45 protein-coding genes are annotated in these 48,644 nt (G+C 70.9%); 27 read left to right on the top strand and 18 right to left on the bottom strand.

Annotated elements, in window-relative coordinates; translation table 11 throughout:
• Positions 1-131: 131 nt before the first annotated feature.
• The 3 genes from ACFV6V_RS27045 to ACFV6V_RS27055 all read right to left on the bottom strand — a co-directional run bounded on the left by ACFV6V_RS27045 (position 132) and on the right by ACFV6V_RS27055 (position 2,231).
• Positions 132-695, bottom strand: a complete 564-nt coding sequence (locus tag ACFV6V_RS27045; RefSeq protein WP_385569894.1) for a hypothetical protein — start codon at positions 693-695, stop codon at positions 132-134.
• Between the two features lie 209 nt (positions 696-904).
• Positions 905-1,669: a hypothetical protein gene (locus tag ACFV6V_RS27050; protein WP_385569897.1), complete on the bottom strand. Its 765-nt coding sequence runs from the start codon at positions 1,667-1,669 to the stop codon at positions 905-907.
• 16 nt (positions 1,670-1,685) lie between these two features.
• On the bottom strand, positions 1,686-2,231 hold the full coding sequence (locus tag ACFV6V_RS27055; protein WP_385569998.1) for a hypothetical protein: 546 nt from the start codon (positions 2,229-2,231) through the stop codon (positions 1,686-1,688).
• Between the two features lie 202 nt (positions 2,232-2,433).
• On the opposite strand from ACFV6V_RS27055, the gene ACFV6V_RS27060 reads away from it, so the two are divergent.
• The 3 genes from ACFV6V_RS27060 to ACFV6V_RS27070 all read left to right on the top strand — a co-directional run bounded on the left by ACFV6V_RS27060 (position 2,434) and on the right by ACFV6V_RS27070 (position 6,740).
• Positions 2,434-3,405 carry an SCO0930 family lipoprotein gene (locus ACFV6V_RS27060; protein WP_385569899.1) on the top strand — a complete coding sequence of 324 codons (972 nt, stop codon included), beginning with the start codon at positions 2,434-2,436 and terminating at the stop codon, positions 3,403-3,405.
• Between the two features lie 336 nt (positions 3,406-3,741).
• Positions 3,742-4,554, top strand: coding sequence for an SAM-dependent methyltransferase (locus ACFV6V_RS27065; RefSeq protein ID WP_385569901.1), 813 nt, complete (start codon positions 3,742-3,744; stop codon positions 4,552-4,554).
• Positions 4,551-6,740, top strand: a complete 2,190-nt coding sequence (locus ACFV6V_RS27070) for a putative bifunctional diguanylate cyclase/phosphodiesterase (protein ID WP_385569904.1) — start codon at positions 4,551-4,553, stop codon at positions 6,738-6,740. The genes ACFV6V_RS27065 and ACFV6V_RS27070 overlap by 4 nt, the downstream gene beginning before the upstream one ends.
• 149 nt (positions 6,741-6,889) lie before the next feature.
• Here the strand turns inward: ACFV6V_RS27070 and ACFV6V_RS27075 are convergent, their stop codons facing one another.
• Positions 6,890-7,813: a LysR family transcriptional regulator gene (locus ACFV6V_RS27075; RefSeq protein WP_385569905.1), complete on the bottom strand. Its 924-nt coding sequence runs from the start codon at positions 7,811-7,813 to the stop codon at positions 6,890-6,892.
• Positions 7,814-7,907: 94 nt separating this feature from the next.
• Here ACFV6V_RS27075 and ACFV6V_RS27080 point away from each other — a divergent pair, with 94 nt between their 5' ends.
• The 6 genes from ACFV6V_RS27080 (at position 7,908) to ACFV6V_RS27105 (ending at position 14,492) form a co-directional block, all read left to right on the top strand.
• Positions 7,908-8,612 carry a succinate dehydrogenase cytochrome b subunit gene (locus ACFV6V_RS27080; RefSeq protein WP_385569907.1) on the top strand — a complete coding sequence of 235 codons (705 nt, stop codon included), beginning with the start codon at positions 7,908-7,910 and terminating at the stop codon, positions 8,610-8,612.
• 1 nt (position 8,613) lies between these two features.
• Positions 8,614-10,581, top strand: a complete 1,968-nt coding sequence (locus tag ACFV6V_RS27085; protein WP_385569910.1) for a fumarate reductase/succinate dehydrogenase flavoprotein subunit — start codon at positions 8,614-8,616, stop codon at positions 10,579-10,581.
• The gene (locus tag ACFV6V_RS27090) at positions 10,578-11,324 is read left to right on the top strand and encodes a succinate dehydrogenase/fumarate reductase iron-sulfur subunit (RefSeq protein ID WP_385569912.1); all 747 of its coding nucleotides are present in this window, start codon (positions 10,578-10,580) and stop codon (positions 11,322-11,324) included. The genes ACFV6V_RS27085 and ACFV6V_RS27090 overlap by 4 nt, the downstream gene beginning before the upstream one ends.
• A 91-nt stretch (positions 11,325-11,415) precedes the next feature.
• Positions 11,416-12,441: an alcohol dehydrogenase catalytic domain-containing protein gene (locus ACFV6V_RS27095; protein WP_385569914.1), complete on the top strand. Its 1,026-nt coding sequence runs from the start codon at positions 11,416-11,418 to the stop codon at positions 12,439-12,441.
• A 26-nt stretch (positions 12,442-12,467) separates the two neighbouring features.
• Complete coding sequence (locus ACFV6V_RS27100; RefSeq protein WP_385569917.1) at positions 12,468-13,103, top strand: GPP34 family phosphoprotein; 636 nt, start codon at positions 12,468-12,470, stop codon at positions 13,101-13,103.
• Between the two features lie 183 nt (positions 13,104-13,286).
• Positions 13,287-14,492 carry a cytochrome P450 gene (locus tag ACFV6V_RS27105; RefSeq protein ID WP_385569919.1) on the top strand — a complete coding sequence of 402 codons (1,206 nt, stop codon included), beginning with the start codon at positions 13,287-13,289 and terminating at the stop codon, positions 14,490-14,492.
• Positions 14,493-14,520: 28 nt separating this feature from the next.
• On the opposite strand, the gene ACFV6V_RS27110 is transcribed toward ACFV6V_RS27105, so the two are convergent.
• The 8 genes from ACFV6V_RS27110 to ACFV6V_RS27145 all read right to left on the bottom strand — a co-directional run bounded on the left by ACFV6V_RS27110 (position 14,521) and on the right by ACFV6V_RS27145 (position 22,829).
• Positions 14,521-15,126 (bottom strand): TetR/AcrR family transcriptional regulator, encoded by a 606-nt coding sequence (locus ACFV6V_RS27110; protein ID WP_385569921.1) that lies wholly within the window; start codon positions 15,124-15,126, stop codon positions 14,521-14,523.
• A 131-nt stretch (positions 15,127-15,257) separates the two neighbouring features.
• Entirely contained in the window at positions 15,258-16,133 is an 876-nt protein-coding gene (locus ACFV6V_RS27115; RefSeq protein WP_385569924.1) for a 3-hydroxybutyryl-CoA dehydrogenase, read from the bottom strand.
• A gap of 199 nt (positions 16,134-16,332) precedes the next feature.
• Positions 16,333-17,502, bottom strand: coding sequence for an acyl-CoA dehydrogenase family protein (locus tag ACFV6V_RS27120; RefSeq protein ID WP_361280748.1), 1,170 nt, complete (start codon positions 17,500-17,502; stop codon positions 16,333-16,335).
• A 62-nt stretch (positions 17,503-17,564) separates the two neighbouring features.
• Positions 17,565-18,743 carry an acyl-CoA dehydrogenase family protein gene (locus tag ACFV6V_RS27125; protein ID WP_385569926.1) on the bottom strand — a complete coding sequence of 393 codons (1,179 nt, stop codon included), beginning with the start codon at positions 18,741-18,743 and terminating at the stop codon, positions 17,565-17,567.
• Between the two features lie 73 nt (positions 18,744-18,816).
• The gene (locus ACFV6V_RS27130) at positions 18,817-20,877 is read right to left on the bottom strand and encodes an acetate--CoA ligase family protein (RefSeq protein ID WP_385569928.1); all 2,061 of its coding nucleotides are present in this window, start codon (positions 20,875-20,877) and stop codon (positions 18,817-18,819) included.
• A gap of 1 nt (position 20,878) precedes the next feature.
• On the bottom strand, positions 20,879-21,070 hold the full coding sequence (locus ACFV6V_RS27135; RefSeq protein WP_385569931.1) for a ferredoxin: 192 nt from the start codon (positions 21,068-21,070) through the stop codon (positions 20,879-20,881).
• Between the two features lie 11 nt (positions 21,071-21,081).
• Complete coding sequence (locus tag ACFV6V_RS27140) at positions 21,082-22,398, bottom strand: NADH-ubiquinone oxidoreductase-F iron-sulfur binding region domain-containing protein (RefSeq protein ID WP_385569934.1); 1,317 nt, start codon at positions 22,396-22,398, stop codon at positions 21,082-21,084.
• A complete protein-coding gene (locus tag ACFV6V_RS27145; RefSeq protein ID WP_385569937.1) occupies positions 22,395-22,829 on the bottom strand; it encodes a hypothetical protein in 435 nt (144 codons plus the stop codon). The genes ACFV6V_RS27140 and ACFV6V_RS27145 overlap by 4 nt, the downstream gene beginning before the upstream one ends.
• A 557-nt stretch (positions 22,830-23,386) precedes the next feature.
• On the opposite strand from ACFV6V_RS27145, the gene ACFV6V_RS27150 reads away from it, so the two are divergent.
• From ACFV6V_RS27150 to ACFV6V_RS27195, 10 genes are all read left to right on the top strand, one after another.
• Positions 23,387-24,709, top strand: a complete 1,323-nt coding sequence (locus tag ACFV6V_RS27150; protein ID WP_385569940.1) for an SRPBCC family protein — start codon at positions 23,387-23,389, stop codon at positions 24,707-24,709.
• Positions 24,710-24,967: 258 nt separating this feature from the next.
• On the top strand, positions 24,968-26,155 hold the full coding sequence (locus ACFV6V_RS27155) for a spermidine/putrescine ABC transporter substrate-binding protein (RefSeq protein WP_385569943.1): 1,188 nt from the start codon (positions 24,968-24,970) through the stop codon (positions 26,153-26,155).
• Position 26,156: 1 nt separating this feature from the next.
• Positions 26,157-27,095 carry an ABC transporter permease gene (locus ACFV6V_RS27160; RefSeq protein WP_385569945.1) on the top strand — a complete coding sequence of 313 codons (939 nt, stop codon included), beginning with the start codon at positions 26,157-26,159 and terminating at the stop codon, positions 27,093-27,095.
• Entirely contained in the window at positions 27,092-27,988 is an 897-nt protein-coding gene (locus tag ACFV6V_RS27165; RefSeq protein ID WP_385569947.1) for an ABC transporter permease, read from the top strand. The genes ACFV6V_RS27160 and ACFV6V_RS27165 overlap by 4 nt, the downstream gene beginning before the upstream one ends.
• Before the next feature lie 94 nt (positions 27,989-28,082).
• Positions 28,083-29,135 carry an ABC transporter ATP-binding protein gene (locus tag ACFV6V_RS27170; RefSeq protein WP_385569996.1) on the top strand — a complete coding sequence of 351 codons (1,053 nt, stop codon included), beginning with the start codon at positions 28,083-28,085 and terminating at the stop codon, positions 29,133-29,135.
• 263 nt (positions 29,136-29,398) lie between these two features.
• Complete coding sequence (locus ACFV6V_RS27175; RefSeq protein ID WP_385569950.1) at positions 29,399-30,721, top strand: flavin monoamine oxidase family protein; 1,323 nt, start codon at positions 29,399-29,401, stop codon at positions 30,719-30,721.
• Positions 30,714-32,144 carry an aminobutyraldehyde dehydrogenase gene (locus tag ACFV6V_RS27180; RefSeq protein ID WP_385569951.1) on the top strand — a complete coding sequence of 477 codons (1,431 nt, stop codon included), beginning with the start codon at positions 30,714-30,716 and terminating at the stop codon, positions 32,142-32,144. Before ACFV6V_RS27175 ends, ACFV6V_RS27180 begins: the two co-directional genes overlap by 8 nt.
• Before the next feature lie 326 nt (positions 32,145-32,470).
• Entirely contained in the window at positions 32,471-32,914 is a 444-nt protein-coding gene (locus ACFV6V_RS27185; protein WP_385569954.1) for a tyrosinase cofactor, read from the top strand.
• Between the two features lie 17 nt (positions 32,915-32,931).
• Positions 32,932-33,768, top strand: a complete 837-nt coding sequence (locus ACFV6V_RS27190; RefSeq protein WP_385569956.1) for a tyrosinase family protein — start codon at positions 32,932-32,934, stop codon at positions 33,766-33,768.
• Positions 33,769-33,850: 82 nt separating this feature from the next.
• Positions 33,851-34,348 carry a hypothetical protein gene (locus tag ACFV6V_RS27195; protein ID WP_385569959.1) on the top strand — a complete coding sequence of 166 codons (498 nt, stop codon included), beginning with the start codon at positions 33,851-33,853 and terminating at the stop codon, positions 34,346-34,348.
• Between the two features lie 181 nt (positions 34,349-34,529).
• On the opposite strand, the gene ACFV6V_RS27200 is transcribed toward ACFV6V_RS27195, so the two are convergent.
• Complete coding sequence (locus ACFV6V_RS27200) at positions 34,530-34,739, bottom strand: dodecin (RefSeq protein WP_361280766.1); 210 nt, start codon at positions 34,737-34,739, stop codon at positions 34,530-34,532.
• A 249-nt stretch (positions 34,740-34,988) separates the two neighbouring features.
• Between ACFV6V_RS27200 and ACFV6V_RS27205 the strand changes: the two genes are divergently transcribed.
• Complete coding sequence (locus ACFV6V_RS27205) at positions 34,989-35,765, top strand: GNAT family N-acetyltransferase (protein ID WP_385569962.1); 777 nt, start codon at positions 34,989-34,991, stop codon at positions 35,763-35,765.
• Complete coding sequence (locus tag ACFV6V_RS27210; RefSeq protein ID WP_385569965.1) at positions 35,762-36,766, top strand: lysophospholipid acyltransferase family protein; 1,005 nt, start codon at positions 35,762-35,764, stop codon at positions 36,764-36,766. The genes ACFV6V_RS27205 and ACFV6V_RS27210 overlap by 4 nt, the downstream gene beginning before the upstream one ends.
• On the opposite strand, the gene egtD is transcribed toward ACFV6V_RS27210, so the two are convergent.
• Genes egtD through egtA form a run of 4 tightly spaced genes read right to left on the bottom strand, consistent with a single transcriptional unit; the run spans position 36,661 to position 41,001 of the window.
• The gene (egtD, locus tag ACFV6V_RS27215; protein ID WP_385569967.1) at positions 36,661-37,623 is read right to left on the bottom strand and encodes an L-histidine N(alpha)-methyltransferase; all 963 of its coding nucleotides are present in this window, start codon (positions 37,621-37,623) and stop codon (positions 36,661-36,663) included. The two genes, ACFV6V_RS27210 and egtD, sit on opposite strands and share 106 nt — an antisense overlap.
• Entirely contained in the window at positions 37,620-38,393 is a 774-nt protein-coding gene (gene egtC / locus ACFV6V_RS27220; RefSeq protein WP_385569970.1) for an ergothioneine biosynthesis protein EgtC, read from the bottom strand. Before egtC ends, egtD begins: the two co-directional genes overlap by 4 nt.
• Positions 38,393-39,709 (bottom strand): ergothioneine biosynthesis protein EgtB, encoded by a 1,317-nt coding sequence (egtB, locus tag ACFV6V_RS27225; RefSeq protein ID WP_385569972.1) that lies wholly within the window; start codon positions 39,707-39,709, stop codon positions 38,393-38,395. The genes egtC and egtB overlap by 1 nt, the downstream gene beginning before the upstream one ends.
• Positions 39,706-41,001 (bottom strand): ergothioneine biosynthesis glutamate--cysteine ligase EgtA, encoded by a 1,296-nt coding sequence (gene egtA, locus ACFV6V_RS27230; protein ID WP_385569975.1) that lies wholly within the window; start codon positions 40,999-41,001, stop codon positions 39,706-39,708. The genes egtB and egtA overlap by 4 nt, the downstream gene beginning before the upstream one ends.
• A 135-nt stretch (positions 41,002-41,136) precedes the next feature.
• Between egtA and ACFV6V_RS27235 the strand changes: the two genes are divergently transcribed.
• The 4 genes from ACFV6V_RS27235 (at position 41,137) to ACFV6V_RS27250 (ending at position 44,963) form a co-directional block, all read left to right on the top strand.
• Positions 41,137-42,039 carry a TIGR02452 family protein gene (locus tag ACFV6V_RS27235; protein WP_385569978.1) on the top strand — a complete coding sequence of 301 codons (903 nt, stop codon included), beginning with the start codon at positions 41,137-41,139 and terminating at the stop codon, positions 42,037-42,039.
• On the top strand, positions 42,036-43,412 hold the full coding sequence (locus tag ACFV6V_RS27240) for an MFS transporter (protein WP_385569980.1): 1,377 nt from the start codon (positions 42,036-42,038) through the stop codon (positions 43,410-43,412). The genes ACFV6V_RS27235 and ACFV6V_RS27240 overlap by 4 nt, the downstream gene beginning before the upstream one ends.
• Before the next feature lie 203 nt (positions 43,413-43,615).
• Positions 43,616-44,656 carry a LacI family DNA-binding transcriptional regulator gene (locus tag ACFV6V_RS27245; RefSeq protein WP_385569983.1) on the top strand — a complete coding sequence of 347 codons (1,041 nt, stop codon included), beginning with the start codon at positions 43,616-43,618 and terminating at the stop codon, positions 44,654-44,656.
• Positions 44,657-44,693: 37 nt separating this feature from the next.
• Positions 44,694-44,963 carry a hypothetical protein gene (locus tag ACFV6V_RS27250; protein ID WP_385569985.1) on the top strand — a complete coding sequence of 90 codons (270 nt, stop codon included), beginning with the start codon at positions 44,694-44,696 and terminating at the stop codon, positions 44,961-44,963.
• Between the two features lie 125 nt (positions 44,964-45,088).
• Here the strand turns inward: ACFV6V_RS27250 and trxA are convergent, their stop codons facing one another.
• Positions 45,089-45,487, bottom strand: coding sequence for a thioredoxin (gene trxA / locus ACFV6V_RS27255; RefSeq protein WP_385569988.1), 399 nt, complete (start codon positions 45,485-45,487; stop codon positions 45,089-45,091).
• A 120-nt stretch (positions 45,488-45,607) separates the two neighbouring features.
• Between trxA and ACFV6V_RS27260 the strand changes: the two genes are divergently transcribed.
• Together ACFV6V_RS27260 and ACFV6V_RS27265 are read left to right on the top strand one after the other, a co-directional pair.
• Complete coding sequence (locus ACFV6V_RS27260) at positions 45,608-47,038, top strand: dihydrolipoyl dehydrogenase family protein (protein ID WP_385569991.1); 1,431 nt, start codon at positions 45,608-45,610, stop codon at positions 47,036-47,038.
• 132 nt (positions 47,039-47,170) lie between these two features.
• Positions 47,171-48,544, top strand: a complete 1,374-nt coding sequence (locus ACFV6V_RS27265) for a hypothetical protein (protein WP_385569993.1) — start codon at positions 47,171-47,173, stop codon at positions 48,542-48,544.
• Positions 48,545-48,644 lie beyond the last annotated feature (100 nt).

Here is a 48,644-nt window from a genome sequence, read left to right on the forward strand (position 1 = left end):
TCCGCCCGCGGCGGGGGTATGACCTGGGGATGGGTGTGCCCGTTCGAACCTCCGGGGCCCCCCTACCCCCCGGTCGCCCCGTGTCCGGGGGGCGGACTCGGGGCGACGGGCTTGCGGCGCGGAGGTGCGGATCAGTGAAGCCTGCTGCCCGCTCTGCGGCGCAGCACGTAGAAGAGGCCGCCCGCCGCACCGGCCACCAGCACCGCACCGGTCGCGATCATGCCGGTGTTCGTCTCGCGGACACTGCCTCCGAGACCGCCCCTGACGCCCTGCGGCGAAGCCGCCGAAGTGGCCGGAGAGGTGGCCGTCGAACTGGTGGTCGCCGCCGCGGCTCCGCCCGAGATGTTCAGGTCCGTGGTCCCCGACTGCGCGCCGCAGGTGAAGGTCACCGAGTAGACGGCGCCGCGCCGGGCGTCGCGGTCGACCATGGCGGTACCTGTCATACCGGCCGGGATGGTGACGGTGTCGAAGACACCGGACGACGCCGTGGCCCGGCTGTTGCAGCCCGACACGGTCAGTGTGACCTGCCCGCCGGGGGCCACGGTCGACGGGGATACGGCGAACGAGAACGGCTGCTGTCGGGTGGAGCCCGCAGCGCCGTCGCTGTCGGTGCCGGCGGCCACGGCGGCCGGCAGGGTCAGGGCGAGGGCGGCCGCTCCCAGCAGGGCGGCGGACGCGATGGGTATCGCGCGCATGGTCTATTCCTCCGTGTCCCCGAGGAGCAGTTGCGGAACGGGTTTCCACAAAGGCAGGGAATGCACCTCGATATCCGAAACGCTAGGAGTATCCCGCTCATACGCGCGATCGGTGTCGGGCGAATGGGTTATTTGTGTCGCTCGAGTGGCCTAGGGAAGGTTTGAGATGGCGTGTCCCCGGTCTCGCCGGTGGGCCACCCGGACGCGGGTCAGCCGCCGAGCCTCGGGAAGAACGCGATGAACGGCTCGGCCGTGGCGCCGATGCTCCGTCCGAACGGTGCGTCGAAGTCCCAGATGAGGAACAGCAGGAAGGCGATCAGCGCACTGAACAGCCCCGCGAGGAGCAGTTCCCGGAAGGTCCGGCGGATCTGGAGGGTGAAGATCAGGCCCACCGTGACCACGGCACCCGTGATCAGGCCGAACCACACCACCCCGGGCATGGTCGCCTCGATGCTGCTTCCTCTGGCGCCCCTGGCGTCGTCGACAGCGGCGACCTGGTCGACCAGAGGCTGGTACGCCTGCCCCTCGTGGTCGGTCTTCGGCACATAGTCCGTCACATCGTTCCGCAGCCGGTCGAGCAGACGGGTGCCCTCATCGGTGAGGGAACCCTCCTCGACCATGTGCCGCCACTCGGAGTGGACCACATGGGTGGCATAGGCCTCAGCATGGGCGCGGATCTGCCTGCGCACGTCGGCCGGGTAGACCTGGGCGCGCTCGTACACCTCGTGCAGGGCCTGCGCCTCGTGGCGCACGGAGTCCTGGGCGGCGCTGCGGGCCTCCCAGACACCGGCGATAGCCAGTCCCAGCACGATGGCATAGACCACGCCGATCATCATCGTCATGTACTCGATGACGTCGGGGGTCTCCGACGGATCGTCGTCGTCGCCTACACGGCGCTGGTTGATGACGGTGATGGTCAGCACGACCGCGCAGGCCGCGGCCATGGCGATGGTGAGTACGGCCCATTCCGACACGGGCTACCTCCGGAATTCAGGAGCGGGGGCGCAGAAAGGCGGCGGCGAGCACCGCCGGGGCGGTGACCAGGAGTGTGAGCGTGACGAGTGAGGGTCCGCCGCGCGGCTCCTTGCGCGGTGGTTTGCGGTAGGTGGGCAGGGCAACCGGGGGCGGTGGGGCGGGCTTGGGCCGGGTGGTGGGGGAGCGGAACGGAGCGGGCGTGGGCGGTGGGGGCGGCGGCGGGGCCGGTTCGGGCTCGACGCGCGGCGCCGGAGGTGGGGGAGGCGGGGGCGGCGGAAGTGGCTTCGGGCGTGGCGGCTTCGGTGTGGGCACGGGACCCGCCCAGCAGTCACCGGAGCCGGTGGCCGACGCGGCGGAGCCGAAGGAGTCGAAGGAGTCGAAGGAGTCGAAGGAGTCGGCAGAGTCGGCGGTGCCGACGGAGCCGAGAGGGGGCGGGCCGCCCTGCTCGATCGTTGCGTGCGAGCAGTTGTCGGCGGTCGTGGCGGCGGCGGGCGACGGGGCCGCCAGCAGCCAGGTGAGTGCGGCGGCCGAGAGCAGCCGCCCGACGAGCGATCCGGACACGCCGATGAGCATGATCCGCCCATGCCCGGAACACGCCCGTATGGGTGGTGATTCGCCTGATGGAGGGTTTGTCGGCCGCTCGGGTTTGCGGCTCTGGAAGTTTTTTCCGGGCCGTTTGAACACCTGGGACGCCCCGGCCCGTATTTAGGGCCGTGAACGGCGCACCGGCGCCACAAGCGGATCAGGGCTCACGGGAGTTGACATGAATACCTGGCGGAACGCCTCGCTCGCGGTCACCGCGACAGCCGTACTCGCGCTGACGACGGCGTGCGGTCAGGAACAGGGCACGACAACACCCGGTCAGGCCGTCGCCGCACAGCCCGCGGGTCAGCAGCAGGCCGCCGACGGATACGGCTCGGGCTACGGATCGTCGGCCGGCAGCTCCGCAGCCCCTGGGGGCTCCGCCGCCAAGACCGCCGGACAACTCGCCGTCCTGGAGAGCAAGAAGCTCGGCGAGGTCCTCACCGACAGCGAGGGCTACACGCTCTACCGCTTCGAGAAGGACACCGCCACCCCGCCGAAGTCCAACTGCAACGGTGACTGCGCTAAGGCCTGGCCGGTCGTGGCCGCGGGCGATGTGACCGCCGCGCCCGGTACCAACGCCTCCCTGATCGGCGAGGTCACCCGTGACGACGGCACCAAGCAGCTGACCATCGGCGGCTGGCCGATGTACCGCTACGCCAAGGACACCAAGCCCGGCGACATCAACGGCCAGGGTGTGGGCGGCACCTGGAACGCCTCCGCCCCCGACGGCAAGAAGGCCTCCGCGGGTGGTGGTGGCGCGGCCGGTGAAGGCGGCCAGCCCGCCGACCTCGCCGGTCTCTCCGTCCGCAAGGACCCGAAGCTCGGCGAGATCGTCGTCGACAAGAACGGTATGACCGTCTACCGCTTCATGAGGGACTCGGCCTGGCCGATGAAGACGGCCTGCACGGGCTCCTGCCTGGAGAAGTGGCCGGTTGTGGCGCCGGTCGACAAGAACGACACCGAGGGCATCCTCAAGAAGGGCTTCGTCACCTTCGACCGTCCCGACGGAGTCAAGCAGCAGACCATCGACTGCTGGCCGATCTACACCTACTCCGGTGACTCCAAGCCCGGTGACACCGAGGGCCAGGGCGTGGGCGGCACCTGGTACGCCGTCTCGCCCCAGGGCAAGCCGGTCGGAGCGCCCAAGTAACCATCCCCACGCGGCGTTCCGGCCTTTCGGCCCGCCGTCATGCGCCCCAACGCATGACGGCGGGCCGCCCTGCATAATGGCGTGAAGTCGGTGGCACACCTACGAACGCAGGCGTAGTACCGGCAGGCAGCACCCCAACAGAAAACAGGCACAACACCGGCAGATCACCGACGGAACACAGGCGGGCCGGCTGCACGTGCCAGCGGCATGTGTGACCAAGAACGGATCGGTAATTTCCGTTTCTGCTCGCTCTCTTGGCGGTCGATCAGTAGCCTCGGCTCGAACACCGGCCTTCAATATGGCCGTACGTCCCGTGGCGACTTGTTGGAGACATCAATGGAGCGTCCCGCCTGGGCCCCACCGGGCATCGACATATCGGTGCCCAGTGTGTCCCGTATCTACGACTACTATCTGGGCGGTTCGCACAACTTCGAGGTCGACAGGGAAGCCGCGCGCAAGGCCATGGAGTTCGTTCCCGGCCTCCCCAAGATCATGCAGGCCAACCGGGCCGTGATGCGCCGGGCGGTGCGTTTCGCCGTGAGCGAGGGCGTCACCCAGTTCCTCGACATCGGTTCCGGCATCCCGACCTTCGGCAACGTCCACGAAGTGGCCCAGGAGGCCAGCCCCGGGGCGCGCGTGGTGTACGTCGACCACGACCCGGTGGCCGTCGCCCACAGCCGCGCCGTGCTGGAGGGCAATGACGACGCCGACATCGCCGGTGCCGATCTGCGCAAGCCCTGCGACATCCTCGACAGCCCCGAGGTCACCCGGCTCCTCGATCTCGACCGGCCCGTCGCGCTGCTGCTGGTCTCCGTGCTCCACTTCATCGAGGACTCCGACGAACCCCACCGCGCGGTGGCCGAGCTGCGCGAGGCACTCGCTCCCGGCAGCCTGCTCCTGGTCACCCACGCCTCCTACGACGGCATCCCGGTCGACAAAGAGCGGGTGGGCGGTGCGGTCGATGTCTACAAGGACATCCGCAACCCGCTGGTCATGCGGACCCGTGAGGAGGTCGCGCGGTTCTTCGACGGGTTCGAACTCGTCCAACCCGGACTGGTGTCGATGGCCAAGTGGCGCCCCGACGCCCCGGCCGAGCAGGAGGACCCGTACGCCTTCTCCGGCTACGCAGGGGTGGGGCGCAAGGCGTGAACCTGCCGTCACAGGCGACGGGCTCAGCGGCTGAGCCGGACTGCCTCGAGGACAGACTCCAGCGGTTCGCCACCATCTGGAGCCGGGCGATCTTCCCGGTCACGGCCACATCGCTGACCCGGGCCGAATTCGAACAGCATCTGCTGCCACTTGCCAGGAAGCTGCGCGACGCGCTGCACGCGCGCCCTTCCGGCACGGCTGCCAACGCCGCCAGCACGGCCGCACAGGCGGTCGGCGGAGCCCTCGTCGACGCCCACTGCACCGACCCGGACGCGCTCAGCCGCACGCTCGGCGTCGTGGACGCCTACCTCGTCCTGTACTGCGGGAACGACCAGGAGCCCGCCGAGGACAGCCGTGCCCGCTGTGCGCGGCTCCAGCACTCCATCGCCGCCGGCTACGCCCAGGCGCTGCGCGAGCGCACCCTGAGCGAGCAGGAGGCCATCGCCCGCTCGGCGCTCTCGGCACGCAGCGACGCGATGGAGGCTCTGCACGCGACCGAGACGCGTTTCCGCGCCGTGTTCGAAGGGGCGGCGATCGGCATAGGCATCGCCGATCTGGACGGCAACGTACTCGAGGTCAACGACACCCTCACCCGGATGTTCGGCGGTCTCGAGCACCATGTGCGGGGCCGCAAGGTCAACGAGTGGGTGCACCCCGAGGACCGGCCCAACGTATGGGACCTGCACGAGGAACTCATACGTGGCGAGCGCGAGCACTTCCGGGTCGAGAAGCCCTTCTACCGCAACGACGGCACCGTGCTGTGGACCAACCTCACGGTGTCGCTGCTGCGGGACGCCGAAGGCAGGCCCAAGTACCAGCTCGCCCTGATCGAGGACACCACCGAGCGGCGACTGCTCAACCTCCGGCTGCGGTACGAGGCCACGCATGACGCGCTCACCGGTCTGCCCAACCGCACGCTGTTCTTCGAGCGCCTCGAGAAGGCGCTGACCGCGGGGGAGGGAAACCGCTTCGGGCTCTGCTATCTCGACCTGGACGGCTTCAAAGCCATCAACGACAGCCTGGGCCACGCGGCCGGCGACCGACTGCTCGTGGAGATAGCCGACCGCCTGCAGAGCTGCGCCACCGCACCCGGCGAGATGGTGGCCCGGCTCGGCGGCGACGAGTTCGTGGCCCTGACCACCGGAAGGGACACCGGGCACGAGACCCGTGAACTGGCCGGGCGGATCCTCGGCGCACTGGCCACTCCCGTGATGCTCGACGGGCGTGAGATCAGGGTCCGGGGCAGCATCGGCATCGTCGAGGGAGCCGCCGGGGAACGCACCCCGGCGGAGGTGCTGCGCAGCGCCGACATCACCATGTACCGGGCCAAGTCCGCGGGCGGCAACCGCTACGAGTTCGCCGATCCCGAGGCCGATGCCCGCGCGATCACCCGGCACGGGCTGACCACGGCGCTGCCCGCGGCGCTGGAGCGCGGTGAGTTCTTCATCGAGTACCAGCCCCTGGTTCGACTCGGCGACGGCAGCGTCCACGGGGCCGAGGCACTGGTGCGCTGGTGCCATCCGCAGCACGGTGTGCTCAGCCCCGACCGCTTCATCCCACTCGCCGAACACACCGGGCTCATCGTGCCGCTGGGCCGCTGGGTGCTCCAGGAGGCCGCACGGCAGGCACGCTCCTGGCACGATCAGTTCCCGCTGGACAGCGGCGCCCGGCCGCTGCGGATCAATGTGAACCTCTCCCCGGCCCAGCTGCACCACCCCGGACTGGTCTCGGACACCGTGGACGTCCTGGAGCGCTCGGGCCTGGAGCCGGGAGCGCTGTGTCTTGAGGTCACCGAGTCGGCCCTGATCGGCGCGGACGAGGACCTCCTCAAGCCGCTGCGGCAACTGGCGGAGATGGGCGTCGACATCGCCCTCGACGACTTCGGCACCGGCTACTCGAATCTGGCCAGTCTGCGTCGGCTCCCGGTGAGCATCCTCAAGCTGGACCGCTCCTTCACCCAGGGCATGCAGCAGCACCCCGCGGACCCTGTCGACATCAAGATCGTCGAAGGCATCGTCTCGCTGGCCCACAGCCTTGAACTCGCTGTCACGGTCGAGGGTGTCGAGACCGGAGCGCAGGCCGAGCAGCTGCGCGAGCTGGGCTGTGACACGGCCCAGGGCTGGTACTACGCCCGCCCGGGCCCACCGGACCAGCTGCACGCACTGTCCCTGGCGGACGCGGTGTGACGGTCCCTGCCGCCCTCGGGCGGGCCACGCAGGCCCGCCCCGACGTGGTCCCCCGGGCCCCGCGGACGACGCGAGCCCGCTCGTACGGGAGTTCACCGCGGGGCGCCTCGGCGGGCGCGGGTGAGCCGGGTGAGGACCGAACCACCGGCTCAGTCCTGCACGCTTGGGTCCGCTCCCCGCTGTCCGTGTGAACTCAGCAGCATCCGCTGAAGCTCCCGCGCGGCCCGGGGCGGAGCCACATCGCTGCGGTGCGCAAGGGCGATGGTCCGCCGCAGCCCCGGCGCGGCCAGTGCCGTCACCCGCAGATCCCGGCCGGAGCGCGCCGCGACCATGCGCGGTACCACCGTCACGCCAAGCCCTGCCCGTACGAAGCCGAGCACGGCGTCCATCTCGCCGCCCTCCACCGTGAACGTCGGCTCGAAGCCGGCCGCCCGGCAGGCGGCCACGGTCAGCTCCCGCAGGTCGTAGCCGTGCCGGTACATCACCATCGGTACGTCCTGGAGCTCGGTGATCCGCAGGGGCCCCGCCCCCCGGGCTCCGCCCAGGCGCAGCTCCGGAGCGGAGACCACCACGAGGTCCTCCTCCAGCAGTCGCACCGTCGTCAGGGACGGCGCCGGGGTCGGCAGCGGCAGCACCACCAGCGCCAGGTCGAGCGCGCCGCGCGCCAGCCCCCGTACGAGATCGTGTGAGCCGCCCTCGTCGATCAGCAGCTCGATGCCCGGGTGGCGGTCGTGGAAGGCCCGCAGCACATCCGGCAACAGGCCCGTGCACACGCTCGGCGTCGCTCCGAGCCTGACCCGCCCGCGCCGCAGCTGGGCCAGCTCCTGCACCTCGTGCCGGGCCGTGTCCGCGTCCGCCAGGATCCGCCGGGCCAGCGGCAGCAGTGCCTCGCCCGCGTCGGTGAGCGCGATGTTGCCGCGGGCCCGGCTGAAGAGCTCCGCGCCCAGCTCCTTCTCCAGCGCACGGATCTGCTGGGACAGCGACGGCTGTGCGACGTGCACCCGCTCGGCGGCACGGGTGAAGTGCCGGGCCTCCGCCACGGCCACGAAGTACTGGAGCTGCTGGAACTGCACGACCTCCACGATACGCCGCGATAGGCGTCACCTATGGAGATGAGCGGATCCATGTCTTGGACCTCTCGTACCCATCGGTCCTAGCGTCGTGGGCATGGCTCTGGCAACGCGGACGGGCCGTCGCCCGTCCATGACGCGCACGCTCTGGCGATCGACCGTCGGCAAGAAGACGGTCATGGCCCTGACCGGCCTGATCATGCTCGGCTATCTGGTCGCCCATATGCTCGGCAACCTCAAGATCTTCTTCGGCCGGGACGAGTTCAACGGCTACGCCCACTGGCTGCGGACCCTGGGCGAGCCACTGCTGCACCACGAGTGGGCCCTGTGGGCGCTGCGCGTGGTGCTGCTCGCGGCCGTCGTGCTGCACGGGGTCTCGGCGTACCAGCTCAGCAGGCGCGACATCAGCGCACGCCCGGAGAAGTACGTCCACAAGCGTCGCCGGGCGAGCTACGCCACCCGCACCATGCGCTGGGGCGGGATCATCCTCGGGCTGTTCATCGTCTGGCACCTGCTGGACCTGACCACGCTGACCGTCAACGACAACGCCCAGCACGGCCGGCCCTACGAGAACGTCGTCGCGAGCTTTTCCACCTGGTACGGCAACACCGTCTACCTGACCGCGATGCTCGCACTCGGCCTGCACGTCCGGCACGGCTTCTGGAGCGCCGCCCAGACCCTCGGCGCGGGCAACGCGAACCGCGACCGCATCCTCAAGACCGCCGCCAACGCCCTCGCGCTCGTGCTGACGGCGGGCTTCGTCTCGGTACCCGTCGCCGTGATGGCGGGACTGGTGAACTGACATGCGCAACCACAACGACACCCGCTCCCGCCCCACCTACGCAACCGGCGCCCCGATCGCCGACACCGCGACACCGGACGGACCCATCGCCGAGCGCTGGGACCGCCGCCGCTTCGAGGCGGGACTGGTCAACCCGGCCAACCGCCGCAAGCACACCGTCATCGTCGTCGGCACCGGACTCGCGGGCGGCTCCGCCGGAGCGACCCTCGCCGAACAGGGCTACCACGTCGTCCAGTTCTGCTACCAGGACTCGCCCCGCCGCGCCCACTCCATCGCCGCCCAGGGCGGTATCAACGCCGCCAAGAACTACCGCAACGACGGCGACTCCGTTCACCGCCTGTTCTACGACACCGTCAAGGGAGGCGACTTCCGCGCCCGCGAGTCAAACGTCCACCGGCTCGCGCAGATCTCCGTCGAGATCATCGACCAGTGCGTGGCCCAGGGCGTCCCGTTCGCCCGTGAATACGGCGGCCTCCTCGACACCCGCTCCTTCGGCGGTGTCCAGGTCTCCCGCACCTTCTACGCCCGCGGCCAGACGGGCCAGCAGCTCCTGCTCGGCGCCTACCAGGCACTGTCCCGGCAGATCGCCGCGGGCAGTGTCGAGATGCATCCGCGCACCGAGATGCTCGACCTGATCGTGGTCGACGGCCGGGCCCGGGGCATCGTGGCCCGCGATCTGATCACCGGCGAGGTCGACACGTACGTCGCCGACGCCGTGGTGCTCGCCACCGGCGGCTACGGCAATGTCTTCTATCTGTCGACCAACGCCATGAACTCCAACGCCACGGCCGTCTGGCGGGCCCACCGGCGCGGGGCGTACTTCGCCAACCCCTGCTTCACCCAGATCCACCCCACCTGCATCCCGCGCACCGGCGACCACCAGTCCAAGCTGACCCTGATGAGCGAGTCGCTGCGCAACGACGGCCGCATCTGGGTGCCCAGGGCCAGGGGCGACCGGCGACCGGCCGACGAGATCCCCGAGGACGAGCGCGACTACTACCTGGAGCGCGTCTACCCCTCCTTCGGCAACCTCGTGCCCCGCGACATCGCCTCGCGCGCCGCCAAGAACGTCTGCGACGAGGGCAGGGGCGTGGGCCCGGGCGGCCAGGGCGTGTACCTCGACTTCGCCGACGCGATCCGCCGCATGGGACGGGAGAAGGTCGAGGAGAGGTACGGCAACCTCTTCGACATGTACGAGCGGATCACCGCGGAGAACCCGTACGAGGTGCCGATGCGGATCTACCCGGCCGTGCACTACACGATGGGCGGCCTGTGGGTCGACTACGACCTCCAGACCACGATCCCCGGGCTCTTCGCCATCGGCGAGGCCAACTTCTCCGACCACGGCGCCAACCGGCTCGGTGCGTCCGCCCTGATGCAGGGCCTCGCCGACGGCTACTTCGTGCTGCCGTCGACCATCGGCGACTATCTCGCCCGCAACCCGAGCCAGGACGAGGTCACCGACGAACACCCCTCCGTCCAGGAAGCGCTGACCGGGACACGCGATAGGCTCACCAGGCTGCTGACCGTCGACGGGGACCGCACCCCCGATTCCTTCCACCGCGAAGTCGGCGCACTCATGTGGGAGTTCTGCGGCATGGCACGCACGGACGCGGGCCTGCGCAAGGCACTGGAACGCATCCCGCAGATCCGCGAGGAGTTCTGGCGGCGGATCAAGGTCCCGGGAACCGGCGAAGAATTCAACCAGTCGCTGGAGAAGGCCAACCGGATCGTCGACTACCTGGAGCTCGCCGAGCTGATGTGCCTCGACGCACTCCACCGCACCGAGTCATGCGGCGGCCACTTCCGCGAGGAGTCCCAGACCCCGGACGGCGAGGCGGCACGCCGGGACGAGGAGTTCTCGTATGCCGCCGCCTGGGAGTTCACCGGCACCGGCAAGCCCCCCGTCCTGCACAAGGAAGACCTTGTGTTCGACTACGTTCATCCCACCCAGCGGAGCTACGCATGAAGCTCAAACTGCGCGTCTGGCGGCAGCAGAACGCCGGCGCACCGGGCGCCATGGCCACCTACGAGGTCGACGGGATCTCACCGGACATGTCGTTCCTGGAGATGCTCGACACCCTCAACGAGGAACTCATCCTGCGCGGAGAGGACCCCGTCGCCTTCGACCACGACTGCCGCGAGGGCATCTGCGGTGCCTGCTCCCTGGTCATCAACGGCGATGCGCACGGACCTGAGCGCACCACCACCTGTCAGCTCCACATGCGCGCCTTCGGGGACGGCGACACGATCGACATCGAGCCCTGGCGGGCCTCGGCGTTCCCGGTGGTCAGGGACCTGGTGGTGGACCGCTCGGCGTTCGACCGGATCATCCAGGCAGGCGGGTACGTGTCCGTACCCACCGGCGCCGCACCGGAAGCCCATGCCACCCCGGTCCCCAAGGCCGACGCCGACCACGCCTTCGAGCACGCCGAGTGCATCGGCTGCGGAGCGTGCGTGGCGGCCTGCCCCAACGGCTCGGCGATGCTGTTCACCTCGGCGAAGGTCAACCACCTCAATGTGCTGCCCCAGGGGGAACCGGAGCGCGAGACCCGGGTGCTCGGCATGGTGGCGGCCATGGACGAGGAGGGCTTCGGCGGCTGCACGCTGGCGGGGGAGTGCGCGACCGCCTGCCCCAAGGGGATTCCGCTGCCGTCGATCGCGGCGATGAACAGGGAGTGGCTGCGGGCGGTGCGCAGGACAGGGCGCTGACCGCCGCCGCACCCGCTTCGACGCGCGGGAACGGCCCGGAGCTGGTCTGCTGGATGGCGGGGGCCCTGGCCCCGTTCCGGGAGAGATCCAGATGAGTACCTACCGAGTCGCGCAGGTCGCCACCGCGGGCGGACCCTTCGAACTCGCCGAGCGCGAGGTGCCGCAGCCGGGCCCTGGACAGGTACGGATCGCCGTGGACGCCTGCGGGATCTGCCGCAGCGACGCCATGTTCGTGAACGCGGCGCTACCCGGTGTGGGCTTTCCCGTGGTCCCGGGCCATGAGATCGCCGGCCGCGTCGAGGTCCTGGGCGACGGCGCCGAGGACCAGGGCTGGCAGGCCGGTGACCGGGTGGCCGTCGGCTGGTTCGGCGGCAGCTGCGGGCACTGCACTCCGTGCCGTCAGGGCGACTTCGTCGTCTGCGACAACCTCAAGGTGCCCGGCTGGGCCTACGACGGGGGCTACGCGGAGGCGGTGATCGTGCCGACCGGAGCCCTGGCCTGGATTCCCGGCTCGCTGACCGCGGCCGATGCGGCCCCCCTGGCCTGCGCCGGCGTGACCGTCTTCAACGGTCTGCGGTGCAGCTCCGCCCGACACGGAGACCTGGTCGCGGTTCTCGGCATCGGCGGGCTCGGGCATCTGGCGGTGCGGTACGCCGTCGCGATGGGCTACGAGACCGTGGCGATCGCCCGCGGCGCCGCCAAATCCGACTTCGCCGAGCAGCTCGGCGCCCACCACTACATCGACAGCACCGCGGGCACGCCCGTCGCAGAAGCCCTCCAGTCCCTCGGGGGCGCCAAGGTGGTGCTGGCCACCGCGGCCAACTCCGCCGCCATCGCGGCGACCGTCGACGGTCTCTCGCACCGCGGCGAACTGGTCGTGATCGGCGCGGACTCGGAGCCGCTGGGCATCAACCCGGCCCAGCTGATCATGCGTTCCAGGACCGTTCGCGGCCATGCTTCCGGCACCGCGCAGGACATCCAGGACACCATGGAGTTCAGCGCCCTGCACGGGATCCGCCCGATGATCGAGGTCCTTCCGCTGAACCGGGCAGGTGAGGCGTACGACAAGATGCTCTCGGGCGCCGCTCGATTCCGTATGGTGCTCACGACCGGCTGACACACCGTCTTGATGCGGATCTATCTATGACCACGGGATTCACCACCACGGCACAGGACCTGCTGATCATCGCCATGGACACGGAGCCCGGCCGCTCCGTGGAACACGGCGACTTCTCCCTCGCCCTGGCGGGCGCCGAGGTGATCGACCTCATCGGGTCCGGGGCCGTCACCCTGGACGGCGACCGCCTCGTGCCCGGCGACCGCCCCGCCGCCGCCGACGCCCTGCTGGACCAGGCCGCGGAGTCACTTGTCCGTGAGCAGCCGTACGAGTCGGTGGACGACTGGCTCTGGCGCAGAGGCCGGGGCCTTTCCGCGGCCTACCTGGCGGCACTCGAAGCGGACGGGCTGCTGAGTCGGCCTCGCCGTCGAGGGGTGACCTTCCGCGCCGGACGCGTCGAGCTGGCCGATTCACCGGCCCGTCGCGATGCCGTGGACCGCTGGACGTCGGCCGAGCCTGTGCTGGCCGCCCTCGCGGCGGCGGTCCGGATCCAGCACGACACCGCCGTCACCGATTCCGACGCCGATGTACCGAGCACGGGCGATGACGCCGTGGACACCGTGCTCGCCGCCGTCTACGGAGCGCTGACGGAACTGGAAGCGCTGCGGCAGCGGCGCGCCGTTGAGCAGGCCGCCTTCGACAACATCTGGCGCGGCCAATGAGGGCGTAGCGCCACTCGTCGCATTACTCCACGAGGGGCAATTAGGGCGCCGGGAGGTGTCCGGGACCGGGGCAACGCGCACATAGACACATGGGCGGGACATGACCGGGCCGGTCGTGTCCTGCTTCCGCATGACCTCCCATGAGCAACGAACGCGCGTCATCCCGGAGCGGAGTGGTACACAATGGCCGAAGCGGGCGATGCAATCCTCTGTCCGTTCGACTTCAGCGAAGCCCTGGATTTCGACCCCTCCCTCGCGGAGCTGATGGCCCAGGGCCCCATCACCCGGATCCGGTTGCCGTACGGCGACGGAGAGGCCTGGCTCGTCACCGGGTTCGAGGGTGTGAAGCAGGTGACCACTGATCAACGCTTCAGTCGCGCGGGGATCATGCAGCACGACTATCCGCGGCTGACGCCCGAGCCGATCGTCTCCCCGGAGTCGATCAACGTGATGGACCCGCCGCGCAGCAGCCGGCTGCGGCGGCTGGTGTCGCACGCGTTCACCCGGCAGCACGTCGAACAGATGCGGATGTCGATCGTCGAGCTCGCGGACGAGCTGCTCGACGAGATGGCGGAGCAGGGGCCGCCGGCGGACCTCGTGCAGCACCTGTCGAACCGGTTGCCCCAGCACACCATCTGCGAGGTGCTCGGCATCCCCCGCGACGAGCGGGCCCAGATGCAGGGCTACGCACAGCGGCTGCTCTCCACCGAGGAGGACAGCCAGCAGACCGAGGCCAGCGCCAAGGCCGCACTGCGGTCCTACTTCGACCGGCTCGTGAAGGAGCGGCGGCACACTCCGGGCAACGACCTGATCAGCGCGCTGGCCGCGGCGCAGGACGGCGAGGACGCCCTCGACGACCAGGAACTGACCGTGATGGCGCTGACCTTGCTGCTCAGCGGTCACGACACGGGCTCCTGCCAGATCAGCAATGTCTCCTACCTCCTGCTGACGCATCCCCGGCTGCTGGAGCGGGTCAGGAACAAGCCGGACAGCCTGCCCGCGGTCATCGACGAACTGCTCCGCTACATCCCGTTCCGCAAGGGGGTCGGCATCCCCCGGGTGGCGCTGGAGGACGTGGAGATGGGCGGGGTGAAGATCCGGGCCGGCGACTTCGTCCATGTGTCGTACCTGACGGCGAACCGCGACCCGGAGCGCTTCGCGAACCCCCACACCATCGACCCGGAGCGGCCCAACGTGCCGCATATGACCTTCGGCTGGGGCGGCCACCGCTGCATCGCCGTCCCGCTGGCGATGGCGGAGCTGGAGGTGGCGATCGGACGCCTCCTCGAGCGCTTCCCCGGGCTGCGGCTCGCCATTCCGGCGCCGGACGTGCGCTGGGACACGGAGACCATCAGGCGCTTCCCGGTCGAACTGCCGGTGGCCTGGTAGCGACCCGCGCGTGGCGCCGGCCCGCGGCCTAGAGCTCCGGGAACTCCCCGGACACGCCGAGGGCCGGAGCCACCGCCCCCCAGATCGCCGACTGGGCCGAGTCCAGGGTCACCCGCGGGTCACCCAGCATCAGCCGGATGCCGAAACCGTCGCACAGCGCGAGCAGCAGGGTGGCCGTTCCGTCCACGTCGAAGGCCGCGAACTCGCCGGAGTCGATACCCCGCCGCAGCGCGGTACCGACCCAGGTGTGCAACTGGTCGTAGAGGTCGACGGCGAACTGCTGCGTGGTGTCGTCGCGCAGGGCGCGCACCCACAGCTCCTGCCAAAGCCGCCAGTCCTGCCTGAGCACCGGGTCGGTCGGCAGCAGACTGTGCAGGATCCGCGCCAGGATCACCGAGGCGGGCACGGAACCGGCGTCCCGTTCGAGTTCCGTGCTCGTATGGGCGAACGAGTGCGTCATGGCCTCGGTGAACAGCTTCTCGCGGTTCTCGAAGTGGTAATGCAGCAGCGCCGTCGAGACGCCCGCGTGCTCCGCGACCATGCGCATGCGGATCTTCTCGAAGCCGACCTCGGCGATCACTTCGCACGCCGCGGACAGGATCCGCTCACGTGTTTCGCGAGTGCGTTCGGCCATGGCCACGTGGGTACTCCCTGAAGTCGGTCCTGTGGTGCGGTCTCGGCGCCGGGCCGGGCCGTGTGTCCCGGGCGGCGCCACCTCCCATCTTGGCGTATCGAGGCCGGTGGCGGACCGGGGGTCGGCGAGGTCTACCGGTAGGTGTGGAAGCCCCGGCCCGACTTGCGACCGAGCAGACCCGCCTCGACCATCCGGGACAGCAGGGGCGGCGGAGCGTAAAGGGGCTCCCGGAACTCCTCGTACATGGACTCCGCGATCGCCCGGGTGGTGTCGAGGCCGATCAGATCGGTCAGCGCCAGTGGACCCAGCGGATGCGCGCAGCCCAGGGTCATCGCACGGTCGATGTCCTCGACCGAGGCCGCTCCGGCCTCCGCCATCCGGACGGCCGCCAGCATGTAGGGCACCAGCAGCGCATTGACGATGAACCCGGACTTGTCCCTGGCCCGTACGACCTGCTTGCCGAGCACGCCTTCGGTGAACGTCTCGGCGCGCAGGACGGTCTCGTCGGAGGTCAGCAGGGACGGCACCAGCTCGACCAGCGGCAGGACGGGCACCGGGTTGAAGAAGTGGAGGCCGATCACCTGTTGCGGCCGTGAGGTGGCCGCCGCGAGCCGGATGACAGGGATGGAGGAGGTGTTGGTGGCCAGTACGGCGTCCGGGTTCTTCACCACCGCGTCCAGCCGGCTGAACACCTCCATCTTGACGCCCGCGTCCTCGGCGACCGCCTCCACGACCAGATCCCGGTCGGCCAGCAGGTCCAGGTCGTCGACGACGGCGATCCGGGCCAGTGCCGCGTCCCGGTCGGCAGGGGACAGCTTGCCCTTGTCCGCGGCGCGGCCCAGGGATTCAGCGATCCGCGCCCTGCCGGATTCTGCGGCGGCGGTGCCCGACTCGGCCACCACGACGTCCAGTCCCGCCCGCGCGCACACCTCGGCGATCCCGGACCCCATCAGTCCGCATCCCACGACCCCGACCCGTTCGATGGGTGGCTGCCCGGCTCCGGCCATCGGTCTCCTCCTACGTGGTGTTCGTGGTGTCTTGATGCGGTCCTTCGCACGTGCGTGCTCTCGCGCGCCCGCGCTTCTGTGCGCTGCGGGCCCGTCCGCGTGTCGCGCGCCGTCGCCCGGGTGGAGGGACGGCGGAACCGGTGTGGGGTACGGAGCGGGAGCCCGGAACCCACACCGGCCGCAACCGCGGCTGCCGCCGTCAGCCGGTCGGCAGCTGCAGCACCCCGGTGCCGCGCTTGACCAGCTCACCCGCGATGATCAGGCGCTGGATCTCGGAGGTGCCCTCCCAGATGCGGTCGACGCGCAGTTCACGGTAGAGACGCTCCACCGGGTAGGAGCGGTCGTAGCCGCGGCCACCGAAGATCTGCACACAGCGGTCGATGACCCGGCCGGCCGCCTCGCTCGCCGAGAGCTTGGCGATGGCCGCCTTGGCGTGCAGCGTCTTGCGGTCGGACAGCCCCGCGTCCACTTCCCAGGCGACCTGGTGGGTGTAGGCGCGGTTGACGGCGATGTCGACGGCGCAGTCGGCGAGCATGCCCTGGATGAGCTGGAAGTCGGCGATGCGGGAGCCGAACTGGCGGCGCTCCACGGCCCAGTCGCGGGCCAGCTCCAGCGCACGCTCGGCGGCGCCGGTGGTACGGGCCGCGATCATCAGGCGCTCCTCGGTGAACCAGGAGCGGGTGATGTCGTAGCCGTTGCCGATCCCGCCGAGCACCGCGTCCTCGCCGACGTGCACATCGCTGAAGGTGAACTCGGGGTGCTCGTACACGAAGGTGTGCATGAACCGCGGCACCCGGGTCATCTCGATGCCCGGAGTGTCCTTGTCGACCAGGAACAGGGTCGGGGCCCGCTCCTCCCCGGCAGCCGCCAGCACGATCATGAAGTCGGCGTGGTCCCCGACCGTCACGAACCACTTCTCGCCGTTGAGGACCCAGCCCCCGCTGGTGCGCGTCGCGGTCGTCTTCAGGTTCTGCGGGTCCGATCCCGCCTCGGGTTCGGTCACGGCGTAGCAGTCACGGCGTGCGCCCCGGATGACCGGGACGAGGTAGCGCTCCCGCTGCTCGGGGGTGCAGAAGCGCAGCGCGTTGGCGGGCCGCCACACCATGTCCCACAGTGCTCCCGTCAGCCGGCCCAGCTCCTCCTGGACGGTTGCCTGCTCCAGGATGGATAGCCCGGCACCGCCCCACTCGGCGGGCATGTTGACGGCCTGGAGCCCGCTGGCCAGTACGGCGTCGCGGACCTCGGCGTGGGCGGCGGGCGGCAGCCCGTTGTTCTCCTCGCAGTCGAGCTCGTACTTCATGATGAACTCGGTGAGCTCGCGGGCGGAGCCCCGCAGTTCTTCCTGACGGGCGGTGAGACGGAAGTCCATGACAGTCCTCGGGGGTTCGGTGTCCTACGGCGACGGTGCGGAGCGGTGCGGGGTGTGCGGGGTCAGGAACCGGACGGGGGCAGTGCGAGCGCCCGGGTGCCGCGTTTGATCAGCTCGTTGGCGATGATCAGGCGCTGGATCTCGGAGGTGCCTTCCCAGATGCGGTCGACGCGCAGCTCGCGGTACATCCGCTCCACGGGGTACGAGCGGTCGTAGCCGCGTCCTCCCAGGATCTGGAGACAGCGGTCGACGACCCGGCCCGCCGCCTCGCTGGCCGCCAGCTTCGCCGTGGACGCCTTGGCGTGCAGCGTCTTGCGGTCCGTGTGCGGCTGGTCGGCCTCCCAGGCCACCTGGTGGGTGTAGGCGCGGTTGACGGCGATGTCGACGGCGCAGTCGGCGAGCATGCCCTGGATGAGCTGGAAGTCCGCGATGCGGGAGCCGAACTGGCGGCGTTCCAGGGCCCAGTCGCGGGCCAGCTCCAGCGCACGCTCGGCCGCGCCCACGGTGCGCGCGGCGATCATCAGCCGCTCGTCCGTGAACCACTCCTTCGTGAGCTCGTAGCCCCGTCCGACACCGCCGAGTACATCCTCGTCGGGCACGAACACATCGGTGAGCACGAACTCCGGATGCCCGTTGACCGCGGAGTGCATGAAATGCGGCACCCGGGTCATCTCCACGCCAGGGGCCTGCTTGTCCACGAAGAACAGCGTCGCCTCGCGGTCCGGGCCCGCATCGGCCTGTACGAGCAGGAAGTCCGCGATGTCCCCGCAGGTCACAAACCACTTCTCGCCGTTGAGCAGCCAGCCGCCCGCGGTCTTCGTGGCCGTGCTCGTACCCGACGACGGATCCGAGCCCGCGCCCGGCTCCGTCACTGCGAAGGCGTCGAACCGCTCGCCCCGGATGACGGGCAGCAGATACTTCTCACGCTGTGCCTCGGTGCCGTACGCGAGGACGTTGGCGGGCCGCCAGGGGATGTCCCACAGGCAGTTGGTGACCTTCCCGAACTCCTCCTCCACGATGACCTGGTCCAGCAGGGAGAGACCTGCACCACCCCACTCGGCGGGCATGTTGATCGCGTAGACACCGGCGTCGATCGCCGCCCGGGTCAGTTCGCGTACGGTCTCGGCGGGCAGCGGACCGCCCGCCTCTTCCGACTGGTTCTCGTAGCGCATCAGCAGCCGGGTGTACTCGGCGGCCCGCTCCTTGAGCCGGGCCTGCTCGGGGGTGTAGCGGAAGTCCATGAGCGCCTCCTCGGAGGAGAGTTGGTGGAGTGGGCGGTGCGGTGTGTCGGTGTGTCGGTGTGGTGCGGGCCGCTCAGCCGAGTACGGCGCGGGCGTCCAGAGCCAGTACGCCGTCCGGACGGACCAGCAGGGGGTTGATCTCGAGCTCGGCGATCTCCGGATGGGCCGCCGCCACCTCGGTGATCAGGGCGATGACCTCGGCGGCGGCGGTCACGTCGACGGCCGGCCGGCCGCGTACCCCCGCGAGCAGCCCCGCCGTGCGCAGTCCGCGCATCAGTCGGCCCGCGCGGCCCGCGGGCACCGGGGCCAGGGAGAACGCCACATCGTGCAGCGTCTCGGTGAACAGCCCACCGAGTCCGACCATGGCGACGGGACCGAACCGCGGGTCCTGGTTGACACCCACGATCAGCTCGACCCCGTCGCTGAGATCGGCCATCGCCTCGACCGAGTACGACGGCGCGCCCAGCCGGGCGTGCATCTCCCGGTACGCGGCCAGCAGCGCGGCCCGGTCGGGGAGCCGCAGGGCGACACCGCCCGCGTCCGACTTGTGCAGCAGATGCAGGGCCTTGAGTACATAGGGACCACTGAACTCCTCGGTGGCGGCGAGCAGTCCAGCCTCCTCGGTGATCTCGCGGGCAGCGGGGAACGGCACCCCGGCTGCTTCGAGCAGGGCTCGTACGCCGTGGTACCCGGCGTCCTCCAGCGGGGCGGCGGGCGCCGGGAGAGCGGCGACCCCGGGGAGCCCCGCGGCCCCGTCCACCGTCAGCGCGGTCAGTGCGCGCGCCGCGTCCTCGGTGGCGGAGAACACCGGCACGCCCGCCTCCGCGAGGATCCGGCAGCTCGGCGCCTGTGGGTACATGGACTGGACGACCAGCGGCTTGGGGTGCTCCGTGCGCCGCAGGACGATATCCCGCGCGGCCCGGGCCTCGCCCTCGGACAGCGCCATGCCCCCGCCACCCAGACCACCGTCGGAAGCGGAGTACCCGCCGAAGTAGCCCGTCATCAGCACGGCGTCGACCTCGTCGGCAGCGAGCAGCGACCCGACGGCCTCCGCGTACGAACGGGGATCCTGCTCGCCCATCCCGGCCAGGTCGACCGGGTTGCCGACGGCCGACTGCTCCCACAGCACCGACCGCAGTCGGGACTGTGCCTTCTCGCCGAGTTCGGGGACTTCGAGACCCGCCGACTCGGCGGCGTCGGCGGCGATCACACCGTGGCCGCCGCCGTCCGTGAAGACCGCGGTACGCCGTCCGGTGCTCCGTGCGCCCGACCGCAACGCGGCCAGCACCACGGTCATCTCCCTTGGGGTGGCGACGAGTTCGACGCCGGCGTCGCGGCAGGCAGCGGCCACCACGTCGGCCGAGGTGGTGAGGGCGCCGGTGTGGGACTGGGCGCTGCGGGCGGAAGCGCTGCCGCGTCCGGCCGTGAGCAGCACGACGGGTTTGCCGGCCGCGGCGGCCGCGCGGGCGAAGGCGCGGCCGTCGCCGAAGTCCTCCGCGTACACCGCGATCGCCGAGGTGCCCTCGTGCCGGGCGCAGTCCTCGACCAGATCGACCAGGGTGACATCCGACTGGTTGCCGAGCGAGACGAAGCGCGAGAAGCCCAGACCGTGCGGGGCGAAACGCAGCTGGAGCTCCAGGGCGAGATTGCCGCTCTGGCTCAGCAGGGCGACACCACCGGGGGTGAAGGTGTCGGAGGCCAGATACAGCTCCGTCGTATTGTCGGCGATTCCGAGGCAGTTGGGCCCGACCAGGACGGCACCCGCCGAGCGCACCCGCTCGGCGACCGCCCGCTGCCGGGCGAGGCCGGTGGCGCCCGTCTCGGCGAAACCTGCCGTGATGGCGACGATCGCCCGCGCTCCGCAGCTCAGGGCGTCCTCGACGGCCGCTTCGAAGCCCCCGGCCGGTACGGAGATCACCGCGAGGTCGACCGGTTCACCGACCGCGGTGAGCGAGGTGGCGGCCGGGCGGCCCAGGACGGTACCGCCGCGGCGGTTGACCAGGTGGACAGGGCGCCGGTCAGGGGCGCGCAGGGCCTGCGCCGCCACGGCGTGACCGTACTTGGCCGGGTCGTCGCTGGCGCCTATCACGGCGACGGAGGCGGGGTCGAAGAGCGCCGTCAGGTCGCGTGCCATCTCACTTCTCCAGCCGCAGCGCGGAGTTGGGGCAGGACTCGGCGCAGGCGCGGGCGGCGTTCTCGCCGCCGCTCGGCACCGGGACCGCGATGACCGACGCATAGCCCCACTCGTCGAGCTCGACGAGGTCGGGGGCGTGCTCCTGACACAGGCCGTAGCCCTGGCAGCGGGTGGAGTCCAGCAGGAGTTTCATGGTGGGTCCTTTCAGCGAGGGCTCGACGGGGATACCCGCTCGGAGCCGGGCTCCGGGAAGGCCTGGGCCTGCTGCGCGGGGTGGTCCATGACTGGGGGGACGGGCACCACCAGGCGGTGGCCGCCGCTGGGCGGGGCGGTGGCGCAGTCCGTGCAGACCGCGCCGAGGTGGGTGCGGACGAGGGCGGGGAAGACGCGGAGGAGGCTGCCCGCCGCGCCCGCGGCGGCGTCGAGCAGACCGCAGGCGCCGCGGCCGGGCAGCCCGGATGACCAGCGCAGCAACCGCTCCTCGGCGTCGGGTGCCGCGGTGCCGGTGGTCAGCTGCCGCAGGGTGTCCGCGATCGCCGCGGTGCCGGAGACGCAGACACCGCACTGGCGGGCGCTCTCGGTCCGCAGATGTCCGACCGCGTCGGCGGCCGTCGCCACGGGGCAGCTACCGGGCCCGAGGAACCGGATCGCCCCGCAGCCCAGCGCCGTGCCCGCCGCAGCGAGCTCCGTGCCGTCGAGCGTGAGGTCAAGCGATTCGGGACCGATGAGCCCACCGAACAGGCCGCCCATCAGCGCGCCGGTCGCCCTCGTGGTGCCCTGGACGGTGGCCAGGGTGCGCAGGGAGGTGCCGTACGGCGCCTCGGAGAGCAGCGCGCCGCCGTCGGACGAGGACAGGGTCAGCAGCGTGCTGCCCGCGATCTCGTGCCGGCGCTCGGGGGAGGTGGCGATCAGGGCGATCCGGGCGAGGGTCTCGACATTGGAGATCAGGGTCGGCCGGTCGCCGACTCCCCGCTGGTACGGGCGCGGGGGCTTGGCGGTCGGCAGGGCGGGCCCGCCGTTGATCCGCCGCACCACCGCGGTTTCCTCCCCGGCCACATAGGTGTGTCCTGTCTCGACCACCTCGGTCGGTGTCCTGGGCGGCCACGCGGCGATCGCCTGGCGGACGCGTGCCGCTGCGTAGGGGTCGGAGACGTACACGTAGGCCCGCGTGGCGCCGGTGATCTCGGCGGCCCGGTCGAGGCCGTCCAGGACGAGGTGCGGTCTGGCCCGCAGCAGCCAGCGGTCCTTGACCGATCCGGGCTCGCCCTCCTCGCCGTTCGCGACGACGACGGGACGTGCGCCGCCGTCGCGTACCGTCCGCAGTTTCACGGCGACGGGGAACGCGGCCCCGCCGCGCCCGCGCAGCCCGGCATCGGCGATGTGGTCCAGCAGACGATCGGGGGATCCCGCGCCGTGGTAGCCGCCGGCGGCCGTGTAGGCCTCGCCCGTCTCCACGATGTCGGGCAGCGTGCCGAGTGCCGTACCGGCCCGGTAAGGCATCAGGGAGCGGATGACGGTCATCCCCGGCCTCCTTGTCGTCCCTGGCGTGTGTCTGGTGTGTGGGGTGGTTGTTGTGTTTCCGGCGGCGCGTCGGTGGTGGTGGTTCTCGCGGGATCCGTTGTGTTGGGCGTGGTGGCTTCCGCGGCGGGCGTCGTGGAGTGGGCCGGTGACGTCTGGCGCAGGGCGCTGACCGCCGTCTCCAGAGCGCGCCGGTCCGCCGCCGTGCGGCCGTAGCCGGTGCCCGGCAGCCCGATGAGCATGCGGTGGTGCTCCAGGACCACCTCACCCGCCAGCAGCGCGGCCGCCCGGTCCCCGCGGCGGGCACCGGAGGCGACCGCGGTCACCAGATCCGTCACCTCGGCGAGGTAGCGCAGCCAGCTGCGCTCGGTGCCGTGCAGGATCAGTCGCTCCACGCGACGCCGCTCTGCTGCCGCCAGCCCCGGCGCTGTCATGTCCGCATCGGATGCGGGGGAGCGTAGGGCGGCGACGGTGGACGGAAGTTCCCGCTCAGGTTCGGGTGTCAGGCCGAGCCAGGTGAGACTCCGGCGACCACTCATGGTGCCTCCGGGTGGGGAGTGGGGGTCGGGAGTGAGGGATGGGACGTGGGGCGCGGCGCGGTCGGGCCGGGGGGCCGTGGGACCGGAGGTGCGCTGTGCAGGACCGGTGGCCCGGGTCAGGTGCGCCGTGCGACGGGTGGTTCGGCGGATCGGTGGTTCGGCGAAACGGTGTTTCGGCGGAACGGGGGATCAGTCGCCGGGCGGGTGCCCGGGGGCCGCCTGCATGCGGTCCGGAGCACATTGCGTAACCGGATCGCTGGAGGTGGCGATGCCGACTAAGCTAACTAATCAATTAGTCAGTCCACAAGTCTTGACACTGCGGAAACCCGCCAGCAGTCTGACTGGCCAGTTAGTCAGTGCGGTTCGGCGCGATTGATTCGCCGGGCCGCCGACAGTCGCAGGGCATGCCTCAACACCGATCGCCGCGCATGGCGGCAGTGAGGAGTGATCCGATGCAGCCCGAAGCCCCCGCCAGCACGGACCCCCGCAAGACCGCCACCTCCGCGTCCGGAACCACCTCCGCGCCCGGAGCCGGCTCAGCCTCCGAAGCACCGCTCGGTGCAGCCACCGCGCCACCCGGCGCGGACCGGTCCGCCGCGCCCGGCCCTACGGACCCGTCGAACGCCACCCGATCCACGGGACCCGCCCCGGACCCCGCCCCGGACCCCGGTCGGGCGCTCTCCGGCCGCTACTACGCCGATCCGGACAGTCTGGCGACCGAGCAGCGGCATATCTTCGCCAAGTCCTGGCAGCTCGTCTGCCATGAGTCGGACCTCCCGGGGCCCGGCGCCCGGCTCACCGCCACCGCCGGCGGACGTGAGGTCCTGGTGGTCCGCACCGAGGACGGGGGTCTCGCCGCCCACCTCAATGTGTGCCGCCACCGGGGAACCCGCCTGGTCACGGCCCCCGAGCCGGAGGGCAAGGCGATCCGCTGTCCGTACCACGGCTGGACGTACAAACTCGACGGACGCCTCGTGGGCGCCCCCGAGGCGCGGCAGATCCCCTGCCTCGACAAGCCCAAGCTCGGTCTCTTCCCCGTGCGTGTGGAGTCCTTCCTCGGCTTTGTCTTCGTCAACCACGACCCCGGCGCCGTACCGCTCGCCGAGCAGTGCGCGGGCCTCGCCGAAGCCGTCGGCCACTACGCGGGGGCCGATCTGGTGCCCATCGGGCGCAGCCGGATCCACGATCTGGACGGCGCCGAGGTGCAGAACGCCAACTGGAAGGTAGCCGTCGACAACTACCTCGAGGGCTACCACGTACCCGTTGCCCACCCCGGTCTCATGCGGCTGCTCGACTATCAGGGATACAGCTGCGAGCTCGCCGAGTCGTACGCGCTCTTCGCCTCGCCCCTGCGCGACAAGCCGTCATCGAACTGGGCGGAACGCCTCTACCAGCGGATCACGGCACCCATGCCGGGGCTCACCGAGGCCGATCACCGTATCTGGCGTTATGCGGTGATCTATCCCAACACACTCATCGACTTCTACCCCGACCATGTGCTTGCCTGGACCGCCATACCCACGGCAGTGGACCGCGTGGCCGTACCCGGCGCGTTCTACACCAAGCGTGGGACCGGGCTGCGGACCCGTATCGCCCGGCGGCTGAACATCCACATCGGCTGGATCACGAACGACGAGGACGCTGAGCTGGTCGCCCGGGTACAGAAGGGACTCTCCACCCCCGGGTTCGAGCCCGGCCCCCTCTCCCGGCGCGAGTCGGCGGTCGGCTGGTTCGCGAACCGCGTCCGGGCCGATCTCGACGGTGCGGACCGCTGATCCCCACCGCGCTCCACCCCGCCCCACCCCCACCCCATAACGCTCCCGCACACAGCACACTCGTTTCGCACTCCCTTCTCGACCCCTGAAAAGCGTGGCGCAGGCGCCACGCGCCCGCACCTGTACCCGTCCGGCCACGGCGGTGTGACCCCCACCACGCACCCCCACGGCCCCCGGTCCCCGCCCGGAGGCAGGGACCATGAACCCGCGACCGCCCCGTAGCAGTGTTCGCACCGCAGACCCACGGAGAGGACACCGATGTCCCCCGAGGCACCGCCATCCCCAACCGCATCCCCGGCCCCGCACGCCGCCGCACCCTCCCTGCTGTCCCGCCGCTCCCTCCTGCGCACCGGCGCCGCCGCCACCGCCGGTATCGGCCTCGGCCTGACAACCGCCGGATGCGGATTCCTCCCGGCCGGCCCCACCGCGTACGGGGACACCGAAGAGCCCATCGACGTCAAGGTCGACGGGGATCTCATCTACTTCAACTGGGCCGACTTCGTCGACCCGGCGGTCTTCGCCGGATTCGAGAAGGAGTACGGCGTCAAGGTCATCCAGTCGAACTTCGACTCGATGGAAGGCATGGTCGCCAAGCTCAACGCGGGCAACCGCTACGACATCATCTTCCCCAGCGCCAAATGGGCCCAGCGGCTGGCCGCCGGCCACCGGCTGCGCCGGATCGACCACAGCAAGCTCAGGAACGCCGAGTCGGTCTTCGGCCACTACCCCTACTTCGCCGACCCCTGGTACGACGCCGGGTCACAGCACACCGTCCCGCGCATCATGTACAAAACCGGCATCGGCTGGCGCAAGGACAAGATCGGCGACGGACTCAGCGGCTCCTGGGACGATCTGTGGAGCACGCGGGCCAAGGGCAAGGTGTTCGTGCTCGACGACCGCGACGAGGTACTCGGCTTCGCCGCCCTCAAGCTCGGCCTCGATCTCACCACGACGGACGAGAGCGACCTCGGCAGGATCACCGAAACGCTCAGATCCCTGCGCCCCCATCTGCGCGGCTTCTCCAGCGACAGCTACAACAACCTGCTGAACGGCAACGCCGTCATGACCCAGGCCTGGAGCGGGGACATGGCCGCCATGCTGGGCCAGGCCGAGGACCCCTCCGTCCTCGGCTTCGAGATAGCCAAGGAGGGCGCCCCGGTCAACTCGGACTGCTACGCCATCCCCTCCGACGCACGCCACCCCGGCACCGCGATGCTCTTCATCGACTACATGCTCCGCCCGGAGAACGTGAAGAAGAACATCGAGTACATCGGCTACCCGATGCCCGTCGGCGGTACCGAGGACACCTACGCCGCGCTTGTGGAGCCCTTCCCCGAGTGTCTGGTCTCGGCCAAGGACCTCAAGGACGACCTCTTCTTCCGCAACGGCTCCGCGAAAGGGGAACAGGCACGTGACACCGCCTGGACCCATGTGAAGGCGGGCTGACATGGCAACGCACACCAACCCCGACCTGAGCACCGGGGCCTCCGGGCCTCCACGGCCCACGCCACCCTCCCGCCGCCGCGGCCCCTCCGCCAGGAACAACCGCATATGGACCTGGCTGATGCTCCCCGGCACCCTGTGGATGGCCGCGTTCCTCCTGGCCTCGCTCGCCCTGGTCGCCACCCTCGCCCTCGGCACCACGGACCCGCTCGGCAATCCGCGCTTCGGCTTCAACACCGACAACATCACAGCGCTGGCCGACCCGGCCTACCGGTCCGTGATGCTCCGCTCCCTCGGCTACGCCCTGCTGACCGTGGTGATCTGCCTCGCCGTGGCCTACCCGGTGGCGTACGCCATCGCCCTGCACGGCGGACGGTTCAAGAACTTCCTGATCGCCGCCATCGTCGTACCCTTCTTCGCCAACTACCTGGTGCGGATGTACGGCTGGTCCGTGGTCCTCTCCGACGACGGACCCCTGCTGAAGGGCCTGCGCTCCGTCGGGCTCGCCGACGGGGACACCAAGATCCTCCAGACCGGAGTGGGCGTCATCGCCGGACTCGTCTACGGCTTCATCGTCTTCATGGTCATCCCGCTCTACGCCGCCCTCGAGCGCATGGACGTCTCCCTCATCGAGGCGGGCCGCGACCTCTACGGCGGGCCGTTGAGGACCTTCTTCCATGTCACCCTGCCCGCCACCCGGCAGGGCGCGGCAGCCGGCTGCGTCCTCGTCTTCCTGCCCGCCATGGGCGACTTCGTCAGTGCCCAGCTGATGGGAGGTCCCGACCAGATCATGATCGGCAACCTGATCCAGGACAAGTTCTTCCAGGGCCAGAACTGGCCGCTCGGCTCGGCACTCACCATGCTGATGATGGCCGTGCTGTTCCTCGGGATGCTGGGCTATCTGCGCCGCACCCGCAAGGACGAGGCGGAGGCGGCCCGATGACACTCGCCGTACCGGGCAAGACCCGCCAGGACACCGCACCGAGCACGACACGGCGCGGCACCGCACCCCGCAGACCCCGCCGCGGCACCGAGCGCAAGCCCCGGTTCGCCATCACCGTGACCGCCGTGTTCTTCGCGCTGCTCTATCTGCCGATCGGCGTCGTCGTCCTCTTCTCCTTCAACTCCCAGAAGTCCCTGACCGTGTTCAAGGACTTCAGCCTCCGCTGGTACGAGGCCTTCCTCCAGGACGACCATCTGCTGGCGTCACTCGAGATGAGCTTGCGGGTCTCGCTGGTGGCCATGGCCGGATCGCTCATCCTGGGCGTGACACTGGCGCTCGGCCTGGTCCGCTGCCGCAGCCGTCTCGGCTCCCTCGCCGGACTGATCATGCTCATCCCGCTGATCACCCCGGAGATCGTCACCGGGGTCGCGGCCATGCTGCTCTTCAAGGGCATGGGCATCACGCTGTCCACCACCACGGTGATGCTCGCCGAGATCACCTTCTCCATCTCCTACGTCACGGTCGTCCTCCGCTCCCGGATCGCCGCCCTCAACCCGGAGACCGAGGAGGCGGCGATGGACCTCGGAGCCACCCGCTGGCAGGCCCTGCGGCTGGTCACCCTGCCCGCGCTGCTGCCCAGCATCCTGGCCTCAGCGGTGCTGATCTTCGCCCTGGTCTTCGACGACTTCGTGCTCGCCTACTTCACCACCGGCGTCGACCCGCAGCCGCTGTCCGTGCGCATCTACTCCGCCATCCGCTTCGGTGTGCAGCCCACCATCAACGCCGTCGGCACCCTGATGCTCGCCGGATCCATCGCCCTGATCGCCCTCGCCCTCTTCATCCCGCGTCTCTTCGGCCGTCGCGGCGGCCTCGACCTGCTCTCCGGGAAGTGACACCGTGACGCTCATCCCAGAAACCAACTCGGCAACCCCCACGCACTCCACGGGCACGGCGCTCGCCCCGGAGAACCGGGACACCGCGCCGGCGATCCGGCTCCAGGACATCAGCAAGAGCTACGGCGACAGCTACGCCGTCCACTCGCTGTCGCTGGACATCGCCCCCGGAGAGTTCTTCTCCCTGCTCGGTCCCTCCGGCTGCGGCAAGACCACCACCCTGCGCATGATCGGCGGCTTCACCGACCCCACCGACGGCACCATCCTGCTCGGCGGCCAGGACGTCACCTGGCTGCCGCCCAACAAGCGCGACGTCAACACGGTGTTCCAGAGCTACGCACTCTTCGACCATCTCTCGGTCGCCGACAACGTGGCCTTCGGCCTCAAGCGCCAGGGTGTGTCACGCGCCGAGATACGCGAACGGGTCGGCACCATGCTGGAGCGCGTCCAGCTCGCCGCCCTGGCCGACCGCAAACCCCGCACCCTCTCCGGTGGCCAGCGGCAGCGCGTCGCACTCGCCCGCGCCCTCGTCAACCGCCCCCAGGTGCTGCTGCTCGACGAGCCGCTCGCGGCCCTCGACCTCAAGCTCCGCCGCCAGATGCAGGTCGAACTCAAGCAGATCCAGCGGGAGATCGGCATCACCTTCGTCTTCGTCACCCACGACCAGGACGAGGCACTGACCATGTCGGACCGGCTGGCCGTGATGAACGAAGGCCACGTGGAACAGTGCGGCACTCCCGAGGACGTCTACGAGCGGCCGGCCAGCAGATTCGTCGCCTCCTTCATGGGCACCTCCAACCTGGTCCCCGGTACCTACCGCGCCGGCCAGGTCGTCATGGACGACGGCCCGGCGCTGCCCGTCGGCACCCGCACCGATGTCGCCGACGGCACCAGGGTCAGCCTGTCCATCCGGCCCGAGAAGATCTGGCTCTCCGACTTCCTGCCGGACATGGCCCGGGTGAGCGGAGTCGTCCGCGAGACCGTCTACTCCGGCGCCACCACCACGTACCTCATCGAACTCGCTCCCGGAGTCACGGTGTCCGTGCTGGAACAGAACACCGACCGCTCCCGTATGGAGGACCGCTGGAGCGGTGGTGAGACCGTCGAGGTCGGCTGGAAGCCCGAACACTGCCTGGTCCTGGACTGAGCTCCCGACTAGGCCGTGTGTGAGAGCTCCCGCCTGGCTCGCGGCGTCTGGCACGCGCACTCGCTGCGTTGTCGCGTCGTCCGAGTACGCCCCGTATGAGGACGGCCTCCCCCTGCCTCCGGCGGGGGAACCCCCACCGCCTCGCGATGGCGCGCACCGGACGCCGCGAGCCCCGCCCTTCGGGCGGACGACGCCAGTTCTCAAACGCTGCCCAGCCCTCCGCACACCACTAGGCCCGTCCGCACACCAGAAAGAACGTGCTCATGAACCACGACGTCATCGTGCTCGGTGCCGGACTCGCCGGTCTGGCCGCCGCACGGGACCTGGCCGCAGCCGGCTCCGATGTGCTGGTCGTCGAGGCGCGCGGCCGGGCGGGTGGGCGGGTGGAGCAGATCGCCCTGCCCGACGGCCGGCTCGTCCAGCTCGGCGGCGAGGTGGTCGGCCGGGCCCACACCGCCTACCTCGCACTCGCCGCCGAGCTCGGCCTCACCCTGGTACCCAGCTATGTGGCCGAGCCGGGGGTCATGGCCCGCGCCACACCCGAGGGCGTCTCGGCGGGAGACCCACCGCACTGGTTCGGCCCGGGTGACGACGCCGTGCACCGGCGCGTCACCGCCGCCTTCGCCGCACTCGCCGCATCCGTCGATCCTGACGACCCCTGGAGCCATTCCGGGGCCGAGGCACTCGACTCCCTGTCCGTGGCGGACTGGCTGCGCTCGGAAGGGGCGAGCCCGGCCGTCGTACGCCTGTGGGAGATCGGCCAGCTCGCCCTCGCCGACGGCGCGTACGAACGCACCTCACTGCTGGCCGCGCTGCGCAAACACGCAGCCGTGCCGGGCGACGGGACCACCGGCCACTACGACTACGAGGACTGGGAGGGACTGCGGGTCGCGGAGGGCTCAGCCACCGTGGCCCTGCGCATGGCCGCGGCACTCGGCGAGCGCGTCCGGTACGGCGCACCCGTCGAGACCGTCGGCATCAGCCGCTCCGGCTGCACCGTTCGGCTCGCCTCGGGGGAGACCCTCACCGCACGGGCGGTCGTCAGCGCACTGCCGGTCGGCCCACTGCGCTCGGTGTCCGTCACCGGGGTCTCCGGCGAGCGCCTGGCCTCGCTGCACCGCCAGCGGCAGGCGGTCGCCGCCAAGTTCGCCGCTGCGTACGACAAACCGTTCTGGCGCGACAGCGGGCTGAACGGCCTGTCCGAATCCGAGGGCGTGCTCGGCAGCACCTGGCCGCAGAACGAGGGAATCCTCTCCGCGCTGGTGCCGCCGGAACGGTACGGGGTGCTGCTCGGCATGCCGCCGGGGCGGCGCGACACGGAGCTGCTCGCCGACATCGCCCGGCTCTACGGTGACGAGGCGCACCGTCCGCTGCGCACCTGGATCCGGATGTGGGGCACCGATCCCTGGACCCAGGGGTACGTCACCCAGTGGACCCCCGGCGACGTGATGGCCGTCGGTCCACTGCACGGTACCCATGAACCACCGTTCTACGTCTGCGGATCGGACCAGTGGGTGGCCGGATACATGGAGGGCGCGGTGCGCACCGGCCGGGCAGCCGCCGACGAGGTGCTGCGCCATGGCTGAGTCCCCTCGAACCCCGGAGCCGGCCCTGCGGCAGGTGCACAACCACATCGCCGGAACCGACCGGGCCGCCGTCGGCGGTGAGTCGATGGACCTCGTCGACCCCACGACCGGCCGGGTCAGCGGAAGCGCCCCGCGGTCATCCGCGATCGATGTGACCGCTGCCTGCGCCGCGGCCGACGAGGCACTTGAGCGCTGGGCCGTCACCACCCCGATGGAACGGCAGCGGGCCCTGCTGCGCCTGGCCGACGCCATCGAGTCGCACGCCGACGAGTTCGTGGCCGCCGAAGTCGTGGACACCGGCAAGCCCGCCGAGCTCTTCCGGGCCGATGAACTGCCCGCCATCGCGGACACCGTGCGCTTCTTCGCCGGGGCCGCCCGCGCTCTGCCGGGCGCGGCTGCGGCCGAGTACACGGAAGGCCGCACCTCGCTGCTGCGCCGTGAACCGGTGGGTGTCTGCGGGCAGATCACCCCGTGGAACTACCCCTTGATGATGGCGGTGTGGAAGATCGCACCGGCTCTGGCGGCCGGGAACACCGTCGTGCTGAAACCGGCCGACACCACCCCGTCGTCCACGGCCCTGCTCGCCGGGATCGCCGCGCGGCATCTGCCGCCCGGTGTGCTCAACGTGGTCTGCGGCGACCGGGACACCGGGCGGGCACTCGTCGTGGATCCGCGGGTCCGGTTGATCGCCGTCACCGGTAGCGTCAGGGCGGGCCGGGAGATCGCGGTCGCGGCCGCCGATGACCTCAAGCGCGTCCACCTCGAACTCGGCGGCAACGCGCCGGTGATCGTGCACGAGGATGTGGACGCCGGCTCCTGTGCGGCCGAACTCGCCGCTGTGGCCTACTACAACGCGAGTCAGGACTGCACCGCTCCCAGCCGCTATCTCGTACACGAGCGGGTGTACGAGGCCTTCGTCTCCGCGTTCGCCGCCCATGCGGCGGCACAACGGCCGGGCGTGGACTTCGGCCCGCTCAACAGCGCGGCCCAACTCGCCTCCGTCCAAGCCCTGCTGGACCGGCTGCCCGGACATGCCGAGGTGGTCACGGGCGGTTCCCGTATCGAGCGGCCGGGCTATTACCACGAGCCGACCGTCGTCGCCGGGGTCCGGCAGAGCGACGCGATCGTGCAGGAGGAGATCTTCGGACCGGTCGTCACGGTGCAGCGCTTCGCGGACGAGAAGGAGGCCCTGCGCCTTGCCAATGACGTGCGGTTCGGTCTCGCGGCCAGTGTGTGGACCAGGGACCACGACCGCGCCATGCGGGCCACCCGCGCCCTGCACACCGGGATCGTCTGGGTGAACACCCACGGCACAACGGTGTCGGAGATGCCACACGGCGGAGTGAAGCACTCCGGTTATGGCAGCGATCTCTCCCTGGCGGGTCTGCTGGACTACACGCAGGTCAAGCATGTGATGGTCTAGCCGACGGCCTCCAGATCATGTTGCGCACATGTTTCCGGACAGTTTCCCCCTGTGAGGCCCGGCACACTCTGACCACGTCAACCGCAAATTCTTCACACATCTTGCATCTCATGTGAAGATTTTGCGTTCCCTCTCTCCGGGGGTGGCTCGCACAGCAAGATCAACTTTGTTTCGCTGCTGCACTTCGTATGGCGACATGTCCGTTTAACGATCAGCAGGACCCCGGCGTTTACCGCCTGATCAGCACCGAACTGTAGGCATGCTCCTGGCAGTCCGCCCGACCAGCGGGCTGCCTCCCGACCACAGTTCGTTTCAGGGGGTTACGTATGTCCCGACTCACCCGCCGTCAGGCCCTGGGCGCCGCAGCCGGCGTCGCAGCGGTCGTCGCGGCCACCGGTGCGGCCCAGGCCCTGCCCGCACGTACCGAAGGACACGGTGCCGACCATGGCACCGGTCACAGCAGCGCCGGTCACCACAGCACCGGCCGCGCGGCCGCGACCGCGACCCCGGGCTCTTTCGACGAGGTCTACCTGGGCCGCCGGATACAGGGCAGACCGTCGCACGGCGGCGGTCACCACGGCCACGGGGGCGGCCACGGCGGCTACACCGTGCAGGTGGACGGCAAGGAACTGCACGTGATGCAGAACGCCGACGGCACCTGGATCAGTGTCATCAACCACTACGAGCCGCACCCCACGCCCCGCGCCGTGGCCCGTGCCGCCGTTGTGGAACTCCAGGGCGCCGCCCTCGTCCCGCTCGCCCTTTCCTGATCCGGAGCACACCAGCGATGACCGTACGCAAGAACCAGGCCCAGCTCGGCTCCGACGAGAAGCGCCGCTTCGTCAACGCCCTCCTCGCGCTCAAGCGCAACGGCCGTTACGACACCTTCGTCACCACGCACAACGCGTTCATCATGAGCGACACGGACAACGGGGACCGGGTCGGCCACCGCTCACCCTCGTTCCTGCCGTGGCACCGCCGATTCCTCATCGAGTTCGAGCAGGCGCTCCAGTCCGTGGACGCCAGCGTGGCGCTGCCCTACTGGGACTGGACCGCCGACCGCACCACGGCGTCCTCCATCTGGGCGGCCGACTTCATGGGCGGCACCGGCCGCTCCCGGGACGGACAGGTCATGGACGGCCCGTTCTCCGCCGCGCGCGGTGCCTGGCCGATCAATGTGCGCGTCGACGGCCGCAACTTCCTGCGGCGCGACCTCGGCGCGAGCGGTCGGCAGCTGCCCACCAAGTCCGAGGTCGACACCGTGCTCGCCATGTCCACCTACGACGCCGCCCCGTGGAACAGCTCGTCCGAAGGTTTCCGCAACCACCTGGAGGGCTGGCGCGGTGTGAACCTCCACAACCGCGTCCATGTCTGGGTCGGTGGCCAGATGACCACCGGAGCCTCCCCGAACGACCCGGTGTTCTGGATGCACCACGCGTTCATCGACAAGCTCTGGTCGCAGTGGCAGACCCGCCACCCCGACTCGCCGTACCTCCCCGCGGCCGGGACCCCCAACGTCGTCGACCTGCGCGACACCATGCGTCCCTGGAACAACGTGACTCCCGCCGACATGCTGGACCACACGCGCCACTACACCTACGACGCGCCCGCCCCGGCAGCGTAGGCAACGCCGGACCGGCCCCGGGCCCCGGTGGGAAACACTTCCCACCGGGGCCCGGGTGCCGGTGGCACCTACCCTTGAGCAGGTGACCCAGCAGAACCCGCACCCCCGACCCCTCGCCGTCTTCGACCTGGACGGCACCCTCGCCGAGACCGGCCACCGCCAGCACTTCCTGGAGCGCAGGCCCCGTGCCTGGGACGCCTTCTTCGCCGCCGCTCCCGATGACACTCCGCTCGCCGAGGGCCTGAGTCTGGTCGCCGAGGCCGCCGCCGACTGCGAGATCGTCTACCTCACCGGCCGCCCCGAGCGCTGCCGTATCGCCACCGTCGAGTGGCTGGAGCGGTACGAGCTGCCGAGCGGCCGCATCTTCATGCGACGCAACCACGACCGGCGCCCCGCGCGCACCACCAAGCTGGAGATCCTCAAGCGCCTCGGTCGCAACCGCGCGATCCGGATGCTCGTCGACGACGACGAACTCGTCTGCGAGTCGGCGCGACGCGCGGGCTACACCGTCGTACGGGCGAACTGGGCGAGCACTTCGGCGGCGATGCGGGACGCCCAGGAGCGTCAGGGCCGCACCTGACCCGCTCCCGGCCTCCTCCCGCTCGCCGGTTCACGGCGCCGCCGCACGCGGAGCGCGACTCCTCGCTCCGCCCGACGGATGGCGACGCGCGCGTCCACGGAGACGCGTGCCCCGTCCCCATCACCGGACGGTGCTTGGGCCGAACGGATGACGGTGCCGCCCCTGCCTCCGGGCGCCCGCGTCAGTCCTCCAGGCGGAACCCGACCTTCAGGCCGACCTGATAGTGCTCGACCTCGCCGTCCAGGATGTTGCCGCGGATCTGTGTCACCTCGAACCAGTCGAGGCCCCGGATGGTCTGCTTGGCCCGGGAGAGGCCATTGCGGATGGCCTGGTCGACCCCCTCGTGCGAGGTGCCGACGATCTCGGTGACCCGATAGGTGTGGTGGGACATGGGGTCGTCCTCTCCTTTGCGCCGTGCCGGCGTTCCCCTCCACGGTGCCCCAGCGGGGGGCGGTCCGCTCCCCGAGGCCTTCGTACCCGATGCGCTGAGCGGAGCCGCCCGGAGTCGCCCGGCATTCAGACGGCGCACATCCCCGCTCCGCACACCCGTCACGTCGAATCCAGCCGGTCACGGAATTAGTTAGGGGCCGGGCTGCCGCAGGCGCTGTCCGGTGCATCCGTACGGCAGAGGAGAGCCGCCATGCCCGCTTCGCCCGCAGTCGCCCCCGCCCCGGTCGTGTCCGCCGAGCCACGCTACGTCGTCTCCCTCGCCCGTACCCAGGAGGAGGTGCGCGCCGCACAACGGCTGCGGCACCAGGTGTTCGCCGGAGAGATGGGTGCCCGGCTCGACGGCCCGGAGCCCGGGCTCGACTCCGACGCCTTCGACGCGTACTGCGACCACATCCTCGTACGCCATGAGGAGACCGGCGAGGTCGTCGGCACCTACCGGGTACTGCCGCCCGAGCGGGCGAGGATCGCCGGACGGCTGTACGCCGAGAGCGAGTTCGACCTCGCGCGGCTCCAGCCCATCCGCGACGACCTGGTCGAGGTCGGCCGCTCCTGCGTCCACCCCGCGCATCGCAACGGCGCCGTCATCGCCCTCATCTGGGCCGGGCTCGCCCGCTACATGACCCGCACCGGCCACACCTGGCTGTCCGGCTGCTGCTCGATCCCGCTCGCCGACGGAGGCACCCTCGCCGCCGGAACCTGGGACACCGTCAAGGCCAAACACCTGGCGCCCGAGGAGTACTGGGTCACCCCGCACAAGCTCTGGAACGCCGAGGGCGTCGCACGGCCCGCGGGCCGCACCGAGCTGCCCCCGCTGCTGCGCGGCTACCTCCGGCTCGGCGCCTGGGTGTGCGGCGCGCCCGCCCACGATCCCGATTTCGGCGTCGCCGACCTGTACGTACTCCTGTCGCTGCGCCGCACCAACCCGCGCTACCTGCGGCACTTCCTCTCCCTGGCACCGGTGAAATGAGCGCCTGGCTCCCCACCGCGCCCTGCACCCCCGTCGGTTGTGCCACGGTCCAGTGGCCGACCGTCGGCCGCCTCAGGGCGGTCGTCCGGCTGCTGGCGGGAGCCGCCGCCGTGCTCGCGGGCCTTGTCGTCGCTCCCGTGACGGTCCCGCTCGGCCCGCAGGGCAGGGCCCGGCTGGTGGGGCTGTGGTGCCGCACCGTGATCAGGGCCTTCGGTGTACGGGTCCGCGTCATCGGCCCGGAGGAGCACGGCAGACCCGGCCGCGCGCACTCGGCCGCCCCCGGGCCGATCCCCGGCCCCCGGCCGGCACCCCGGGCCGGGGGACACCGCACGCACCCGACGCCGCGGGCCGATCCCCGAAGAACACCCGGACAGGGCCTGGTCGTCCCCAATCACATCTCCTGGCTGGACATTCCCCTCGTCGCCGCCGTGCTGCCCGGGCGGATGCTCGCCAAGAAGGAGGTACGGAGGTGGCCCGTGCTGGGCCCGCTCGCCCGGTTCGGCGGAACGCTCTTCGTGGACCGGGACCGGCTGAGAGCACTGCCCCACCTTGTCGCGGTCATGGCGGACGCCCTCAGGGACGGAGCGCGCGTGATCGTGTTCCCCGAGGGCTCGACCTGGTGCGGCCGGACCCGGGGGCGCTTTCGCAACGCGGCGTTCCAGGCGGCACTCGACGCGGGAGCCGGCGTGCAGCCGGTACGGATCACCTACCGGCCCACCGGTGCCGCCGCGTTCGTGGGCGACGACCCGCTCACGGCGTCGCTGTGGCGGGTCGTGACGACCGCCGGTCTCACCGCGGAGATCAGGATCCTTCCCCCGATCCCCGCGGGACGCCACACCGACCGCCGGTCACTGGCCCGCGCGGCGCACAACGCCGTGACGGGCGGCGGCCCGGCCTACACGGCCGTCGACAGCGACAGCGCGAACCGCCCCGCCGAGTCCGTCCACCACTCGGACAACTTCAGCCCGGCATCAGCCAGTTCGGTGCGCACACCCTCCTGACGGAACTTGGCCGACACCTCGGTGCGGATGTCCTCACCGGCTTCGAACGGCACGACCAGGTCGAGCGCCCGGATCGTCACCTTGAGCGCCTGCCGGGCCCGCAGCCGCATCTCGACCCACTCCTCCTCCCTGTTCCACAGCGCCACATGGGCAAAGGCGTCCGGATCGAAGTCGGCCCCGAGCTCGCGGTCGATGACGGCGAGCACATTCCGGTTGAACTCCGCGGTGACCCCGGCGGTGTCGTCGTACGCCGCCACCAGTACGTCCTCCTCCTTCACCAGGTCCGTGCCGAGCAGCAGGGCGTCCCCGGGCGACAGCATCGACCGCACCGCACGCAGGAACGCGTCGCGCTCGCCCGGCAGGAGGTTGCCGATCGTGCCACCGAGGAACGCGACGAGCCGGGGCCCCGGCGTGGCCGGTAGCTCCAGCGCCTGGGTGAAGTCGGCGGTCATCGCATGGATGTCCAGGGCCGGATGCTCACGGAGCAGTGCGTCGGCAGCACCTTTCAGTGCGCTTTCGCTCACGTCGACGGGCACGTAACTGCGCAGCCCCGTCAGGGCCTCCAGCAGATGCCGGGTCTTCTCGGACGAGCCGGAGCCCAGCTCCACGAGGGTGCGGGCGCCGGTGACCGCCGCGATCTCGTCCGCGCGGTCGATGAGGATCTCCCGCTCGGCACGGGTCGGGTAGTACTCAGGCAGCCGGGTGATGTCCTCGAACAGCTCGCTGCCGCGTGCGTCGTAGAACCACTTGGGCGGCAGTTCCTTGGGGGTACGGGTCAGCCCGCGCAGCACGTCGGCGCGCAGAGCGGCGCCGGCCGCGTCGTCGGGCAGGGTGCGGGTCAGCTGGAACGGGCTCACGCAGGTGGCTCCTTCAGCGGGGTCAGCAGGACATCGGTGCGAGTGGCCACGAGCAGGGTGCGGTCGGGCACCTCGCACCAGTGGGGATGGTCGTCATACGGCTCGGACGCCACGACCGTGCGGCCGCTGGGGCAACGAGGGCGCCCGGGCTCGGCGCGATACCAGAGCGTGTCGCCCCAGGCGGTCGCCGCGACCGTCACCCCGTCCGTGAGCAGCAGGTTGAGCCGTGATCCAGGGGCCGCTCGGGCGACCTCCTGCACCGTCTCGGCCAGTGCCTCCCCGAGCCCGTCGCCGTCGCGCAGCCGGTGCAGCACCAGCGCCCACACCAGCGCGGAGTCACAACGCGCCTCCATCGAGAGCAACTCGGCCGCGGGCAGCGCCGCGGCCAGCGGCGCGACCGAGTGCGGCCAGCCCTCAACGGCACCGTTGTGACTGAACAGCCACGGCCCGGCGGCGAACGGCGCCGCCGCCGCCTCCCCGTCCGCGCCGGCCTCGGTCGCGTCCCTCACGGCCGCGAGCATGGCCCCGCCGCGCACCACGCGCGCCAGATCGGCGAAGGACTGGTCGGCCCACAGCGGCCCGGCCCGGCGGTAGCGGGCCGGGACCGGGTCGTCCGCGGCGTACCAGCCGACCCCGAAGCCGTCCGCGTTCACCGTCCCGTACCGCTGGCGGCGCGGCGCCCAGGACTGCCGCAGGAGCCCGTGCGGTGGCGCCACCAGCAGCTCACCGAGCACGGTCTGCGGACCGACGAAGGCGATATGGCGGCACATCACGCGTCCCTCGCCGTGCGGAACCCGGAGAAGATCTGGCGGCGCACCGGAAGGTCCCAGTTGCGGAACGTACCGCGGCAGGCCACCTGATCCACGGCGAACGAGCCGCCCCGCAGCACCTTGTAGTCGGTCCCGAAGAACACCTCCGAGTACTCCCGGTAGGGGAACGCCACGAACCCGGGATACGGGAGGAAGTCGCTCGACGTCCACTCCCAGACGTCACCGATGAGCTGCCGGATCCCGAGCGGCGACGCGCCTTCGGGATACGCCCCGGCCGGGGCGGGACGCAGATGGCGCTGGCCGAGATTGGCCCGGTCGGGAGCCGGATCGCCGTCGCCCCAGGGATAGCGCCGGGAGCGCCCGGACCCGGGGTCGTGCCGGGCCGCCTTCTCCCACTCGGCCTCCGTCGGCAGCCGCCGCCCCGCCCAGCGGGCGTATGCGTCCGCCTCGTACCAGCTCACGTGCAGCACGGGCTCTTCCGGCGGCACCGGTTCGGTCACCCCGAACCTGCGCCGCAACCACTGGCCGGCCTCGCGCCGCCAGAAGAGCGGCGCTTCGATGTCGTGCCTGCGGATCTGGTCCCAGCCCCCGTCCGCCCACCAGCGCTCGTCGGCGTAGCCGCCGTCGTCGACGAAGGCCAGGAAGGCGCCGTTGGTGACGGGCGCGGTGTCCAGGAAGTACGCCGGGAGTTCGCGCTGGTGCGCGGGTCGTTCGTTGTCCAGCGCCCAGGGTTCCGCAGAGGTGCCCATGGTGAACGGGCCTGCGGGGACCAGCACTTCGGACGGCAGTCCGGCCATGCCGCCGGGGGGCGGCTCGGGTGCGTCCAGCGCTGCCGGACCGTGCCGCAGCTGATGGGTGATCAGCATGGTTTCGTCGTGCTGCTGTTCGTGCTGGGCGATCATGCCGAAGGCGAAGCCGGAGTCCACGAGCGGCCCGCCGCACAGCGGATGCTGATCGAGGACCTCGAGCACCCTGCCCCGTACGTCGGAGGCATAGGCACGGGATTCGGCGGGGGAGAGCAGCGGCAGCGACGGCCGCTCGGCCCGCGGGTGCTCGAAGGCGTCGTACACCGGGTCGATCTCGGGGCGTATGGCCTCACGCCCGGCGACGGCCCGAAGCAGCCACTGCTCCTCCTGATTGCCGATGTGCGCCAGGTCCCAGACCAGCGGCGACATCAACGGCGAGTGCTGTGCGGTGAGCTCGTGGTCGTCGACGCAGGTGGTGAGGAGGGCGGTGCGGGCCCGGGCAGCGGTCAGCGCGTCCAGGGCGCGCAGCCTGAGCGCCTCCTCGTCGGACGCCACCTGGGACTCGTTCATGAGTGGATCTCCTTGCCGTGGTGCACGTTCCGCTGCTCGCCCCGGTGGAACGCGAAGTCGTCGGCCGGGCAGCGGCCCGGCAGCACATAGCGGTCGAAGAACTCCACGACCGCTTTCTCGACGGCGCTGGAAGCACCCAGCCTGGGCAGCGCCTCCAGGGCGACACCGAAGCAGCTGACGGCGGCGCCGTGCAGTTCCGGGTCGGTGAGTCCGTCGCGGGCGGCGGCGGTCCACAGGGGGTTGCGCGGTGCGGGCAGTGGTCCGGCCAGCTCGGCCAGCGGTTTGACCATGCGGTACGCGATCTCCGCGGCCTCGGGGTCGTCGAAGAGCGCGGTGGTGACCGCCACCGGCACCTTCCAGCCGTCCTCGCCCGACTGCGCGTCGATCATGCGCAGTTCGAGATGGCCACGCGGGCGTACCGGGGGGAACAGCGTGGTCATGTGGTACTCGAGATCGGCGCGTGTGGGGGGCCTCGGCAGTCCGGTCCGTATCCACTGCCGGAAAGTCAGCCCCTCGGGCGACGGCCAGGGGCCTTCGGCGGCCCTGACGCACATCACCGGCGTGTCCAGCACATGGGCCGCCCAACCCGTGCGCGGCTGCGCACCGGGGTCGGGCGCGAGCGCCCGTACCGGGTCCAGGTCCGCCCACAGGGCCTGACGGGTCGACCGCCAGCCGGTCGGACGGCCCTCGCCCGCAGGTGAGTTGGCGAACGCCGCCACCAGCACCGCGCCGAGCAGGTGCGCCAGCTGCCATCGCCTGCCGAGTCCGAGAGGTCCCGGTTCCTCGAACCCCGCGTCCAGGCACACCTGGACGGACGCGGATGAACACATCATCGAGCGGCCGGCCGGCCCGGTCCGGTTCAGATACCGCTCCATCGCGTCATACCGGGGCTCGTGCAGCAGTCTGCGCGGGGGATTCCACGGATCGTGGCCGTGGCCGTCGAGGCTGAGCCCGGACGCACGCAGCGCGTTACGGACGGTGTCGAGGTCGGCCGCCATGGAGTCGATGCACTCCATCAGCGACGTGGCGGGCTGCGAGCTGAGCTCCAGCTGCCCGCCGGGTTCGAAGGTCAGTGCCGAGCGGAGCGGTAGCTCCCGCACCCCGGAGTACACCCGCTCCAGCCGCGACGGCTCGACGGGTCTGTCGGGGTGGTCCGGTTCGTGTACGAGCCACTCGAGCTCGATCCCGACCATGCGGGGCGGACCGGTCTTGAAACAGATGCAACGCAGCAACTCTTCGGCGGCGCCTTCGCTGAGCAGCGGTTCGCCGCCCCCGACATCGCGTGCGGCCATGATCGGATCCTCCTGTCGCAAGCGCTCCGTCCACCAGAAGTCACAGCCGTCCATTCGCACAAGGGAGATCATGTGGGGGTAAGAAGGCCGTAATAGGTTTGCCGGCGCCCTGTGGGATCACTGAGGATTCCGGGCATGAGTGCACGTCTACGGGGGATCGCGAGACAGACCCAGGAGATCGTCGAAGCAGGTCGCTACCGGGCGCCGGGCGGCCATGGGGTGACGATCGGCGGAGAACTGTCCGCGGCTGTCGAAGGAACTCGGATGTACGGGCCCGGACCCGTGCCGGTGGTGCCCGACACGGACCGTTCCAGCGTATGCGAGGTCACCGGAGAGAGCAGCCTGGACGCTGCCCGCCGGCTCACCTCCCGGGCGCCGGGCACGGTGGCGGTGCTCACCTTCGCGTCGGCCCGCAATCCCGGTGGCGGCTATCTCAACGGCGCCCAGGCCCAGGAGGAGGCCCTGTGCCGGGCCTCCGGGCTCTACACCACGCTGCTGCGGGTCCCGCAGTTCTACGAGCACCACCGAGCGGACCGGAGCCCCTTCTACTCCGACCGGGTGATCCACTCGCCCGGAGTCCCGGTCTTCCGCGACGAGCGGGGCCGGCTGCTGGACACGCCGTACACGGTCGGCTTCCTCACGTCCCCCGCCCCGAACGCCGGCGTGATCCTCAGCCGCACGCCGGACGAGGCCGCCCGGATTTCCGCCGCGCTCGCCTCCCGCGCCGAGCGCGTTCTGGAGACGGCCGCAGTGGCCGGCTACCGGCGACTGGTCCTCGGGGCCTGGGGCTGCGGGGTCTTCCGCAACGATCCGGCGCAGGTGGCGGGGGCCTTCCGGGGGCTGCTGCGGGACGGCGGCCGGTTCTGCGGTCACTTCGACGAGGTCGTGTTCGCGGTGCTTGACCGCGGCCAGGGGCAGCGGACGCTGGAGGCTTTCCGGGTGGCGTTCCCCGAGGGCGGCTCCGGGCGGGTCGCAGAGACCCGTGGGCGCGGTTTCCGGGCTGCGGAGGCGGTCGGGACCGCCGGGGAGGTGCGGTGACCCCGCGCCTCGACCCGCGCACCGCCCGCCGCCGCTTCACCGCCGTCACCTTTCTCTTCTGGCTGCCCGTGGGGCTCTACCTGCCGTCGCTCGTACTGCTGCTCACCGAGCGCGGCTTCAGCGTGGCGGCCGTCGCCGGACTGTTCGCTGTGCACTCGCTGACCGTCGCCGTGCTGGAACTCCCCACGGGCGGGCTCAGCGATGTCATCGGCCGCCGCCCCGTACTGGCGGCGGCGGGTGTGCTCAATCTGACCGCTCTCGTGCTGTTCGCCCTCGGCACCAGCGCCTGGGTGCTCACGTCCGCGATGCTCCTGCTGGGCTCGGGGCGAGCCCTGTCCAGCGGACCGGCCGAGGCCTGGTACGTCGACACCGTGCAGGCGCACTCCGGCCCGGATGCCGAACTGCGCACCGGACTGTCCCGGGCCGGCACCGCTTCCGCCACCGCGCTGGCCGTCGGCACCCTGACCGGCGGGGCACTGCCCTGGCTGCTGGGCCTGGGATCCGACCCCGGGGCGCGGCTTGCCGAGGTCACCTCCGGGGTCGTGCTGCCGCTCTCCGTACCGGGGTTGCTGGGCGCGGCAGTCGTACTCGTCTTCGTCACCTATGTGCTGACCAGACTGCCCGAACCACCCCGGCCCCCCGCCACACTGCGCGATGTCGTCGCGGGAGTCCCGGCGACGGTGCTCGGCGGACTGCGGCTGGGCGCGAGTGACCGGCTGGTCCGACGGCTGCTGCTCACCGCATGTGCGACCGGCGGTGCGTTGGGCACCATCGAACTCCTCATGCCCGGCCGGACCGCCGCGCTGACCGGTGCAACCGCATCCGGTGCGGTCGTCTTCGCACTCCTCGCCTGCGGGGGCTTCCTCTGCACGGCCGCCGGCAGTCACCTCGCGCCGTTCGTGGCCCGGGTCACGGGCGGCGCCCAGCGCGCTGTGCTCGCCGGTCTCGGTGCGATGGCGGCCGGCCTGCTGGTCCTCGCAGCCACCGCCGCCTGGTCGGGTCCCTTCGTGCCGGCGCTCGCCGCGTTCGGCTACGGACTGATCTATCTCGCCCTCGGCGCCACCGGCCCCAGCGAGAACGAGCTGCTGCACGGCCGCGTCAGCGGCGCGCACCGGGCCACCGCCTTGTCGGTGCAGTCCCTCGCGCTGCAAGCGCTGGGCGCCGCGACCGGTCTGGTCGCCGGTGCGTTGCCGCAGGGGCCCCTGCCCTGGCTGCCGGGTGCGCTGCTCCTGGCGGCGGGAGCCCTGCTCTGGGTCCACAGGGCGCACCACCACAGCGGTGAGCTTCGCGATCGCGACGACCGCCGCGATCGCGCCGAAAGCGCATGCACCGATACGAGGGCCGCCACCGCGCATACCGGCGCCGGAGCGTGATCGATCGGTAGCTCCTTGCAGCGGATCATGCCGTGAACGGCATGGTTGCGGGGGGTCGGCGGGGTGCGAGCCGAAGCCGCCGGGCGCCGCCGCGTCAACGGCGCCGGTGGTCAGGGCGCGGCGAACACTTCAGGCCACTCACCGATTTCCGGGCCTGATCGCTCTGGAAGTATCCCAGAGCGATGAGTCAGACACCCAGGGCGATGACCCAGACACCCAGACAGCCGGCAGAACGCTCCCTCATGGCCGACCGGACCGTCCCGACCAGCGCCGACGTCGCGCGGCTGGCAGGCGTCTCCCGGGCCACCGTCTCGTACGTACTCAACAACACCTCGGCGGTGCGGATCAGCGAGCCCACCCGTCGGCGGGTGCGCGAGGCGGCCGAAGAGCTGGGCTATGTGCCGCACGCGGCGGCCCGCAGCCTGCGAGCGGGGCACACGCGTATCGTGCTGCTGCCCACCGCGCATGTGGCGCGAGGCCCACTCGACGGGCACTTCATCGGCGAACTCCAGTGGGCGCTGCGGCGCCTGGACTACACCGTCGTGCAGTACGGCAGTCTCGGCCTGGACGGCGACGCCGCCGCCAGGGCGTGGGCCGAACTGCGGCCCGTCGCGGTGGTGTCCCTCGGCGAGGTCGCACTCACCCCGCAGGGGGTGGACGTGCTCAAGCGCTCCGGAGCGCGAGCGGTGATCACGCTGGGCCCGCAGCAGGTGCGGGGGGCCCACTCGCTGGTCATGGACCAGCGCGAGGTGGGGGTCCGGGCGGCGCAGCACCTGCTGGAACGCGGTCGGCGACGGATTGGCATGATCATGCCTGAAGAGCCGGGGCTGGCACTCTTCCGTGAGCCACGCCTCGCCGGGCTGCGACAGACCGCCGAACCCCTCGGCGCGACCGTCACACCGCTGCCACTCGGATACGACGAGTCAGCCGCGGACGCCCTCGCGGGACGCTGGCGCGAACTCGGACTGGACGCCGTGTACGCGTACAACGACGAGTACGCCATGCTGCTGATGCGAGCGCTCCAGGACGCCGGGATCGGCGTCCCCGACGAGACCGCGGTGATCGGCGCGGACGATCTGCTCCTCGGGCGGCTGCTGCGGCCACGGCTCAGCACGGTCCGGATCGACATGGTCACCGGACAGCATCTCGCGGAGCTGGTCGACCGGGTGGTCCGCGATCCGGGCGGTGCTCCCGAGCGGCACGATCTGCTGGGCGCGCGGACGATCGGCCGCGAGTCCACGTGAGCGTGCGGCGTCGGCGGTGCGTCGCTAGCGTCAAGGCATGAGTACCCTTCCGCGGCACTTCCAGATCCTGCTGGTGCCGTCACACGTGGTGGACCGTTCCGGTGCGGCCGTGGAGGACAGCGCGGTGCGGTCGGCGACCGTGGAGTACACGGGTGAGACCGGCGCCTCCGGCTATCCGCGCTATTCAGGGCACGGCGTCATCGCCGACATCGATACGGCGACGCGCACCGTGGAGGCGCTGCTGGTGGACGGTGCGGAGCTGGACTACGGCCTGACCGCGCTGGTGTCGGACTACCCGAGGGCCTGAGCGACGGTACGGACCGGCCCGGGCGGTGCGCCCTCACGGCGCATGCCCGGGCCCGTCCGTACCGCTGTCCGCCGCGGCTGCCGCACCGCGATCCGCCGCGACTGCCGTTGGTGCCGTCGCCGGGCCTACTGCGCCTGCTGCCCGCCGCCCTGGGCCTGCTGGGCTGCCTGGGCGTCGGCGATGGACTTGCGGACCTCGTCCATGTCCAGCCCCCTCGCCTGCCCGATCACATCCTCCAGCGCCGACTCCGGCAGTGCACCGGGCTGCGCGAAGACGGCCACGTTGTCCCGGATGATCATCAGGGTCGGAATCGACTGGATCTCGAACGCCGCGGCGAGTTCCTGCTGCGCCTCCGTGTCCACCTTCGCGAAGACAAGGTCGGCGTGCCGCTCGGACGCCTGCTCGTAGACGGGGGCGAACTGGCGGCACGGGCCACACCAAGAAGCCCAGAAGTCGATCAGGACGAATTCACTGTCAGCTACAACCTGATCGAAGTTTTCCTTGGTGAGCTCGATGGTGCTCATGTGTTCCAACCTCTTCCTGCTGTCCGTAGTGGGGGACGCCCAGCACAACCGTGTGCCGGGCGGGCCGTATTCCGCCTGCCCATGTGGCCCCGCCGCACACGTGGCTCCAGACTTGTCCATATGACCGAAGCCGTGGAGTACGACGTGGTGGTGCTGGGCGGGGGTCCCACCGGGGAGAACGTGGCGGAGCGGGCAAGGGCCGCAGGGTTGAGTACGGCGCTGGTGGAGAGCGAGTTGGTCGGCGGCGAATGCTCGTACTGGGCGTGCATGCCGAGCAAGGCGCTCCTGAGGCCGGCGATCACCCACTCCGACGCCCGACGCGTCCCGGGAGTCCGCGAGGTGGTGCACGGCTCGCTGGACACCCCGGCGGTGCTCGCCCACCGCGACGAGTACACCTCGCACTGGAAGGACGACGGCCAGGTCGCCTGGCTCGACTCGACCGGCGCCCGTCTCTACCGCGGCCACGGCAGACTGCACCGCCCCAGGAAGGTCGTCGTCACCGGACCCGAAGGCGAACACCATGTGCTCACCGCCCGGCATGCCGTCGCCGTGTGCACCGGCACCAGGGCCGTGCTGCCCGAACTGCCCGGGGTGGCCGGCGCCAGGGCATGGACCAGCCGCGAGGCCACCAGCGCCAAGGCCGCGCCGGGCCGCCTGGTGGTGGTCGGCGGGGGAGTGGTGGGCACCGAGATGGCCACCGCATGGCAGGCACTCGGCTCCCAGGTCACCCTGCTCGTCCGGGGCAAAGGGGTGCTGCCGCGGATGGAGCCCTTCGTCAGCGACTACATCGTGGACGCCCTCACCGAGGGCGGTGCCACGGTCCGCACCGGGTCGTCCGTCGAAGCCCTGCGCCGTGACGGAGGCGAAGGACCGGTCACCGTGATCCTCGAAGGCGGCGAACTGATCGACGCCGACGAGGTCCTCTTCGCCACCGGACGCGCTCCCCGCACCGAGGACATCGGCCTGGAGACGGTCGGCCTGGAACCGGGATCCTGGCTGACGGTCGACGACACCTGCCGGGTCGAGGGCACCGACTGGCTCTACGGCGTCGGCGACGTCAACCACCGTGCCCTGCTGACCCATCAGGGCAAGTACCAGGGACGCATCGCGGGAGCCGCGATCGGAGCCCGGGCCCAGCACGTCCCCCTGCTCGAAACCGACCGCTGGGGAGCGCATTCCGCCACCGCCGACCACGACGCCGTACCCCAGGTCGTCTTCACCGATCCCGAGGCGGCGGCCGTCGGCCTGACCCTCGCCCAGGCGGAGGCCTCTGGCCGCCGGGTACGGGCGGTCGACTACGACCTCGGCGCGGTCTCCGGAGCGGGGCTGTACCTGGACGGCTACCGCGGACGTGCCCGTATGGTCGTCGACCTGGACAGGGAGATCCTGCTCGGGGTCACCTTCGTCGGACCCGGCGTGGGTGAGCTGCTCCACTCGGCCACGATCGCCGTCGCGGGCGAGGTGCCGATCGACCGCCTGTGGCACGCCGTACCCTCCTACCCGACCATCAGCGAGGTCTGGCTGCGGCTGCTCGAGACCTACCGGGGCTGAGCCGCGGAGGCGGCGCGCGCAGAGGAGGCACCCGAACAGGTCGACCGCGGCACCCGGATGGCTCGCAGCGCTCGCGCACCCCCCGCCCCCGGGTTCTGCTGGGACCACCCATTCATACCGGGAGGTCCTGCCATGCCGGACAACGGAGTTCCGGGCAACGGAGCGCCGGACGACCGAGTGCCGGACCCCGGCTCGGCCGATCTGAACCGACTGCGCGACCGTGTCGCGGCACTCGAGTCCCAGCAGGAGAAGCGAACCCCCCGGCACCGCACGAGGTCCTTCTTCGCCGCGCTGCTCATCGTGCTCGGCTGCGTACTCGCGCCGTTCGGCGTCGTCGCCGCATGGACGGCGGACGAGATCGGCGACACCGACCGCTATGTGGCCACCGTCGCCCCGCTCGCCTCCGACGCGGACGTCCAGCAGGCGGCCGCGGCCCGTGTCACCAACGCGGTGATGGAACACATCGATCTGGGCGCACTGCTGGAGGAAGCCGCCCCGGCGGACCGGCCCTTGCTGGACAAGCTCATCGGCCAGGTGGGCAACTCCCTGGAAGGCGCCGTGCGCAGCTTCGTCCAGGACAAGACCCAGGAGATCCTCGCCTCGGACGTCTTCAGGACCATCTGGATCGACGCCAACCGCGACGCCCACGCCGCACTGGTCAAGGCCCTCACGGGCAGCGCGGACAGCACCGTGACGATCCACAACAACTCGGTCACCGTCGACCTCGCACCGGTGATCGACAGGGTCAAGCAGCGCCTCGTGGACGACGGGCTGACCATCGCGTCGAAGATCCCCGAGGTGCACACCGACTTCACCGTGCTGCGCTCCGACGACATCGGCCGCGTGAAGACCTACTTCCGGCTGCTGCAGATCGCCGGGGTCTGGCTGCCGGTCATCGCGGTGGTGCTGGTCATCGCCGGTGTGCTGCTGTCCAGGCACCGGCGCCGGGCCCTCGTCGCCGGCGCGCTCGGCCTCGCCTTCGCCGCGGTGGTACTCGGCGTCGCGCTCACCGTGTTCCGGGTGGTGTATCTCAACGCGCTGCCCGACAGCGTCTCGCAGCCCGCGGCGGGCACGATCTACGACACCATGACGCGCTATCTGCGCACCATGGTCCGGGTGACCATCGCGCTGGGCGTGGTGGTGGCCCTCGCCGCCTGGCTGAGCGGCCCCGGGCGGTACGCCACCCTCGTACGGCAGCTGTGGATCTCGGGAATCGCCGCGGTACGTGCCACGGCCGACCACTGGGGCATGCGCACCGGGCCCGTGGGTCCGTTCGTCCGGCGATACCGGTCCTGGATCACCTGGGTGCTGGTGGCCGTGGCGCTGCTGGTGTTCATCCTGTGGAGCTACCCCACGGGCTGGGTCGTCATCGCCATCGCGCTGGTGCTGCTGCTGGCCATGGCGGTGGTGGAGTTCCTGGCCCAGGACAGCACTGTCGGCACGAAAAACACCGGGGCGGACGGGCCGGGACCGGTCAGACCGCCCCGGACTCCGTCCGCCCCGTGACCACGGATCAGCCCTTGCGGGTGTTGATGTCCTCGGTGAGCTGGGGGACGACGTTGAAGAGGTCGCCGACGACGCCGTAGTCGACGAGGTCGAAGATCGG

This window comes from Streptomyces sp. NPDC059828, assembly GCF_042731955.1.
Classification (GTDB): domain Bacteria; phylum Actinomycetota; class Actinomycetes; order Streptomycetales; family Streptomycetaceae; genus Streptomyces.

What these genes read in the sequence shown, in the direction of transcription:
- ACFV6V_RS27045 (WP_385569894.1), bottom strand. Translation starts at nt 695, where the DNA reads ATGCGCGCGATACCCATCGCGTCCGCCGCCCTGCTGGGAGCGGCCGCC.
- ACFV6V_RS27060 (WP_385569899.1), top strand. Translation starts at nt 2,434, where the DNA reads ATGAATACCTGGCGGAACGCCTCGCTCGCGGTCACCGCGACAGCCGTA.
- ACFV6V_RS27065 (WP_385569901.1), top strand. Translation starts at nt 3,742, where the DNA reads ATGGAGCGTCCCGCCTGGGCCCCACCGGGCATCGACATATCGGTGCCC.
- ACFV6V_RS27080 (WP_385569907.1), top strand. Translation starts at nt 7,908, where the DNA reads ATGGCTCTGGCAACGCGGACGGGCCGTCGCCCGTCCATGACGCGCACG.
- ACFV6V_RS27085 (WP_385569910.1), top strand. Translation starts at nt 8,614, where the DNA reads ATGCGCAACCACAACGACACCCGCTCCCGCCCCACCTACGCAACCGGC.
- ACFV6V_RS27090 (WP_385569912.1), top strand. Translation starts at nt 10,578, where the DNA reads ATGAAGCTCAAACTGCGCGTCTGGCGGCAGCAGAACGCCGGCGCACCG.
- ACFV6V_RS27095 (WP_385569914.1), top strand. Translation starts at nt 11,416, where the DNA reads ATGAGTACCTACCGAGTCGCGCAGGTCGCCACCGCGGGCGGACCCTTC.
- ACFV6V_RS27100 (WP_385569917.1), top strand. Translation starts at nt 12,468, where the DNA reads ATGACCACGGGATTCACCACCACGGCACAGGACCTGCTGATCATCGCC.
- ACFV6V_RS27105 (WP_385569919.1), top strand. Translation starts at nt 13,287, where the DNA reads ATGGCCGAAGCGGGCGATGCAATCCTCTGTCCGTTCGACTTCAGCGAA.
- ACFV6V_RS27110 (WP_385569921.1), bottom strand. Translation starts at nt 15,126, where the DNA reads ATGGCCGAACGCACTCGCGAAACACGTGAGCGGATCCTGTCCGCGGCG.
- ACFV6V_RS27115 (WP_385569924.1), bottom strand. Translation starts at nt 16,133, where the DNA reads ATGGCCGGAGCCGGGCAGCCACCCATCGAACGGGTCGGGGTCGTGGGA.
- ACFV6V_RS27120 (WP_361280748.1), bottom strand. Translation starts at nt 17,502, where the DNA reads ATGGACTTCCGTCTCACCGCCCGTCAGGAAGAACTGCGGGGCTCCGCC.
- ACFV6V_RS27125 (WP_385569926.1), bottom strand. Translation starts at nt 18,743, where the DNA reads ATGGACTTCCGCTACACCCCCGAGCAGGCCCGGCTCAAGGAGCGGGCC.
- ACFV6V_RS27130 (WP_385569928.1), bottom strand. Translation starts at nt 20,877, where the DNA reads ATGGCACGCGACCTGACGGCGCTCTTCGACCCCGCCTCCGTCGCCGTG.
- ACFV6V_RS27135 (WP_385569931.1), bottom strand. Translation starts at nt 21,070, where the DNA reads ATGAAACTCCTGCTGGACTCCACCCGCTGCCAGGGCTACGGCCTGTGT.
- ACFV6V_RS27140 (WP_385569934.1), bottom strand. Translation starts at nt 22,398, where the DNA reads ATGACCGTCATCCGCTCCCTGATGCCTTACCGGGCCGGTACGGCACTC.
- ACFV6V_RS27145 (WP_385569937.1), bottom strand. Translation starts at nt 22,829, where the DNA reads ATGACAGCGCCGGGGCTGGCGGCAGCAGAGCGGCGTCGCGTGGAGCGA.
- ACFV6V_RS27150 (WP_385569940.1), top strand. Translation starts at nt 23,387, where the DNA reads ATGCAGCCCGAAGCCCCCGCCAGCACGGACCCCCGCAAGACCGCCACC.
- ACFV6V_RS27155 (WP_385569943.1), top strand. Translation starts at nt 24,968, where the DNA reads ATGTCCCCCGAGGCACCGCCATCCCCAACCGCATCCCCGGCCCCGCAC.
- ACFV6V_RS27160 (WP_385569945.1), top strand. Translation starts at nt 26,157, where the DNA reads ATGGCAACGCACACCAACCCCGACCTGAGCACCGGGGCCTCCGGGCCT.
- ACFV6V_RS27165 (WP_385569947.1), top strand. Translation starts at nt 27,092, where the DNA reads ATGACACTCGCCGTACCGGGCAAGACCCGCCAGGACACCGCACCGAGC.
- ACFV6V_RS27175 (WP_385569950.1), top strand. Translation starts at nt 29,399, where the DNA reads ATGAACCACGACGTCATCGTGCTCGGTGCCGGACTCGCCGGTCTGGCC.
- ACFV6V_RS27180 (WP_385569951.1), top strand. Translation starts at nt 30,714, where the DNA reads ATGGCTGAGTCCCCTCGAACCCCGGAGCCGGCCCTGCGGCAGGTGCAC.
- ACFV6V_RS27185 (WP_385569954.1), top strand. Translation starts at nt 32,471, where the DNA reads ATGTCCCGACTCACCCGCCGTCAGGCCCTGGGCGCCGCAGCCGGCGTC.
- ACFV6V_RS27190 (WP_385569956.1), top strand. Translation starts at nt 32,932, where the DNA reads ATGACCGTACGCAAGAACCAGGCCCAGCTCGGCTCCGACGAGAAGCGC.
- ACFV6V_RS27200 (WP_361280766.1), bottom strand. Translation starts at nt 34,739, where the DNA reads ATGTCCCACCACACCTATCGGGTCACCGAGATCGTCGGCACCTCGCAC.
- ACFV6V_RS27205 (WP_385569962.1), top strand. Translation starts at nt 34,989, where the DNA reads ATGCCCGCTTCGCCCGCAGTCGCCCCCGCCCCGGTCGTGTCCGCCGAG.
- ACFV6V_RS27210 (WP_385569965.1), top strand. Translation starts at nt 35,762, where the DNA reads ATGAGCGCCTGGCTCCCCACCGCGCCCTGCACCCCCGTCGGTTGTGCC.
- egtC (WP_385569970.1), bottom strand. Translation starts at nt 38,393, where the DNA reads ATGTGCCGCCATATCGCCTTCGTCGGTCCGCAGACCGTGCTCGGTGAG.
- egtB (WP_385569972.1), bottom strand. Translation starts at nt 39,709, where the DNA reads ATGAACGAGTCCCAGGTGGCGTCCGACGAGGAGGCGCTCAGGCTGCGC.
- egtA (WP_385569975.1), bottom strand. Translation starts at nt 41,001, where the DNA reads ATGGCCGCACGCGATGTCGGGGGCGGCGAACCGCTGCTCAGCGAAGGC.
- ACFV6V_RS27235 (WP_385569978.1), top strand. Translation starts at nt 41,137, where the DNA reads ATGAGTGCACGTCTACGGGGGATCGCGAGACAGACCCAGGAGATCGTC.
- ACFV6V_RS27245 (WP_385569983.1), top strand. Translation starts at nt 43,616, where the DNA reads ATGACCCAGACACCCAGACAGCCGGCAGAACGCTCCCTCATGGCCGAC.
- ACFV6V_RS27250 (WP_385569985.1), top strand. Translation starts at nt 44,694, where the DNA reads ATGAGTACCCTTCCGCGGCACTTCCAGATCCTGCTGGTGCCGTCACAC.
- trxA (WP_385569988.1), bottom strand. Translation starts at nt 45,487, where the DNA reads ATGAGCACCATCGAGCTCACCAAGGAAAACTTCGATCAGGTTGTAGCT.
- ACFV6V_RS27260 (WP_385569991.1), top strand. Translation starts at nt 45,608, where the DNA reads ATGACCGAAGCCGTGGAGTACGACGTGGTGGTGCTGGGCGGGGGTCCC.
- ACFV6V_RS27265 (WP_385569993.1), top strand. Translation starts at nt 47,171, where the DNA reads ATGCCGGACAACGGAGTTCCGGGCAACGGAGCGCCGGACGACCGAGTG.